The 57410-nt window shown below is 59.3% G+C and carries 52 protein-coding genes, 4 tRNA genes and 2 pseudogenes (1 of these 58 running past the window's edge); 23 read left to right on the forward strand and 35 right to left on the reverse strand.

The features are described 5' to 3' along the window. The 4 genes from O8B93_RS08150 to rpsL all read right to left on the reverse strand — a co-directional run. Positions 1-631, reverse strand: a 631-nt coding sequence (locus tag O8B93_RS08150) for a GTP-binding protein (RefSeq protein WP_269709339.1), incomplete at its 3' end; no start/stop codon positions are given. 66 nt (positions 632-697) lie between these two features. Further along, a complete protein-coding gene (gene fusA / locus O8B93_RS08155; RefSeq protein WP_269709340.1) occupies positions 698-2797 on the reverse strand; it encodes an elongation factor G in 2100 nt (699 codons plus the stop codon). A gap of 34 nt (positions 2798-2831) precedes the next feature. Beyond that, a complete protein-coding gene (rpsG, locus tag O8B93_RS08160) occupies positions 2832-3302 on the reverse strand; it encodes a 30S ribosomal protein S7 (protein ID WP_003507761.1) in 471 nt (156 codons plus the stop codon). 77 nt (positions 3303-3379) lie between these two features. Further along, positions 3380-3751: a 30S ribosomal protein S12 gene (gene rpsL, locus O8B93_RS08165; RefSeq protein WP_003507760.1), complete on the reverse strand. Its 372-nt coding sequence runs from the start codon at positions 3749-3751 to the stop codon at positions 3380-3382. Positions 3752-4278: 527 nt separating this feature from the next. On the opposite strand from rpsL, the gene O8B93_RS08170 reads away from it, so the two are divergent. The 3 genes from O8B93_RS08170 to O8B93_RS08180 all read left to right on the forward strand — a co-directional run bounded on the left by O8B93_RS08170 (position 4279) and on the right by O8B93_RS08180 (position 6118). Next, complete coding sequence (locus O8B93_RS08170; protein ID WP_003523731.1) at positions 4279-4572, forward strand: hypothetical protein; 294 nt, start codon at positions 4279-4281, stop codon at positions 4570-4572. An 11-nt stretch (positions 4573-4583) separates the two neighbouring features. Beyond that, a complete protein-coding gene (locus O8B93_RS08175) occupies positions 4584-4934 on the forward strand; it encodes a VOC family protein (RefSeq protein ID WP_269709341.1) in 351 nt (116 codons plus the stop codon). Positions 4935-5032: 98 nt separating this feature from the next. After that, positions 5033-6118, forward strand: a complete 1086-nt coding sequence (locus O8B93_RS08180; protein ID WP_269709342.1) for a helix-turn-helix transcriptional regulator — start codon at positions 5033-5035, stop codon at positions 6116-6118. A 138-nt stretch (positions 6119-6256) separates the two neighbouring features. Here O8B93_RS08180 and rpoC read toward each other — a convergent pair whose 3' ends face one another. The 9 genes from rpoC to O8B93_RS08225 all read right to left on the reverse strand — a co-directional run bounded on the left by rpoC (position 6257) and on the right by O8B93_RS08225 (position 18668). Further along, positions 6257-10465, reverse strand: a complete 4209-nt coding sequence (rpoC, locus tag O8B93_RS08185) for a DNA-directed RNA polymerase subunit beta' (protein ID WP_269709343.1) — start codon at positions 10463-10465, stop codon at positions 6257-6259. Positions 10466-10646: 181 nt separating this feature from the next. Further along, positions 10647-14783: a DNA-directed RNA polymerase subunit beta gene (gene rpoB, locus O8B93_RS08190; protein WP_269709344.1), complete on the reverse strand. Its 4137-nt coding sequence runs from the start codon at positions 14781-14783 to the stop codon at positions 10647-10649. 263 nt (positions 14784-15046) lie between these two features. Beyond that, positions 15047-15424 carry a 50S ribosomal protein L7/L12 gene (gene rplL / locus O8B93_RS08195; protein ID WP_269709345.1) on the reverse strand — a complete coding sequence of 126 codons (378 nt, stop codon included), beginning with the start codon at positions 15422-15424 and terminating at the stop codon, positions 15047-15049. Between the two features lie 59 nt (positions 15425-15483). Then, positions 15484-16002 carry a 50S ribosomal protein L10 gene (rplJ, locus tag O8B93_RS08200; protein WP_003507705.1) on the reverse strand — a complete coding sequence of 173 codons (519 nt, stop codon included), beginning with the start codon at positions 16000-16002 and terminating at the stop codon, positions 15484-15486. A gap of 356 nt (positions 16003-16358) precedes the next feature. Next, positions 16359-17054, reverse strand: coding sequence for a 50S ribosomal protein L1 (rplA, locus tag O8B93_RS08205; RefSeq protein WP_010971967.1), 696 nt, complete (start codon positions 17052-17054; stop codon positions 16359-16361). A gap of 2 nt (positions 17055-17056) precedes the next feature. Beyond that, positions 17057-17488, reverse strand: a complete 432-nt coding sequence (gene rplK, locus O8B93_RS08210; protein WP_003523723.1) for a 50S ribosomal protein L11 — start codon at positions 17486-17488, stop codon at positions 17057-17059. A 145-nt stretch (positions 17489-17633) separates the two neighbouring features. Next, positions 17634-18164, reverse strand: a complete 531-nt coding sequence (gene nusG / locus O8B93_RS08215) for a transcription termination/antitermination protein NusG (RefSeq protein WP_006316434.1) — start codon at positions 18162-18164, stop codon at positions 17634-17636. Positions 18165-18208: 44 nt separating this feature from the next. Further along, positions 18209-18409: a preprotein translocase subunit SecE gene (gene secE, locus O8B93_RS08220; RefSeq protein ID WP_003523719.1), complete on the reverse strand. Its 201-nt coding sequence runs from the start codon at positions 18407-18409 to the stop codon at positions 18209-18211. A gap of 183 nt (positions 18410-18592) precedes the next feature. Further along, a tRNA-Trp gene (locus O8B93_RS08225) sits at positions 18593-18668 on the reverse strand. Positions 18669-18860: 192 nt separating this feature from the next. Here O8B93_RS08225 and O8B93_RS08230 point away from each other — a divergent pair. Continuing rightward, on the forward strand, positions 18861-19448 hold the full coding sequence (locus tag O8B93_RS08230) for a histidine phosphatase family protein (protein ID WP_269709346.1): 588 nt from the start codon (positions 18861-18863) through the stop codon (positions 19446-19448). A gap of 67 nt (positions 19449-19515) precedes the next feature. On the opposite strand, the pseudogene O8B93_RS08235 reads toward O8B93_RS08230, so the two are convergent. Together O8B93_RS08235 and tuf are read right to left on the reverse strand one after the other, a co-directional pair. Further along, positions 19516-19809 (reverse strand): annotated as a pseudogene (locus O8B93_RS08235) (EF-Tu C-terminal domain-related protein); the annotation flags it as partial. Positions 19810-19813: 4 nt separating this feature from the next. Next, positions 19814-20941: pseudogene (gene tuf, locus O8B93_RS08240) on the reverse strand (elongation factor Tu); the annotation flags it as partial. A 402-nt stretch (positions 20942-21343) separates the two neighbouring features. On the opposite strand from tuf, the gene O8B93_RS08245 reads away from it, so the two are divergent. Beyond that, on the forward strand, positions 21344-21976 hold the full coding sequence (locus tag O8B93_RS08245; RefSeq protein ID WP_269709347.1) for a TerC family protein: 633 nt from the start codon (positions 21344-21346) through the stop codon (positions 21974-21976). Between the two features lie 474 nt (positions 21977-22450). On the opposite strand, the gene O8B93_RS08250 is transcribed toward O8B93_RS08245, so the two are convergent. Further along, entirely contained in the window at positions 22451-22819 is a 369-nt protein-coding gene (locus tag O8B93_RS08250) for an MliC family protein (protein WP_269709348.1), read from the reverse strand. 622 nt (positions 22820-23441) lie between these two features. Next, positions 23442-23891, reverse strand: a complete 450-nt coding sequence (locus O8B93_RS08255) for a hypothetical protein (RefSeq protein ID WP_269709349.1) — start codon at positions 23889-23891, stop codon at positions 23442-23444. Between the two features lie 323 nt (positions 23892-24214). On the opposite strand from O8B93_RS08255, the gene O8B93_RS08260 reads away from it, so the two are divergent. Both O8B93_RS08260 and O8B93_RS08265 read left to right on the forward strand, forming a co-directional pair. Continuing rightward, the gene (locus tag O8B93_RS08260; protein WP_269709350.1) at positions 24215-24541 is read left to right on the forward strand and encodes a BA14K family protein; all 327 of its coding nucleotides are present in this window, start codon (positions 24215-24217) and stop codon (positions 24539-24541) included. A gap of 117 nt (positions 24542-24658) precedes the next feature. Then, complete coding sequence (locus tag O8B93_RS08265) at positions 24659-24853, forward strand: hypothetical protein (protein ID WP_269709351.1); 195 nt, start codon at positions 24659-24661, stop codon at positions 24851-24853. Positions 24854-24913: 60 nt separating this feature from the next. Here the strand turns inward: O8B93_RS08265 and O8B93_RS08270 are convergent. Continuing rightward, positions 24914-24987: transfer RNA gene (locus tag O8B93_RS08270), tRNA-Gly, on the reverse strand. Between the two features lie 25 nt (positions 24988-25012). Continuing rightward, a tRNA-Tyr gene (locus O8B93_RS08275) sits at positions 25013-25097 on the reverse strand. Positions 25098-25306: 209 nt separating this feature from the next. Between O8B93_RS08275 and rlmB the strand changes: the two genes are divergently transcribed. The 5 genes from rlmB to O8B93_RS08300 all read left to right on the forward strand — a co-directional run bounded on the left by rlmB (position 25307) and on the right by O8B93_RS08300 (position 29146). Next, entirely contained in the window at positions 25307-26194 is an 888-nt protein-coding gene (gene rlmB / locus O8B93_RS08280; RefSeq protein WP_269709352.1) for a 23S rRNA (guanosine(2251)-2'-O)-methyltransferase RlmB, read from the forward strand. Between the two features lie 76 nt (positions 26195-26270). Then, a complete protein-coding gene (locus O8B93_RS08285; protein ID WP_269709353.1) occupies positions 26271-26663 on the forward strand; it encodes an acyl-CoA thioesterase in 393 nt (130 codons plus the stop codon). A gap of 5 nt (positions 26664-26668) precedes the next feature. Continuing rightward, the gene (locus tag O8B93_RS08290) at positions 26669-27262 is read left to right on the forward strand and encodes a hypothetical protein (protein WP_269709354.1); all 594 of its coding nucleotides are present in this window, start codon (positions 26669-26671) and stop codon (positions 27260-27262) included. A gap of 69 nt (positions 27263-27331) precedes the next feature. Then, positions 27332-27736: a DUF2946 domain-containing protein gene (locus O8B93_RS08295; RefSeq protein WP_269709355.1), complete on the forward strand. Its 405-nt coding sequence runs from the start codon at positions 27332-27334 to the stop codon at positions 27734-27736. 45 nt (positions 27737-27781) lie between these two features. Continuing rightward, complete coding sequence (locus O8B93_RS08300; RefSeq protein ID WP_269709356.1) at positions 27782-29146, forward strand: PepSY-associated TM helix domain-containing protein; 1365 nt, start codon at positions 27782-27784, stop codon at positions 29144-29146. Positions 29147-29212: 66 nt separating this feature from the next. Here the strand turns inward: O8B93_RS08300 and O8B93_RS08305 are convergent, their stop codons facing one another. Both O8B93_RS08305 and O8B93_RS08310 read right to left on the reverse strand, forming a co-directional pair. Beyond that, positions 29213-29689, reverse strand: coding sequence for a nuclear transport factor 2 family protein (locus tag O8B93_RS08305; protein ID WP_269709357.1), 477 nt, complete (start codon positions 29687-29689; stop codon positions 29213-29215). Between the two features lie 11 nt (positions 29690-29700). Beyond that, positions 29701-30312, reverse strand: a complete 612-nt coding sequence (locus tag O8B93_RS08310) for an NAD(P)-dependent oxidoreductase (RefSeq protein ID WP_269709358.1) — start codon at positions 30310-30312, stop codon at positions 29701-29703. Positions 30313-30469: 157 nt separating this feature from the next. Here O8B93_RS08310 and O8B93_RS08315 point away from each other — a divergent pair, with 157 nt between their 5' ends. The 3 genes from O8B93_RS08315 (at position 30470) to O8B93_RS08325 (ending at position 35069) form a co-directional block, all read left to right on the forward strand. Then, positions 30470-30853: a winged helix-turn-helix transcriptional regulator gene (locus O8B93_RS08315; RefSeq protein WP_269709359.1), complete on the forward strand. Its 384-nt coding sequence runs from the start codon at positions 30470-30472 to the stop codon at positions 30851-30853. A 126-nt stretch (positions 30854-30979) separates the two neighbouring features. Beyond that, entirely contained in the window at positions 30980-33946 is a 2967-nt protein-coding gene (gene uvrB, locus O8B93_RS08320; RefSeq protein WP_269709360.1) for an excinuclease ABC subunit UvrB, read from the forward strand. Between the two features lie 154 nt (positions 33947-34100). Further along, on the forward strand, positions 34101-35069 hold the full coding sequence (locus O8B93_RS08325; RefSeq protein WP_269709361.1) for an alpha/beta hydrolase: 969 nt from the start codon (positions 34101-34103) through the stop codon (positions 35067-35069). A gap of 34 nt (positions 35070-35103) precedes the next feature. Here the strand turns inward: O8B93_RS08325 and O8B93_RS08330 are convergent, their stop codons facing one another. Continuing rightward, a complete protein-coding gene (locus tag O8B93_RS08330; RefSeq protein WP_269709362.1) occupies positions 35104-35529 on the reverse strand; it encodes a DUF1801 domain-containing protein in 426 nt (141 codons plus the stop codon). A 163-nt stretch (positions 35530-35692) separates the two neighbouring features. On the opposite strand from O8B93_RS08330, the gene O8B93_RS08335 reads away from it, so the two are divergent. Continuing rightward, positions 35693-36148 (forward strand): PRC-barrel domain-containing protein, encoded by a 456-nt coding sequence (locus tag O8B93_RS08335; protein WP_269709363.1) that lies wholly within the window; start codon positions 35693-35695, stop codon positions 36146-36148. Between the two features lie 174 nt (positions 36149-36322). Beyond that, positions 36323-36931: a DUF922 domain-containing Zn-dependent protease gene (locus O8B93_RS08340; protein ID WP_269709364.1), complete on the forward strand. Its 609-nt coding sequence runs from the start codon at positions 36323-36325 to the stop codon at positions 36929-36931. Between the two features lie 9 nt (positions 36932-36940). Here O8B93_RS08340 and O8B93_RS08345 read toward each other — a convergent pair whose 3' ends face one another. Next, on the reverse strand, positions 36941-37543 hold the full coding sequence (locus tag O8B93_RS08345) for a J domain-containing protein (RefSeq protein WP_269709365.1): 603 nt from the start codon (positions 37541-37543) through the stop codon (positions 36941-36943). Positions 37544-37928: 385 nt separating this feature from the next. On the opposite strand from O8B93_RS08345, the gene O8B93_RS08350 reads away from it, so the two are divergent. Beyond that, the gene (locus O8B93_RS08350) at positions 37929-38282 is read left to right on the forward strand and encodes a nuclear transport factor 2 family protein (RefSeq protein WP_010972664.1); all 354 of its coding nucleotides are present in this window, start codon (positions 37929-37931) and stop codon (positions 38280-38282) included. Between the two features lie 58 nt (positions 38283-38340). On the opposite strand, the gene O8B93_RS08355 is transcribed toward O8B93_RS08350, so the two are convergent. Beyond that, positions 38341-38416: transfer RNA gene (locus O8B93_RS08355), tRNA-Thr, on the reverse strand. Positions 38417-38630: 214 nt separating this feature from the next. Between O8B93_RS08355 and O8B93_RS08360 the strand changes: the two genes are divergently transcribed. After that, positions 38631-40370 (forward strand): GGDEF domain-containing protein, encoded by a 1740-nt coding sequence (locus O8B93_RS08360; RefSeq protein WP_269709366.1) that lies wholly within the window; start codon positions 38631-38633, stop codon positions 40368-40370. Positions 40371-40402: 32 nt separating this feature from the next. Here O8B93_RS08360 and O8B93_RS08365 read toward each other — a convergent pair whose 3' ends face one another. From O8B93_RS08365 to O8B93_RS08385, 5 genes are all read right to left on the reverse strand, one after another. Further along, positions 40403-41512 carry an endonuclease/exonuclease/phosphatase family protein gene (locus tag O8B93_RS08365; protein ID WP_269709367.1) on the reverse strand — a complete coding sequence of 370 codons (1110 nt, stop codon included), beginning with the start codon at positions 41510-41512 and terminating at the stop codon, positions 40403-40405. 191 nt (positions 41513-41703) lie between these two features. Then, a complete protein-coding gene (locus O8B93_RS08370) occupies positions 41704-42732 on the reverse strand; it encodes an ABC transporter ATP-binding protein (RefSeq protein WP_269709368.1) in 1029 nt (342 codons plus the stop codon). After that, complete coding sequence (locus O8B93_RS08375; RefSeq protein ID WP_269709369.1) at positions 42720-44414, reverse strand: ABC transporter permease; 1695 nt, start codon at positions 44412-44414, stop codon at positions 42720-42722. The genes O8B93_RS08370 and O8B93_RS08375 overlap by 13 nt, the downstream gene beginning before the upstream one ends. Before the next feature lie 9 nt (positions 44415-44423). Then, complete coding sequence (locus O8B93_RS08380) at positions 44424-45407, reverse strand: ABC transporter substrate-binding protein (RefSeq protein WP_269709370.1); 984 nt, start codon at positions 45405-45407, stop codon at positions 44424-44426. Positions 45408-45714: 307 nt separating this feature from the next. Continuing rightward, positions 45715-46959, reverse strand: coding sequence for an aminotransferase-like domain-containing protein (locus tag O8B93_RS08385; protein ID WP_269709371.1), 1245 nt, complete (start codon positions 46957-46959; stop codon positions 45715-45717). A gap of 274 nt (positions 46960-47233) precedes the next feature. On the opposite strand from O8B93_RS08385, the gene O8B93_RS08390 reads away from it, so the two are divergent. Beyond that, positions 47234-47683, forward strand: a complete 450-nt coding sequence (locus O8B93_RS08390) for an RbsD/FucU family protein (RefSeq protein WP_269709372.1) — start codon at positions 47234-47236, stop codon at positions 47681-47683. 126 nt (positions 47684-47809) lie between these two features. On the opposite strand, the gene ilvC is transcribed toward O8B93_RS08390, so the two are convergent. The 3 genes from ilvC to O8B93_RS08410 all read right to left on the reverse strand — a co-directional run bounded on the left by ilvC (position 47810) and on the right by O8B93_RS08410 (position 50822). After that, entirely contained in the window at positions 47810-48829 is a 1020-nt protein-coding gene (gene ilvC, locus O8B93_RS08395; RefSeq protein WP_174057034.1) for a ketol-acid reductoisomerase, read from the reverse strand. 47 nt (positions 48830-48876) lie between these two features. Then, the gene (locus tag O8B93_RS08400; protein WP_269709373.1) at positions 48877-49530 is read right to left on the reverse strand and encodes a TetR/AcrR family transcriptional regulator; all 654 of its coding nucleotides are present in this window, start codon (positions 49528-49530) and stop codon (positions 48877-48879) included. Between the two features lie 386 nt (positions 49531-49916). Next, the gene (locus tag O8B93_RS08410) at positions 49917-50822 is read right to left on the reverse strand and encodes an AraC family transcriptional regulator (protein ID WP_269709374.1); all 906 of its coding nucleotides are present in this window, start codon (positions 50820-50822) and stop codon (positions 49917-49919) included. Positions 50823-51011: 189 nt separating this feature from the next. Between O8B93_RS08410 and O8B93_RS08415 the strand changes: the two genes are divergently transcribed. Then, positions 51012-52058, forward strand: a complete 1047-nt coding sequence (locus O8B93_RS08415) for an NAD(P)-dependent alcohol dehydrogenase (protein WP_269709375.1) — start codon at positions 51012-51014, stop codon at positions 52056-52058. 67 nt (positions 52059-52125) lie between these two features. Here O8B93_RS08415 and O8B93_RS08420 read toward each other — a convergent pair whose 3' ends face one another. Further along, the gene (locus O8B93_RS08420) at positions 52126-53391 is read right to left on the reverse strand and encodes an NAD(P)/FAD-dependent oxidoreductase (RefSeq protein ID WP_269709376.1); all 1266 of its coding nucleotides are present in this window, start codon (positions 53389-53391) and stop codon (positions 52126-52128) included. A gap of 72 nt (positions 53392-53463) precedes the next feature. After that, positions 53464-54219 carry a pyridoxine 5'-phosphate synthase gene (locus O8B93_RS08425; protein ID WP_269709377.1) on the reverse strand — a complete coding sequence of 252 codons (756 nt, stop codon included), beginning with the start codon at positions 54217-54219 and terminating at the stop codon, positions 53464-53466. 235 nt (positions 54220-54454) lie between these two features. Between O8B93_RS08425 and O8B93_RS08430 the strand changes: the two genes are divergently transcribed. Then, a complete protein-coding gene (locus O8B93_RS08430) occupies positions 54455-55150 on the forward strand; it encodes a MerR family transcriptional regulator (protein ID WP_269709378.1) in 696 nt (231 codons plus the stop codon). Here the strand turns inward: O8B93_RS08430 and O8B93_RS08435 are convergent, their stop codons facing one another. After that, entirely contained in the window at positions 55151-56278 is a 1128-nt protein-coding gene (locus tag O8B93_RS08435; RefSeq protein ID WP_269709379.1) for an ATP-dependent DNA helicase, read from the reverse strand. Positions 56279-56402: 124 nt separating this feature from the next. Between O8B93_RS08435 and O8B93_RS08440 the strand changes: the two genes are divergently transcribed. Then, on the forward strand, positions 56403-57410 hold the 5' portion of the coding sequence (locus O8B93_RS08440) for an SDR family oxidoreductase (protein WP_269709380.1). Its footprint extends 279 nt past the window's final position; 1008 of the gene's 1287 nt are visible here — the first part of the coding sequence; the start codon lies at positions 56403-56405; the stop codon falls past the right edge of the window.

Below are 57410 nucleotides of genomic sequence, written 5' to 3' on the forward strand. Positions count from 1 at the left end.
GCATCAGGAACGGCTGGTCGATCGGACGCTCAGGCGTCGGGATGTAGGCGTCAACAGCAGCCATCAGCTCGCGGATCGCGTCTTCACCGATCTTCTTGTCGGAATCTTCAAGAGCGGCAAGTGCCGAACCCTTGATGATCGGGATATCGTCGCCCGGGAAGTCGTAGGACGACAGAAGTTCGCGAACTTCCAGTTCAACGAGCTCGAGAAGCTCGGCGTCGTCAACCTGGTCGACCTTGTTGAGGAACACGACGATCGCCGGAACGCCAACCTGACGGGCAAGCAGGATGTGCTCGCGGGTCTGCGGCATCGGGCCGTCGGCAGCCGAGCAAACCAGGATCGCGCCGTCCATCTGGGCAGCACCGGTGATCATGTTCTTCACGTAGTCGGCGTGGCCGGGGCAGTCAACGTGTGCGTAGTGACGGTTCGGCGTCTCATACTCAACGTGGGCCGTCGAAATCGTGATACCACGAGCCTTTTCTTCAGGAGCCGCGTCGATTTGGTCATACGCCTTGAACTCGCCGAAATACTTCGTGATCGCAGCAGTCAACGACGTCTTGCCGTGGTCGACGTGACCGATCGTGCCAATGTTGACGTGCGGCTTATTGCGCTCAAACTTGCTCTTTGCCATTAGTGGCTCTCCATTCTTGTCCCTTGACGGGAATAATCTTCAAATCTCTGGTGGGGCGTACCCCGATCACTTCTGACCGGAGTACTTTGCCTGGATTTCCTGCGCCACGTTCGACGGAACCGGCGAATAGTGGTCGAACGTCATCGAGTACTGTGCGCGGCCCTGCGACATGGAGCGCAGGTTGTCGACGTACTTGAACATGTTCGCAAGCGGAACGTGCGCGCTGATCACGATGGTGATGCCACGCGATTCCTGACCCTGGATCTGACCGCGACGCGAGTTCAGATCGCCGATCACGTCACCAACGTAATCTTCAGGGGTCACAACTTCGACCTTCATCATCGGCTCAAGAAGCTGTGCGCCAGCCTTCTTTGCTGCTTCACGGAAGCAGGCACGCGATGCGATTTCGAAGGCGAGAACCGAGGAGTCAACGTCGTGGTATGCGCCGTCGATCAGGGTCGCCTTGACACCGAGCATCGGGAAGCCAGCGAGCGGACCGGAAGACAGAACGCTTTCGATACCCTTCTGAACGCCCGGGATGTATTCCTTCGGAACAGCACCGCCGACGATCTTGGATTCGAACTTGAATTCTTCGCCTTCAGGGTTCGGTTCGAAGATGATCTTCACGCGAGCGAACTGACCGGTACCACCGGACTGCTTCTTGTGCGTGTAGTCTTCTTCGTGCTGACGCGTGATGGTTTCGCGGTAGGCAACCTGCGGAGCACCGACGGTGGCTTCAACCTTGAACTCGCGACGCATACGGTCAACGAGAATGTCGAGGTGAAGTTCGCCCATGCCTGCGATGATCGTCTGACCGGACTCTTCGTCGGTCTTGACGCGGAACGAAGGATCTTCAGCAGCCAGACGGTTGAGCGCGAGGCCCATCTTTTCCTGGTCGCCCTTGGTCTTCGGCTCGATCGCGATCTGGATGACCGGCTCGGGGAATTCCATGCGCTCGAGGATAACCGGCTTCAGCGGATCGCAGAGCGTATCGCCAGTGGTGGTTTCCTTGAGGCCAGCCAGAGCAACGATGTCGCCGGCAAAGGCTTCTTCGATGTCTTCACGGCTGTTGGAATGCATCTGCAGCATACGGCCGACGCGCTCGCGCTTGTCCTTGACCGTGTTGATGACAGACGTACCCTTTTCGAGCTTGCCCGAGTAGATACGAGCAAAGGTCAGCGAACCAACGAAGGGGTCGTTCATGATCTTGAACGCGAGCATGGAAAGCGGCTCGCTATCGTCAGCATGACGCTCGATTTCAGCTTCGGTCTTGAAGTCGATGCCCTTGATCGCCGGGATGTCCAGCGGAGAAGGCAGGTAGTCGACAACAGCGTCGAGAAGCGGCTGAACGCCCTTGTTCTTGAACGCGGTACCGCAGAACATCGGGTGGAACTTCACATCGATGGTGCCGCGGCGAACGAGCGCACGGATCTTGTCGTTGTCGGGCATGATGCCGTTCAGGTAGTCTTCCATCGCTTCTTCGTCGATCTCGACAACGGTCTCGATCAGCTTTTCGCGATATTCGTCTGCCTTGGCCTTCAGGTCATCGGGGATTTCGACGACGTCCCACTGAGCGCCGAGCGACTCGTCGCGCCAGATGAGTGCATTCATCTCGATCAGGTCGATAACGCCCTTGAACTCGGTCTCTGCGCCGATCGGCAGCTGCATGACAACGGCAGTTGCGCCGAGACGGGTCTTGATCATTTCTACCGAGCGGTAGAAGTCAGCACCGGTCTTGTCCATCTTGTTGCAGAAGATCATACGCGGAACGTTGTACTTCTCAGCCTGACGCCAGACGGTTTCCGTCTGCGGCTCTACACCGGCGTTGGCGTCGAGAAGAGCAATGGCACCATCGAGAACGCGCAGCGAACGCTCGACTTCAATGGTGAAGTCAACGTGGCCGGGGGTGTCGATGATGTTGAAGCGGCGCATCTTGCCGTCGCGACCCTTCCAGAAGGTCGTGGTGGCTGCGGAGGTGATGGTGATACCACGCTCCTGCTCCTGCTCCATCCAGTCCATCGTGGCAGCGCCATCATGGACTTCGCCGATCTTGTGCGACTTACCGGTGTAATAAAGAATACGCTCGGTGGTCGTGGTCTTGCCGGCGTCGATATGCGCCATGATACCGAAATTGCGGTAGTCTTCGATTTTATATTCGCGAGCCATAATGGACTGCCTTTCGATATGCGACCGTTTAAGATTACCAGCGGTAATGCGAGAATGCGCGGTTAGCGTCGGCCATCTTGTGCGTGTCTTCACGCTTCTTGACAGCAGAACCGCGGTTGTTCGCAGCGTCCATGAGTTCGCCGGAAAGGCGATCGACCATGGTCGTTTCGTTGCGCTTGCGCGCAGCAGTGATCAGCCAGCGGATGGCCAGAGCCTGACGGCGCTCGGGGCGAACGTCGACCGGAACCTGATACGTGGCACCACCAACGCGGCGCGAACGCACTTCAACGTGCGGAGCAACGTTGTCGAGGGCGGAGTGGAACACGCCGAGCGGCTCCTGCTTCGTCTTGCCCTGAACGACGTCGAACGCGCCGTAAACGATGCTTTCTGCGACCGACTTCTTGCCGTGAAGCATGATGGCGTTCATGAACTTGGTGACGACCAGATCGCCGAACTTCGGGTCCGGGTTGATCTCACGCTTTTCTGCACTATGGCGACGGGACATATTCTTTGTCTCTCAATGTTATTGACGCTTTACCACGCGGAGAACCTCGCGCAGCGCCGGAATTTGTTAAACCCGAATTACTTCGGACGCTTCGCACCGTACTTGGAGCGGCGCTGCTTGCGGTTCTTGACGCCCTGGGTATCGAGAACACCACGGATGATGTGGTAACGCACACCCGGCAAGTCCTTCACGCGGCCGCCGCGGATCATGACAACGGAGTGTTCCTGAAGGTTGTGACCTTCGCCGGGAATGTAACCGATGACTTCGAAGCCGTTGGTGAGGCGGATCTTGGCAACCTTACGCAGAGCCGAGTTCGGCTTCTTCGGGGTCGTCGTGTAAACGCGGGTGCAAACGCCACGCTTCTGCGGGTTTTCCTGAAGAGCAGGAACCTTGTTGCGCTTTACCTGTGCCTGGCGAGGCTTGCGGATCAGCTGGTTTACGGTAGGCATATAACCATCCCTTGCAAAAACTACTTTAGCCACCCTCACGGGTGGCGGCTATGCCGTTGCCGGCGACGATGCACGCATATATCCTCATGCGCAAAACGTGGCCCGATCCGTTCTCACGGATGGACCACCAAGAGCAGAGGACACCGGATGAGGCGTCTTGCGTGCAACATTCGTGTCTTCTACGTGCAATGAAGCTTCATTTGAGATGATGTTCGGGAAAAACGTTTCCGAACGGCCAGCACAGACAGAGGCTCCGATGGCGGGCGTACTACTGTTTTAGCCAGCTTTCGTCAAGGGTGAATCCACATTTTGCGCCACCACGCATGGTCGCTAAGCCTGCGTCCGGGCCATTTCCAACGCGCTTTAACATAAGTCGGCGCAGAAGGCAGCGATTTTGACCTCCGCGCTTTGGCTTTTCATAAAATCCGTCTATTGATTCCCTCAGGGCGGGCCGGATCGGTTTCGCCGCCCGCGGGACCGATTCCATCGGCCCGCAAGACAGCAACAAAAAATCAAGGAACCGCGTCATGAGCACCCTCCCCGACAACGATAATGGACGCGACGAGCCGATGGTCTTCATCGTCATCGGCAAGGCTTACGAGACCGACAATTCCGAGGGCATCGACATCCACGTCATCCTACGGGCGCCGGACGACGATACCGCCGTGCGCGAGACGCTGAACGCCCTTTCCGAGGAAGGCTTCATCGAAGCCGATCTCGACCAGATCGGCATGCTGACCGAGATTCCGGATGAAGAGCCGCACGCGTCCGCCTATCAGGGTGCGCTCGAAGGCGAAGTCGCCATCATCCGCTTCGCCTGAGGTGCAGCCCCATGGCGGTCAGACGTGTCGTCGCCAATATCGCAACGCCCGAGCCCGCGCGGGCGCAGGCCTTCTACGGCGATATTCTCGGCATGCCCGTCGCCATGGACCACGGCTGGATCATCACCCATGCCAGCCCGCTCGAAGCGCGCGCTCAGGTCAGCTTCGCCCGCGAAGGCGGGGCCGGCACTGATGTGCCGGACCTTTCGATCGAGGTCGACAACTTCGATGAGGTCCACGCCAGGATCCTGAAAGCAGGGCTGCCGATCGAATACGGCCCGGTGACCGAGGCGTGGGGTGTGCAACGGCTGTTTCTGCGCGACCCCTTCGGCAAGCTTATCAATATATTAAGTCACGCATAGATTATATACTTTGGATACAGTAGTATTATTTCTTTATCCGTTGAACAATACCGCAATATGAGATTTAGATAGTCCCGACACAAGATTCCGGTGACGGGTTGAATACTATATCGTCGGCAGACATTATCGATGACATTTACGAAGCAGCGCTTTTTCCTGATCGTTGGGCGAAGGTGATTGCCACCATCGGTCACCGGCTGGATTTCTGGGGTGGCGCCCTCACCTGGGGCAAGGGTGAGGAGGAATCCTGGCTTTACACGCCCAATTTTCAGGAGCTGATGCAGGCCTTCATGGAAGGTGGCTGGAACCGCCGCAATGAACGCCTCACCCGCGCGATCCGTGAGGGACAATTTTCCTTCGTGCAGGATTTCGACGTTTTCACCCATGATGAATGGGCCGGGTTGCCGATCGTGCGTGATTTCCTCATGCCGCGCGGATTGGGATATGGCGCGGCGACCCAGGTTTCGCCGCCCGATCATCCCGAAATGACGGTGCTTTTTGAACGCAAGCTGGAGAGCGGCGTCATAGGGCCGGAAACCATGGCGGCGCTCGGTGGATTGAGGCCGCATATCGCCCGCAGCCTCACGCTTGCAACCCGGTTGCAACAGCAGAAGGCCGACGCCATGACACTCGGCCTCAATGCCATCGGCGCACCGGCGGCGGTGCTGCAGGCAAGCGGCCGCATTCTCTCCGCCAACGACCTCTTTCTGTCGCTTCAGAAATCCATTTCCACCCGCGCCCGTGACAGGATCGTCATTTCAGACGAAAGAACAAACCGGCTGCTTTATAAGGCACTCGCCGGGCACGCTGTCGGGTCTTTCCCACTCCCCAGCGGTGAGGACCGGGCCTGCATCCTGCACGTCATACCTCTGCGCAGGAATGCGCTGGACCTGTCACCCAATGGCAGCGCCATCGTGCTGATATCGCAGCCCATGGGCACCATCGCCGACGCGAGCACGCTGCTGAAAGGCCTCTACGACCTCACCAAGGGCGAAGCCCGCGTCGCGCTGGAAATCATGAAGGGATTTTCGCTCCCCGCCGTGGCTAAGCAATTGCAAATCTCGCACGAAACGGTTCGCAGCAACGCCAAGTCGATCTATGCAAAAACCGGCAGCACCGGCCAGGCCGATCTCGTTCGACGGCTTTCCGTTCTGACACGCTACAACATCCGCGAACAGGGCTGATAACGCGCCAACACTGCTGATTTGACTGACCGGATCAATTCTCCCTACCCGGCTCAAACAAAAAAACGCCCGGATTGCTCCGGGCGTCTATTTTTGAACCTTGGCGGGGCTTCATAAAGCCCCTGCCCTGTCCGACCTTTATTCGGCAGCCGGAACCTGGTCCGTCATATCCTGCAGCATCTGGTTCGCAGAGCCTGCACCCGTACCCTTGCGGCGTTCCTCGAGAATGAGGTCGTCGCGCGAGGTGGCGATGCGGCGGATCTGCGTCATGGTGCCGCCGGTACCGGCCGGGATGAGACGGCCGACGATGACGTTTTCCTTGAGGCCCTGCAGCGTGTCCGTCTTGCCGGCGATCGCAGCTTCCGTGAGAACCTTGGTGGTTTCCTGGAAGGATGCGGCCGAGATGAAGGACGGCGTCTGCAGCGAAGCCTTGGTGATGCCGAGCAGAACCGGCTCGCCATAAGCAGGCTTCTTGCCCTCTTCGATCAGACGGTCGTTCATGTCTTCCATCTCGATACGATCGACATTGTCGCCAACGATGTACTGGCTGTCACCAGCATCGGTGATCTCGACCTTCTGCAGCATCTGGCGAACGATCACCTCGATGTGCTTGTCGTTGATCACAACGCCCTGCAGTCGGTAGACTTCCTGGATTTCGTTCACGAGGTAGGAAGCCAGAGCCTCTACACCCTTGATCGCCAGAATGTCGTGCGGTGCCGGGTTGCCGTCGAGAATGTATTCACCCTTCTCGATGTAGTCGCCTTCCTGAAGATGGAAGGGCTTGCCCTTCGGGATCAGGTATTCGACCGGCTCGACGCCGTCTTCCGCAGGCTCGATCATCACGCGACGCTTGTTCTTATAGTCGCGGCCGAGGCGGATCGTACCATCGATCTCGGCGATGATGGCGTGGTCCTTCGGACGACGGGCTTCGAACAGTTCGGCAACGCGCGGCAGACCACCGGTGATGTCCTTCGTCTTGGCGCTTTCCAGCGGCGAACGTGCAAGCACGTCACCCTGGGAGACCTTCGAACCAGGTTCGACCGAGAGGATCGCATCCACGGACAGGTGGAAGCGAGCTTCACCACCGCGGCTAAGCTTGGCAACGGCGCCGGAAGCATCCTTGATGATGATAGCGGGCTTGAGGTCCGAACCGCGCGGCGTCGAACGCCAGTCGATAACCTGACGCTTGGTGATGCCGGTGGATTCGTCGGTGGCTTCCAGAACGGAGAGACCGTCAACGAGATCCTCGAAGTGAACGGTACCTTCCACTTCCGTCATCATCGGACGGGTGTAGGGGTCCCACTCTGCAAGACGCTGACCGCGCTTAACCTTGTCGCCATCGTCCACGAAGATCTTCGAACCGTAAGCGACACGCTGCGAGGAACGTTCGACGCCGCGCTCATCAAGGATCGTAACGGACATGTTACGGCCCATGGCGATGAGAACGCCTTCGGAGTTCCGCAGGATGTTGCGGTTCTTGATCTGGATCGTGCCTTCATACGACGCTTCCAGGAACGACTGGTCGACCACGTTTGCCGTACCGCCAAGGTGGAAGGTACGCATGGTGAGCTGCGTGCCCGGTTCACCGATCGACTGTGCGGCGATGACGCCAACGGCTTCGCCCATGTTGACAGGCGTACCGCGAGCAAGGTCACGACCGTAGCAGACGCCGCAGACGCCGATCTGCACTTCGCAGGTGAGCGCCGAACGGATGCGGACGGACTGGATACCGGCCTTCTCGATGGCAGCCACGTCGGCTTCGTCGATCAGCGTTCCAGCCTTGACGATGTTCTCGCCAGTGACCGGATTGTCGATATCGTCAAGAGCCGTACGGCCGAGGATACGTGCGCCGAGCGAGGCAACGACCTGACCGGCATCGACGATGGCGGTCATGGTGAGGCCCTTGTCGGTGCCGCAATCGGTGGAATTGACGATGCAATCCTGCGCGACGTCGACGAGACGACGGGTCAGGTAGCCCGAGTTCGCGGTCTTCAGGGCGGTGTCTGCGAGACCCTTACGGGCACCGTGGGTCGAGTTGAAGTACTCGTTAACGGTCAGACCTTCCTTGAAGTTCGAGATGATCGGCGTCTCAATGATTTCACCCGAGGGCTTCGCCATCAGGCCGCGCATGCCGCCCAGCTGACGCATCTGGTTCGGAGAACCACGAGCACCCGAGTGGGACATCATGTAGATGGAGTTCATCGGCTTCTGGCGGCCCGTTTCCGGATCGAACTCGACAGCCTTGATGCGTGCCATCATTTCTTCGGCGACCTTTTCGGTAGCCTTGCCCCAGGCGTCGACAACCTTGTTGTACTTTTCGCCCTGGGTGATGAGACCATCATTATACTGCTGTTCGTATTCCTTCACGAGAGCTTCGGTGTCGCCGACGATCTTCACCTTGCTGTCCGGAATGACCATGTCGTCCTTGCCGAACGAAATGCCGGCGCGGCAGGCGTGGCTGAAGCCGAGCTGCATGATGCGGTCGCAGAAGATGACCGTGTCTTTCTGGCCGCAATGACGGTAGACCGTGTCGATCATCTTGGAGATGTTCTTCTTGGTCATTTCCTGGTTGCAGACGTCGAAAGGCACGTTGACGTTCTTCGGCAGAAGTTCGCCAATCAGCATACGGCCAGGGGTCGTCTCATGGATCTTCGAAACCGGCTTGCCATCGGCATCCACGGTCTTGAAGCGGCCGCGGATCTTGGCATGCAGCGTCACGACCTTGTTTTCAAGCGCGTGATGCAGTTCACCGATATCCGAGAAGGCCATGCCTTCGCCCGGCTCGTTCTGGTTCATGATCGACAGGTAATAGAGGCCGAGAACCATGTCCTGCGAAGGAACGATGATCGGGTGGCCGTTTGCCGGATGCAGGATGTTGTTGGTCGACATCATCAGCACGCGCGCTTCCAGCTGAGCTTCCAGCGAGAGCGGAACGTGAACAGCCATCTGGTCACCGTCGAAGTCGGCGTTGAAGGCCGTGCAGACGAGCGGATGCAGCTGGATGGCCTTGCCTTCGACCAGCATGGGTTCGAAAGCCTGGATACCCAGACGGTGCAGCGTCGGTGCGCGGTTCAGAAGAACCGGATGTTCGCGGATGACCTCGTCGAGGATATCCCAGACCTCAGGCTTTTCCTTTTCAACCAGCTTCTTGGCCTGCTTGACGGTCGAGGAGTAACCCTTGGCGTCGAGACGGGCATAGATGAACGGCTTGAACAGTTCGAGTGCCATCTTCTTCGGCAGGCCGCACTGGTGCAGTTTCAGTTCCGGACCGGTCACGATGACCGAACGACCGGAATAGTCGACGCGCTTGCCGAGAAGGTTCTGGCGGAAGCGGCCCTGCTTGCCCTTGAGCATGTCGGAGAGCGACTTCAGCGGACGCTTGTTGGCACCCGTGATGACGCGGCCGCGACGGCCGTTATCGAACAGCGCATCGACCGATTCCTGCAACATACGCTTTTCGTTGCGGATGATGATGCCAGGCGCACGAAGCTCGATCAGGCGCTTCAGACGGTTGTTACGGTTGATGACGCGGCGATAGAGATCGTTGAGGTCGGACGTCGCAAAACGGCCGCCATCCAGCGGAACCAGCGGACGCAGGTCCGGCGGAATGACCGGAACGACCTTCATGATCATCCATTCCGGACGGTTGCCGGATTCCATGAAGTTCTCGACGATCTTCAGGCGCTTCATGAACTTCTTCTGCTTCAGGTCAGAAGTCGTTTCAGCAAGCTCGACGCGCAGGTCGCCAGCGATCTTTTCGAGGTTCATCGAAGCCAGCATCTCGTAGATGGCTTCAGCGCCGATCATGGCGGTGAACTGGTCTTCGCCGAACTCGTCAACGGCGATCATGTACTCTTCTTCAGACAGAAGCTGGTTCTGCTTGAGCGACGTGAGGCCAGGCTCGGTGACGATGTAGTTCTCGAAATAGAGAACGCGTTCGACATCCTTCAGCGTCATGTCGAGCAGGGTCGAGATACGCGAGGGAAGCGACTTCAGGAACCAGATATGGGCAACCGGCGCTGCGAGCTCAATGTGGCCCATGCGCTCACGGCGAACGCGCGACAGCGTCACTTCGACGCCGCACTTTTCGCAGATGATGCCCTTGTACTTCATGCGCTTGTACTTGCCGCACAGGCACTCGTAGTCCTTGATTGGTCCAAAGATGCGCGCGCAGAAGAGACCGTCACGCTCAGGCTTGAACGTACGGTAGTTGATGGTTTCCGGCTTCTTGATCTCGCCGTAGGACCACGACAGGATTTTTTCCGGCGAAGCAATCGAAATCCGGATGGAATCGAAATGCTGCGCAGGCACCTGAGGATTGAAAAGATTCATGACCTCTTGGTTCATGCCTTGTCTCCTTGAGAGGCTAGCTGCTGCCCCTGTTTGCATCTGGACCGGCTTCTTCCCGGGTCACCGTCCAGAGCTTTAAATACGGATTTAACCGCACAATGCGGCGAAAGTGTCCCACGCCAGCCGGGCTGACGGGGAAACCGGCAGGCGCCCTCTCAGGCGCCCGCCTCTCTCATTTTTATTCCGCCGCGTCGGGCAGCTGGTCCTCGGCCTGGTTCTCGATCTTCGAGTTTTCCAGTTCGACCGAAAGACCGAGCGACCGCATTTCCTTAACGAGAACGTTGAAGCTCTCAGGGATACCGGCCTCGAAGGTGTCGTCGCCACGGACGATCGCTTCGTAGACCTTGGTGCGGCCGGCCACGTCGTCCGACTTGACGGTGAGCATTTCCTGCAGCGTGTAAGCCGCGCCGTATGCTTCCAGAGCCCAGACTTCCATTTCCCCGAAGCGCTGTCCGCCGAACTGCGCCTTGCCGCCCAGCGGCTGCTGGGTAACGAGCGAGTAAGGACCGATCGAGCGAGCGTGGATCTTGTCGTCAACAAGGTGGTTCAGCTTGATCATGTACATGTAGCCGACGGTGACCTTGCGGTCGAACGGCTCACCGGTACGGCCGTCATAAAGGACGGACTGACCGGATTCATGCAGACCTGCCTTCTTCAGCATCGCGGCAACGTCAGGCTCATGCGCACCGTCGAAGACCGGGGTCGCGATGGAAACACCGCGCTTGGCTTCTTCGGCAAGCTTCACCAGCGAGTCGTCATCGAAACGCTGAACCTCGTCATTGGCTTCGGACGCGTAGATTTCCGTCAGCTCGCTGCGAAGCTCGCTGATGTCCATCGTCTTGCGATACTCTTCGAGCATCTCGCCGATCTTCTTGCCCATGCCTGCGCATGCCCATGCGAGGTGGGTTTCAAGGATCTGGCCGACGTTCATGCGCGAAGGCACGCCGAGCGGGTTCAAGCAGATGTCGACATGCGTGCCATCTTCGAGGAACGGCATGTCCTCGACCGGAACGATACGCGAGACGACGCCCTTGTTACCGTGACGGCCGGCCATCTTGTCGCCCGGCTGGATCTTGCGCTTCACAGCGACGAAGACCTTGACCATCTTCATGACGCCCGGAGGCATTTCATCGCCGCGCTGGACCTTTTCGACCTTGTCCATGAAGCGCTGTTCAAGGCGCGACTTGGATTCGTCGTACTGGCCGCGAAGTGCTTCCAGTTCGGACTGGGCCTTCTCGTCTTCGACCGCGAACATCCACCACTGCGAGCGGGGATATTCGGAGACGACGGCGTTTGAAAGCTCGACGCCCTTCTTGAAGCCCTTCGGACCGGCGATGGAAACGTGGCCACGCAGCATGTCGATCAGGCGGCCGTAGACGTTACGGTCGAGAATTGCCTGCTCGTCGTCGCGGTCCTTCGCCAGACGCTCGATCTCTTCGCGCTCGATAGCCATCGCGCGCTCGTCCTTCTCCACACCGTGACGGTTGAAGACGCGGACTTCCACGATCGTACCGAACGTGCCCGGAGGCATGCGCATGGACGTATCGCGAACGTCGGAAGCCTTTTCACCGAAGATAGCGCGCAGAAGCTTTTCTTCCGGCGTCATCGGGCTTTCGCCCTTCGGCGTGATCTTGCCGACGAGGATGTCGCCCGGCTGAACTTCCGCACCGATGTAAACGATACCGGCTTCGTCGAGGTTCTTCAGCGCTTCCTCCGAAACGTTCGGAATGTCGCGCGTGATTTCTTCCGGACCAAGCTTCGTGTCACGCGCCATCACTTCGAATTCTTCGATGTGGATGGAGGTGAACACGTCGTCGGAAACGATGCGTTCCGACATCAGGATCGAGTCTTCGTAGTTATAGCCGTTCCAGGGCATGAACGCGACGAGCGCGTTGCGGCCGAGCGCCAGATCGCCGAGGTCGGTCGACGGACCGTCCGCGATGATGTCACCCTTGGAGATGGCGTCACCGACGGAGACCAGCGGACGCTGGTTGACGCAGGTGTTCTGGTTCGAACGCTGGAACTTCTGCAGACGGTAGATATCGACACCGGATTTGCCGGCATCGAGGTCTTCCGTAGCGCGGATAACGATACGGGTCGCATCCACCTGATCGACAACACCGCCACGACGGGCTGCAATGGCAGCGCCGGAGTCACGGGCAACGATCGGCTCCATGCCGGTACCGACGAACGGTGCCTCGGCGCGCAGAAGCGGAACGGCCTGACGCTGCATGTTCGAGCCCATGAGAGCGCGGTTGGCGTCGTCGTTTTCCAGGAACGGAATGAGAGCCGCCGCGACCGAAACGAGCTGCTTCGGCGAAACGTCCATCAGGTTGATGTTGTCGCGCGGTGCGAGCATAACTTCGCCCGAGTGACGGCAGACGACGAACTCTTCCGAGAACGCGCCTTCGCTATCCAGTTCGGCATTGGCCTGCGCGACGTAATACTTGGCCTCTTCCATGGCGGAGAGGTAGATCACGTCATTGGTCACCTTGCCGTCAACGATCTTGCGGTACGGGCTTTCGATGAAGCCGTACTTGTTGACGCGGGCAAAGGTGGCAAGCGAGTTGATCAGACCAATGTTCGGGCCTTCCGGCGTCTCGATCGGGCAAATACGGCCGTAGTGGGTCGGGTGAACGTCGCGGACTTCGAAGCCGGCGCGCTCGCGGGTCAGACCACCCGGTCCAAGGGCCGAAAGACGGCGCTTGTGGGTGATTTCCGAAAGCGGGTTCACCTGGTCCATGAACTGCGACAGCTGCGAGGAACCGAAGAATTCGCGAACGGCGGCAGCTGCCGGCTTCGCATTGATCAGGTCCTGCGGCATTACGGTGTCGATTTCGATCGAGGACATACGTTCCTTGATCGCACGTTCCATGCGCAGAAGGCCCAGACGATACTGGTTTTCCATCAGCTCCCCGACAGAACGAACACGGCGGTTGCCGAGGTTGTCGATGTCGTCGATTTCGCCCTTGCCGTCACGCAGTTCGACCAGCATCTTGACGACCGCGAGGATGTCTTCCTTGCGCAGCGTGCGCACGGTGTCTTCCGCGTCGAGGTCGAGACGCATGTTCATCTTCACGCGGCCAACAGCCGAGAGATCGTAACGTTCGGCATCGAAGAACAGCGAGTTGAACATCGCTTCCGCCGAATCCATGGTCGGCGGCTCACCCGGACGCATGACGCGGTAGATGTCGAACAGCGCTTCCTGGCGGTTCTGGTTCTTGTCCGCAGACAGCGTGTTGCGGATATAGGCGCCAACATTGACGTGGTCGATGTTGAGTACCGGAATCTCGTCAAAGCCGGACTGCAGAATGAGGCCGAGCGTCTTCTCGTCGATTTCGTCGCCGGCTTCGAGATAGATCTCACCCGTCGAGTAATTGACGATGTCTTCGGCCAGGTAGTTGCCGTAGAGATCTTCGTCGGTCGCCTTCAGCGCCTTCAGGCCCTTGTCGACGAGCTGGCGGATGAGGCGCGGGGTCAGCTTCTTGCCACCTTCGACAACGACTTCGCCAGTGTCGGCGTCGATCATGTCGGTGATGACCTTGGCATTCTTCAGCGCTTCAGGCTGGAACGGAATGCGCCAGCCATCGCCGGAGCGCTCATAGGTCGCCTTGGTGTAGAAGGTCGACAGGATTTCTTCGCCATCCATGCCAAGCGCCATCAGGAGCGAGGTCACGGGCAGCTTGCGGCGACGGTCGATACGCGCATAGACGATGTCCTTGGCGTCGAACTCGATGTCGAGCCAGGAACCGCGATACGGGATCACGCGGGCAGCGAAAAGCAGCTTGCCGGAAGAATGGCTCTTGCCCTTGTCGTGGTCGAAGAACACGCCCGGCGAACGGTGCATCTGCGAAACGATGACGCGCTCGGTGCCGTTGACGATGAACGTGCCGTTATTGGTCATGAGCGGCATGTCGCCCATGTAGACGGACTGTTCCTTGATGTCCTTGATGGACTTCGCGCCCGTATCCTCGTCAATATCGAACACGATAAGACGCAGCGTCACCTTGAGCGGCGCAGCATAGGTCAGGTCGCGCTGACGGCATTCCTCGACGTCGAACTTCGGCGCTTCGAATTCGTAGGACACGAATTCGAGCATGGAGGCGCCGGAAAAATCGGTGATCGGGAATACGGATTTGAATACGGCATTCAATCCCTCGTCGGGACGGCCACCCTTGGGCTCGTCAACCATGAGAAACTGGTCGTACGAAGCCTTCTGAACCTCGATGAGGTTCGGCATTTCCGCTACTTCTGGAATTTTGCCGAAAAACTTGCGTACGCGCCTGCGACCGTTAAACGAAAGGGTCTGAGCCATCGTCGCTCCTTTAAAAATTGCATCCGGGCCTGCAACGGACGGGAACCGATGGCCAGTCGATCCCGTCAAGCAATGGGTGTCATCAATCTCGTTCCACATCCCGGATCGATCAGGCCGGATTGCCTAGATGAGCCGGTTCGGAACCATTCTCTTGAAGAACCCATTACCCAAAAGCCATTTTCACGCGGCTTTTGGGTAATGAGTTTTAAAAACGATAACGACGGAAAGGGGCATGAAGCCCCTTCCCGCCAGCAATCGCAAGATTACTTAACGTCAACCTTGGCGCCTGCGTCTTCAAGCTTCTTCTTGAGATCAGCAGCTTCAGCCTTGGAGACGGCTTCCTTGACAGCCTTCGGAGCGCCTTCAACGAGGTCCTTGGCTTCCTTCAGGCCGAGACCCGTGATAGCGCGGACTTCCTTGATGACGTTGATCTTGTTGGCGCCAGCGTCAACCAGAACGACGTCGAATTCAGTCTTTTCTTCTTCAACAGCAGCAGCAACGCCAGCACCACCAGCAGCAGCAACAGCTACCGGAGCAGCAGCGGAAACGCCCCACTTTTCTTCAAGAAGCTTCGACAGTTCTGCAGCTTCCAGAACGGTCAGGGTGGAGAGGTCTTCTACGATCTTTGCGAGATCAGCCATTTTGATAGTTCCTTTTGTTCAGTTCGAACCAGTTTGAATAATTACAGCGAAAAACCGCCTTAAGCGGCTTCGTCCTTCTTGGCGTAAGCCGAGAACACGCGTGCAAGCTGGCTTGCAGGTGCTGCGACAACCGTAGCGACGCGAGTTGCCGGGGCGTTGAGTAGGCCCAGCAGCTTTGCGCGCAGCTCGTCCAGCGAAGGCAGGGTCGCAAGCGACTTGACTGCTTCGGCGTTGAGCGTGGTTGCGCCCATGGAACCGCCGAGAACAACGACTTTATCGTTGGTCTTTGCGAAGTCCATGACGACTTTCGGAGCGATCATCGGGTCGACGCTGTATGCAATCAGCGTCTGGCCCTTGAAGAGATTGGTCATCCCTTCCGACTCCGTGCCCTGAAGAGCGATCTTGGCCAGGCGGTTCTTCGCGACCTTGACGGTGCCTCCGGCAGCGCGCATCTTCGAACGGAAGTCGTTCATCTGCGCAACGGTGACACCAGCATAGTGGGCCACGACAACCGAACCGGAAGCCTTGAAGACTTCGTTCAGCTCCGTGACGAATTCGCGTTTTTCCGCTCTTTCCACTGTCTGTCTCCAGTAGACGGGACCACATTATGTGAACCCGTCGGGTTTGCCTTTGCCCCAAGGGACCTTTTTGCAAAGATCCCGAGCGACGCTCGAGGATCCTGTCCCCCGCTCTGTCGCCGCAAACGGCTTCAGGCACAGGCACACCAGGTTCGAACCGGACAGTCAGGCATCCAAAGACGCCTCAAATCCAGCCTCACCCGTCTCATGCAGGTTGAATGATTAAGGCCAAATCCCGAAAGACAAGGCCACCCACAATCTCGGACAGGAGTTCCGGGTTTCCCCGGAAATCTCCGGCTCCCTGAGAGCCGGAAATTCTTTTAGTCACGCTCCCCGATAGGAAGCGCGAGAATTGATTAAGCCGTAACCGACGAAGGTTCGATCTTGACGCCCGGACCCATGGTCGAGGAAATCGCGACGCGCTTGACGTAGTTGCCCTTGGCACCGGTCGGCTTTGCCTTGATGACGGCGTCGGCGAAAGCCTTGATGTTTTCTTCAAGAGCCTTGGCGTCGAACGAAGCCTTGCCAATACCAGCGTGTACGATACCGGCCTTTTCGACGCGGAACTCGACAGCGCCGCCCTTGGACGCCTTGACGGCGCCGGCAACATCCATCGTCACCGTACCGACCTTCGGGTTCGGCATCATGCCACGCGGGCCGAGTACCTTGCCGAGACGGCCGACGAGCGGCATCATGTCCGGGGTCGCGATGCAACGATCGAAGTCGATCTTGCCGCCCTGAACGATTTCAACCAGTTCTTCCGCGCCAACAACGTCAGCGCCGGCAGCCGTGGCTTCATCAGCCTTGACGCCACGGGCGAAAACGGCGACGCGAACGTCACGGCCGGTGCCGTTCGGCAGGTTGACAACGCCACGAACCATCTGGTCCGCATGACGCGGGTCAACGCCGAGGTTCATCGAAACTTCAACCGTTTCGTCAAACTTGGCAACCGCACGTTCCTTGACCATCGAAATGGCGTCGGTGAGAACGTAAAGCTTGTTGGGATCCACGCCTTCGCGGATCTTCTGAATGCGCTTTGCTACCTTGGCCATGATCAACCTACCACTTCCAGGCCCATGGCGCGGGCGGAGCCCTCAACCATTGCCATTGCGCCTTCGATGTCGGCTGCGTTCAGATCCTTCATCTTGGCTTCAGCGATCGTCTTGACCTGAGCCTTGGTGATGGAGCCGACCTTGGCGCCCTTGCCAGGCGTCTTGGAACCGGAGGTGATCTTCGCTTCCTTCTTCAGCCAATAGGTCATCGGCGGCTGCTTCATGACGAAGGTGAAGGACTTGTCCTGGTAATAGGTGATGACGACCGGGATCGGCATACCCTTTTCCATTTCCTGCGTGGCGGCATTGAACGCCTTGCAGAATTCCATGATGTTAATGCCACGCTGACCAAGTGCAGGACCGATCGGCGGGGACGGATTGGCCGCCCCGGCCTTTACCTGCAGCTTGAGCTGGCCTGCAACTTTTTTAGCCATATCTCTCTGCCTTTCAATTCAAACCGGTTACCCGGCTTCTCTTAAGCCGGATTGCTCCGGCGGCTGCGGTTGCGTGGTACGGCGCCCTGCCCCGGCTTAAAGAGCCAGTTAGCCTTCCACGCGGTTCGGGGCCTTGCCCCTCCAATCAGACCTTTTCGACCTGATTGTATTCCAGCTCGACCGGCGTAGCGCGGCCGAAAATCGAAACTTCTACCTTCAGGCGCGAACGCTCTTCATCGACATCCTGAACCACGCCGTTGAACGACGCGAACGGACCGTCGGAGACGCGAACCTGCTCGCCGATCTCGAACGAGACCGAAGACTTCGGACGCTCGACACCTTCCTGAACCTGACCGAGGATACGATCGGCTTCATAATCGGGAATCGGAACAGGCTTGCTGTCCGAACCGAGGAAACCCGTCACCTTCGGCGTGTTCTTGATGAGGTGATAGGCCTCATCCGTCAGGTTGGCGCGCACCAGCACGTAACCCGGAAAGAACTTGCGCTCGCTATCGACCTTGCGGCCGCGACGCACCTCGACCACCTTTTCGGTCGGCACGAGGATTTTCTCGAAAAGATGGCTCAGGCCCTTCTGACGGGCTTTTTCCTCGATCGACTCAGCGACCTTCTTTTCGAAATTCGAATATGCGTGAACGATGTACCAGCGCGCTGCCATTTTATTCTCCGTTCGATCCTTCTACCGGGCCTTTGACCGTGCCGTTACCGGCCGACGTTCAACACCAGGCTAAGCAGCCAGCCGATGAGCTGGTCCGCAGCAAAGAAGAACAGAGCCGCAAAAATGACCATCACCAGCACCATAGCCGTCGAAATCATGGTCTCGCGGCGCGACGGCCAAGTGATCTTTGACGCTTCGGCGCGAACCTGCTGCAGAAACGTAAACGGATTAGTTTTGGATGCCATTGACTGCCCACGCAATTACGGCGCGTAAAGCTGATACTGATCAGCCCCACGCACCGCGTGTCTGTTTTGACCTACATAAACACCGATTCCACTTTTAACAAGAGGAAATCGACATTCGGCGAAATTCGCCGGAAATCCGGCCCCATCTGCCATGCAGCGAAAACCGCGCTTGCGAATGGAAAGTGGCAGGGGCAGTAAGGCTCGAACTTACGACCTGCGGTTTTGGAGACCGCCGCTCTACCAACTGAGCTATACCCCTTAAACACCGGAACCGGCCGCGAAAATCGCTTGGCCAATTCGGTATGCGCTCCTTTAAGACGCCGGGAAAAGAATGGCAAGTGTGTTTTTTGTTTTTTCACATAGTCTGGCAAAATAGCCCGACAGATCATCCGCTCCCAAAGCCACACGACTGAATTCCCTGATCCTCCCCCACTCACCTACAGGAATATTCATGAGTATTTATCTCGTCCGCCATGGCCAGACCGAATTTAATGCCGTCCGCCGCTGGCAGGGTCAGGTCGATTCGCCCCTGACCGAGACCGGGCGACAACAGGCGGTGCGCATGGGACGCGGGCTTGCCGCATTGATTGAAACCGATGAGGTGCATATTTTTTCCAGCCCGCTTGGCCGGGCGAGACAGACCTGCGAGATTATCACCGGCGAGATCGGCATGATCGACGGCGTCACCCTCGATCCCGGCCTGATGGAAATCGGCATGGGCGCATGGGATGGCATGACGGATTACGAGATCGATCAGGAATATCCCGGCATGCGTGACGGTCTCGACCGATACGAATGGTTTTTTCACGCACCGGGCGGCGAAAGCTTCGAGAAAATGACGAGCCGGGTGGCTCATAGCCTCAAGACCATCCAGCAGAGACAGGCCCGCGACACGATCGTCATCTGCCACGGCATCACCAGCCGCATATTGCGCGGCGTCTACTCGAACCTTCCGAAGGAGGAGGCCCTGCGCCTCGACGTGCCGCAGGACGCGTTCTTCCATCTCAGAGACGGCGACATCGCCCGCATCGACTGCTGAGTCTTCCAGGCAATAAAAAACCCCGCTGTTTCCAGCGGGGTTTTCTCAAATCCCTTGCGGGAAAAGATTACTCGACGATCGAAGCCACGATGCCGGCGCCGACGGTACGGCCGCCTTCGCGGATAGCGAAGCGCAGCTTTTCTTCCATCGCGATCGGAACGATCAGCTCGACTTCAACCGTGACGTTGTCGCCAGGCATAACCATTTCCGTGCCTTCAGGAAGCGAAACGATACCGGTAACGTCAGTCGTACGGAAGTAGAACTGCGGACGGTAGTTCGTGAAGAACGGCGTATGACGGCCGCCTTCTTCCTTCGTCAGGATGTAGGCTTCTGCCATGAACTTCTTGTGCGGCTTGACCGAANCCTTCGCGGATAGCGAAGCGCAGCTTTTCTTCCATCGCGATCGGAACGATCAGCTCGACTTCAACCGTGACGTTGTCGCCAGGCATAACCATTTCCGTGCCTTCAGGAAGCGAAACGATACCGGTAACGTCAGTCGTACGGAAGTAGAACTGCGGACGGTAGTTCGTGAAGAACGGCGTATGACGGCCGCCTTCTTCCTTCGTCAGGATGTAGGCTTCTGCCATGAACTTCTTGTGCGGCTTGACCGAACCCGGCTTGCACAGGATCTGACCACGCTCAACGCCGTCACGGGTAACGCCGCGAACGAGTGCGCCGATGTTGTCGCCGGCCTGGCCCTGGTCGAGCAGCTTGCGGAACATTTCAACGCCGGTAACCGTCGTCTTCGAGGTCGGACGGATGCCGACGATTTCGACTTCTTCACCAACCTTGACGATACCGCGCTCAACGCGACCCGTCACAACCGTACCACGGCCGGAGATCGAGAACACGTCTTCGATCGGCATCAGGAACGGCTGGTCGATCGGACGCTCAGGCGTCGGGATGTAGGCGTCAACAGCGGCCATCAGCTCGCGGATCGCGTCTTCACCGATCTTCTTGTCAGAATCTTCAAGAGCAGCGAGTGCCGAACCCTTGATGATCGGGATATCGTCGCCCGGGAAGTCGTAGGACGACAGAAGTTCGCGAACTTCCAGTTCAACGAGCTCGAGAAGCTCGGCGTCGTCAACCTGGTCGACCTTGTTGAGGAACACGACGATGGCCGGAACGCCAACCTGACGGGCAAGCAGGATGTGCTCGCGGGTCTGCGGCATCGGGCCGTCGGCAGCCGAGCAAACCAGGATCGCGCCGTCCATCTGGGCAGCACCGGTGATCATGTTCTTCACGTAGTCGGCGTGGCCGGGGCAGTCAACGTGGGCGTAGTGACGGTTCGGCGTCTCATACTCAACGTGGGCCGTCGAAATCGTGATACCACGAGCCTTTTCTTCAGGAGCCGCGTCGATTTGGTCATACGCCTTGAACTCGCCGAAATACTTCGTGATCGCAGCAGTCAACGACGTCTTGCCGTGGTCGACGTGACCGATCGTGCCAATGTTGACGTGCGGCTTATTGCGCTCAAACTTGCTCTTTGCCATGTGAATTGCTTCCTGTGAACGTGAAGTCGATTTCCCGGCGAACCGGTTTGGTGTCGCCGTTTAAGGCTTTGTAAGCGAATGCGCAAGACTTAATTGTGAAAGCGTCTTCGCGCGCGCTCCAAGCGTGCCCTGAGCCGCGTATATGGTATATGTTTTGCGACATTTAAACCCCTTGAGAGGGCATGGCCGGGGCAGCCAGACGAGCCCCTCCTCCAGCATTGCCGATCACTAATTAAGATATTTACATCACAACTTCTTTACCGGCACCGGCATGATGGCTTAAGGACATTTCATCGCCGGGGGGAGACGGGCGATTGGAACGAGACGCCGGGCACGCCGGCCGAGCTCTATATCGATCCTTCGCTTCCCCCGTGTCCTTATTATCCGTTTCAGGACCATTCCATGGAAATCTTCACAGCCGCCGGTTTCACGGCATTCTTACAGGTCATTGCGATCGATCTCGTTCTGGCGGGCGACAATGCCATTGTTATCGGCCTTGCCGCCGCGGGTCTTCCCGCCCATCTTCGCCGCAAGGCCATTCTGGTCGGCATCATTGCCGCCACGGTTCTGCGCATCGCTTTTGCCGCAGTCACCGTGCAGTTGCTCGCCATTGTCGGCCTGCAATTGTTCGGCGGCCTGCTGCTCGCCTGGGTTTGCTGGAAGATGTGGTCGGAACTGCGCGAGGCCGCAGGCTCCATCGAAGACGAGGTGACGGACGACGAGGCGGATCTGACCAAGGGTCACAAGACCTTTTTCCAGGCCGCGACCCAGATCGTCATCGCCGATGTCTCGATGTCGCTGGACAATGTGCTTGCCGTTGCCGGTGCCGCGCAGGAACATGTGACGGTGCTGATCATCGGCCTCGTCGTTTCGATCGCGCTGATGGGCCTCGCCGCCAACTTCGTCGCCAAGCTGCTGCACCGCTATCGCTGGATTTCCTATCTCGGCCTGATGGTCATTATCTATGTGGCGCTCAACATGCTGTATCACGGCACGATTGAGGTTCTGCCCTATATCCAGTCCTATCTCGGCTGAGACCGCCGGCAGCAATGCTTCCCGACAAGGCCCGGAAACGCCAGTTTCCGGGCCTTTTTCATGACGCGCACCCATCGGGTCCGCACCTCCCGCCACAGCACTGGCAAAAGGGCGAGAATCAATCCCCGCACTTGCTGCAACATCATGATCAAACAGGGAAATCGTGATTTTTCGCCGATGGATTTTGGCAATTGAGGTCAGCCACGGGCAAGCCTAGGGAGCTAGGCAATAAGTCATAATAATAAAAAGAAAGGTAAAGCTGCCAATGGCTTATGACTGGAGCGGCGGGCGAACCCGCCGCCTTCGCCGGATGAAGCTGGGCGTCGTCGCCAGCTCACTCATCCTGCTGGCGCTTCTTGCGTCGCTCGTTCTCGGCTGAACGCGCGACGCGCGCACTCCCACGCTGACCGGCGGCATGGCAAGGTTTTCACAAACCGCCCTGCCGCCGCTCCTTCAAGGGGATTTCTCCGACGATCAGGACTTCTTGACGTCCACACAATGAACCGGCTTCTTCATGTCAGGATCAGCCATCAGATCATAGAGATCGGCTTCGTCACCCTTCGACCACCAGACATAGATGCCGCCCTGATATTTGGCACCGGACCCGGAAATAACATTTGCGGCAATGGTCATGCCATCCTTGAACCCCAGCCGCACGAGGCTGACATCGCCGGCATTAAAATAGACGGCCTCCACCCGCTCGGCAGCGCATTGATAGGTGGTCTCCACCTTTTCGACCGCCGTGTCTTTCGGAAGCGGAATCACCAGATCTTCAGCCAGAGCGCCGGTCGCAGTCGAAAAAGCAAAGACTGCAAGGCATGGTACGGCAGCGAATTTTTTCATGATTGCCCTTTCCTGATTACACCCAACCATAAGGCATGGGTGCAAAGCCGAAATGAGGCGGCCGCCCATCACAGGTCAAAATTTTGAGGATAGGCGGCAGAGGCATTGTCAGAGTTCGTTACGACATCCGTATCGCAGCAGTTTCGCCGCGATACGCAGGCTAAGGCAGAGCTATAGAAACAGCCAGTAGGCAACGCCGAGTATCACCGTCCACATCAGCAGCGATATGGCCAGCACGGTGAGATAATTTCGAAATCGTCTGGTCATCCGCCCACATTGCCGACCAGCTGCCATCAGACAGCCGAGTCGTTTAAATTGCTGGATGCGGATCGAGCCGCAGGATCAACTCTTTCTATCAAGAGACTGAATCCCAAGCCATTCGCAGATTTCACCCACCCGAAAACGGGGTTGCCCATGTCGTGGGTTCCAAATCAAGGAAAACCCGCTCATCCGCAATCAGCTCCTGATCACGGATGAGCAAGAACATCCTCATGCTCCGGCTACGCCGGCAAAGACTCATGCACGAATGATCGCAGCCGAATCGGCACATGCCCTAGCTGAAGCCGATTCAGAAATGCAGCGATGCCGGAGCAGCGACCATCGGCCGCCGCTCCCGCCCGTCTCAGCTTTTGAGAGCGGTGTTGCAGAGGCTCCAGTAGCCGCCGCCCTTCTGGATCCATTTCAGATCGCCGAGGGTGCCGTCATTCTTGTTCTTGTGATAGGAGTCGACGCAGGTTTTCAGGCGGGCCTTTCCGGGCGTCTCGCTTGAATATTTCTTATCGACAGCACTCGGAAAAGCGACGCCCTTCGGGGCCTTTATCGTTGCTTTTTCGGGTTCTTTATCGGTGGTGGCCGCGACCTGCTTGTCATCGGCGGCATCTTCAGCGGCTGCGTCGCTGCCACAGAACTTCGCGCGATAGTCGTTCCACTTGACATCCTTGGCAGAACCGTCGGCTTTCGCAGCCTGATACTTCACGCTGCACTCCTTCATGGTGAGTGCGGATGCGGGGGAGACAAACGCCGCCGATGCCAGCAGCGCAAATGATGAGAGAATGACAACCCTGTTAAACATTGAAGACTCCCGGTTGCATGATTGCCGGCCGACTATCCGACCGGATTTTCCACTTGTCAACGAGCAGTGCGGTAAGGACGGAAAGTCGAATTGACGGCGGAGGAAACGCACTCACCGAGCCCAATGCGTTTGTGGTGAAGGCGGCGTCGCATCACCAATCACGAACACCCATGCGCGAGGGACCTTGCATCCCGGTCTAGCCGCCTCAACGGACGCCTCTCGCCCTGCCGGAAGAATCACGTGTTCGTGTGCGATCACCTCTTCTCCGGAACGAATATCCTAAGTTTTCGTTAGCATCTCGAACGAATAACGAGGATTTACCGATGTTGAGGATGCCGAAGACCATCTCCGCACTCGCTCTTGGCGTCGCGATGTCTGCCGCTTCTGTCATGCCCGCCCAAGCGCTGAGCCTCATACAGCCCGCCTACGAGCAGCAGGAACAGACACAGAATTCAGACGGGCGCAGCTACTCCGCCTCCGCCTTTGCCGCCGGTAAGGGCGAAGAAGCCTCAGCCAACGGCTATGCCCTGACGCAAGCCGAAATCAACCACGTCAAATGGTGCGCCGCGCGTTACGTCTCCTATCACCCTACCGACAACAGCTATATGGCGACTGCTGGCACGCGGGCGCAGTGCGTCTCCCCCAATTAAAACCGGCCCAGATGCGACGGGCCGCAGCCGACAAGATAAAATTTACCTTAAATTCTACGGATTTGAACCTTTATCCCCGCACGCCGTTGAACGCATGCCAACGGGGAAAACGCGACGATGATGTGGAATCTTGAAAAACTCGAACGAGAGCGTATCGATCTGATCGAGGTGATTACCGCCCTGCGCCACATGGAGCGCCAGCCAACAGCAAATCGCCCCTCGATCTTTGAGGAAATCACGGCCCATATGGGAAGACTCAGCGAACTCGACGCAGAGAAACAGCGGATTTGCTCGGCCCTGGAGGCAAGCTGAAAAGGCACCGCACAGTCAGAGAATGGCAGGCAAACAATATCGATCTCGCTGAGGAATTTCTGGAGCGGGTAGCGGGAATCGAACCCGCGTATTCAGCTTGGAAGGCTGCTGCTCTACCATTGAGCTATACCCGCGGTGGTGATTTCGATCCGTGCAGAATGGTGGAGGGAGTTGGATTTGAACCAACGTAGGCGTAGCCAACGGATTTACAGTCCGTCCCCTTTAACCACTCGGGCATCCCTCCAGCTTTCTGCTAGGATCGAGCGACCAAGCTCTACAGATTTCGCTGCGGCGAAGCGCCGTTGCGTCGTCTGTGGCGCGTATATGACGGCCTCGTTCGTTTCTGTCAACACGCCGTTTCACGAATTTTCGGGAAAAAATTCAAACCGCTTTGCAGCCCTGTGGATTATCGCGGGGGCTGGTGTGCGCCTCTCTGCGGAGATATAAGGCGCCATGAGCAAAGACGATCCAAACGACAAATCCACCCGCGACACGCACTACGCCACCCTGCGCCGTGCCGTGCGCGATGCCAAACGCGAGCGCGGCGAAATTCCGACCCCGCAGCAGCCGAAGCGCCGCAACCGTGGTGCCGACGACTGGAAGCCGCCGCAGCTTGCGCCGGATCAGGTCCATCTTTACGGCTTGCACACCGTGCGCGCAGCGCTTGCCAATCCCGAACGAAAGCTCATCAAGCTGTCGGTTACCCTCAATGCCTTTGCGCGTCTGGATATCGGCGAAGCGGATGCCCAGCCCTTCCCGGTCGAGATTGTCTCGCCGCAGGATATCGACAAGGTGCTCGGCCCCGAGGCGATCCATCAGGGCGTCATGCTGGAAACCAGGCCGCTTCCCGTCAAGAAGCTTGACGCGCTGAAGAAAAGCCCGCTGATCCTCGTGCTCGACCAGGTGACCGACCCGCATAATGTCGGCGCCATCATGCGCTCGGCGGTCGCCTTCAATGCCGGCGCGGTCATCACCACCATCCGCCACAGCCCGACGGAATCAGGCGTGCTGGCAAAGTCCGCATCCGGCGCGCTGGAACTCATTCCCTATATCCAGATCACCAACCTGGCCGACACATTGGGCGAGTTGCACAAACTCGGCTTCTTCTCGGTCGGTCTGGATTCGGAAGGCCCTGCCCCCATCGAGCAGACCTTCAGCGGCGCAAAGATCGCGCTGGTGCTGGGAGCCGAAGGCAAGGGCTTGCGGCAGAAGACCCGCGAAACCGTCTCGGCGCTTGCCCGTCTCGACATGCCGGGCGAGATCAAATCGCTCAACGTGTCGAATGCGGCGGCCATCGCCCTTTATGCAACGCAGCAATTTCTGGGCAAAGCGTCGTCCTGACGCTTACCCTTCCTTGCGAAATAACAAAGCGCAACGCATGCTGCGCCTTTGTCATTCGCATGGAGCACATCTCAACATGACCGAGCAGACCATCAAACCGACGGGCGAGCTGACACTCAGGACGCTCGCCATGCCGGCCGACGCCAATCCGGCCGGTGATATTTTCGGTGGCTGGGTCATGTCCCAGATGGACTTGGCAAGCGGCATCCGCGCCGCGGAACGGTCCCGCTGTCGCGTCGTCACCGCGGCTGTCAAGGAAATGGCTTTCGAACTGCCGGTGAAGATCGGCGACACCTTGTCGATCTATACCGATATCGCCCGTCTCGGCCGCACCTCGATCACGCTGACGGTCGAAGCCTGGGCGCAGCGGTCGCGTTACGACAAGCTGGAAAAGGTCACCGCCGGCACCTTCATCATGGTGGCGATGGACGAAAACGGGCAGCCGACGCCCATTCCTCCAGCGGAGTGAACACGATGGAGGCCGCCGTCAATGCCGCAGAGGCCTATTCGCACATCCGCGCGGTCATGGGCATGGTGGTCGGCCTCAGCCTTGCGCGCCTGCTGACCGGCCTTGCCGGTTTTGTGCAGCATCCGAAGAAGGAGCGCATCTATCCGCTGCATCTCGGCTGGGTGGCGTTCCTGTTTCTGATGCTTGTGCATTTCTGGTGGTGGGAGCACCGGCTTTCCGCCACCGGCCATGTGCTGGATTTCGGCGCCTTCCTTTTCCTCATCCTGTTCTGCTCGCTGTTCTATTTCCTCTGCGTGCTGCTGTTTCCCACTGACATGAAGGAATACAAGGGATACGAGGACTATTTCTTTTCCCGAAAAAGCTGGTTTTTCGCGTTTCTGGCCGCACTTTTCGTCACCGATGTCGGTGACACGCTGCTGAAGGGACATGACTACCTCGCCTCGCTCGGGCCGGAATATCTCATCCGAACCGCTATCTATGTTGTCCTGTTCACAGCCGCCGCCTTCATCGACAATCGCCGCTTTCACAGGTTCCTCGTGATCTTTGCGCTGGTCTACCAGATCGCCTGGATTTTCCGGACCTACGACCTGCTGGCCTGAAGAACGCATCACCAAGTATCGTCATTGTGTCGCGGTGACATTTCGCCGCGAATATGACATTGCGATTGCATGGGGATCATTCGCAGGATCATGCAGGACCGGAGTTCGGCGGGCGCCATCGCCACGCTGGCGATCCTGCTTTTTCTGTTGCAGGGCCTCGCCAATGGCCTGACCAGCGGCAACATGGCTATGGCCGCGCTGGCGGCGGATGAGGTCATCTGCTCCACCCACATGCCTGATGGCAGCGCAGGCAAGCAGGATCCTGTGGGAAAGATCGCCGCCGACTGCTGCGGCACGCTCTGCCGACTGGCATCGGCCACGATCGCCACCCTTCCTGTCACGTCCGTCGAACGTGCGGACCGGATCATTGCGGTCGGCGAAATCGCCTTTGTGAACTTCGATGCCGCGTTACCACCATCGCCACCCAATCTGGAATCGCGCCCACGCGCACCGCCCGCCTCTCCGCACGCTTGAGACCTTCCCGGCTTGCCGGAAATCAAACCTTTTGCGGAGACATTCATGTCCGTCACGACCTCCTTCGAGGGCGAGCGCGCGCCTGCGCAGTCCTCGTCCATCAACCTTTACCGCGCCGTATGGCGCTGGCATTTTTACGCCGGCCTGCTCGTCCTGCCCTTCATGATATCGCTCGCCGTCACCGGCGCGCTTTATCTCTTCCGGGATGAATTCGACAATCTCATCCATTCCGATCTGAAACGGGTGGAGGTGGTGCAGAACGCACCGAAAGCGCTACCTTCCGAAGTCATCGCCGCGGCGCTGGCGGCCGTGCCGGGTACCGCTGTCAAATATACGACACCAGCCGATCCGGGTGCTTCCACGGAAATCACCGTCAATACTGGTGACGGCAAGCGGGCGGTTTACGTCAACCCTTATACAGCTGAGGTTGCGGGCTCCCTGCCGGATCGCGGCACTGTCATGTGGACGATCCGTTATCTCCACAGCCTGAAATATTTCGGCACCTATGCCCGTTATCTGATCGAGATCGCCGCGGGCTGGTCCATTCTTCTCGTCGCCACAGGCATCTATCTCTGGTGGCCGCGCAAGCAGACGGGCGGTGTCATGACCGTGCGCGGCACGCCAAACAAGCGCGTGTTCTGGCGAGATACCCATGCCGTCACCGGCATTTTCGTCGGCTTTTTCATCGTCTTCCTTGCGCTCACCGGCATGCCCTGGTCGGGCGTCTGGGGCGCGAAGGTCAATGAATGGGCAAATGGCAGCAATTTCGGATATCCGGCGGGCGTGCGCACCGATGTTCCGATGTCCGGCGAGCATCTCGACCATGTTGCAAAGACCAGCTGGTCGCTGGAGCAGGCAAAAATCCCCGAATCCACCGCTTCCGCACAAACCCGGCCGATCGGGATCGACGCCGCGATCGCGCGTTTCGACACGCTCGGCCTTGCCGCCGGTTATGCCGTCGCCCTGCCGGGGAAATCGACCGGTGTTTATAGCGGCTCGGTTTATCCCGACGATCTCGGCCAACAGCGCGTGGTCCATCTCGATCAATATAGCGGCGAGCCGCTGATCGACATGCGCTATGCCGATTACGGCCCGCTCGGCAAGGCACTGGAATGGGGCATCAACGTGCATCTCGGCCAGCAATATGGCCTCGCCAACCAGATCGTGCTGCTGGCGGTCTGTATCGGCATCGTCCTGCTTGCCGTATCCGCCGGCATCATGTGGTGGAAACGCCGCCCGAAGGGCGCGCTCGGCGTGCCACCCCTGCCGCAGGAAAAACGCGTGCTACGCGGTCTGCTCGCCATGCTTGCCATTGGCGGCATCATTTTCCCGCTGGTGGGCGTTAGCCTGCTGGCAATGCTCGTACTTGACCTGGTCATACAGTCCCGCCAGAAACGGCGAGCCCTCTGAAAATGCAGACAGCCGGGAAAAATCCCGGCTGTCACGCTGGCTATCGGCGCTGCGATGGGAGGCTGCTCAGAACATCGTATTGTTGTTCGCAGCCGTTTCCGGCACGGGCTGGATGACGTCCCAGTGTTCGGTGATCTTGCCATCCGTGACGCGGAAAATATCGACGATGGCGGTGCCGCGATCACCGTCTTTTTCGGTCGAATGAATATGCAGATAGACGAGATCGCCATCGGTTGCGCTGCGGACGATCCGTGCCTTCGACTGCGGATTTTCCTTGAAGTGGCCGGTGAAATAATCCACGAACGGCTTCTTGCCATCGGGCACCATGGGATTGTGCTGTTTGTAGCTGTCCACGATGACGGCTGCGCCCTTCTCCACCTCATGCTTGTTGAAGACGGTATCGTAGAACTCGATCACCAGCTTGCGGTTGGCTTCTTCCTGCGCCAGATCGCGTTTGGCGGTTTCGGCCAGAACGGGGGCGGCCATCAGCGCGGGTGCAAGCGCAAGCGTGGCGATGGCGAGACGGCGTGTCACGAAATTCATGCTGATACCTCTCAATAACCGACGGTGAAACGCTGGCGGGAATGTTGCGGCTTCTCGATTTCATCGGCAAGCGCAATGGCGTAGTCCTCGAAAGAAATACGGCTGCCCTGATCATTGCTCAGGAGATTGTCCTTGCCGATCCGGAATTTGCCGGTTCTTTCGCCCGGCACGAATTCGGCCGAAGGCGACAGGAAGGTCCAGTCGAGCTGCTTTTCCTGTTTCAGCCTGTCCAGGAATTCCGCGCCCTTCGTTGCCTCGGCCTTGTAGGCGGCGGGGAAATCCGGCAGATCGACCACACGCTGGCCCGGTGCGATTTCAAGGCTGCCGGCGCCGCCGACCACGAGATAACGCTGAACGCCGGAGGCGCGCACGGCCTCGATCAGCGTTGCGGGATCGCTGGCGGTGAAATGCACCGAGCTGATCACGGCATCGTGACCCTTCAACAGCTCCGAAAGCGCCGCCTGATCGAAAACATCGCCCTTCTTTGCCACCACATTTGGCAGGGCGGCGATCTTTTCGGGATTGCGGGCAATCGCCGTGACCTGATGTCCGCGATCGGAAAGTTCCTTCAGGATACGGGATCCGGCATTGCCGGAAGCGCCGATGAGCGCGATTTTAACCATGGCTTGTTTCCTCTGTTAATATCGTCATTGGTCTAAATAATAGACCGCGAAGCAGAGCTATGGTATCGCAAGGCTGGCCGCAAGAAGTCAGCCGCCGGTGATCTGGTCACATGGCGATGACCTAGACGGCTCCAAAAACGGGCAAGGGGTAAGGATAATGCCGGATATACAGACCAGGGAAATCTTCACCTTCGAGCAGCCCTGCCCCATCCGCGATGTGCTGGACCGCATCGGCGATCAATGGAGCCTGCTGGTTCTCGAAGCCCTTCAGGGCGGAGTTCTGCGCTTCAACGAGCTGAACCGCAGGATCGACGATATTTCCAAGCAGATGTTGTCGCGCACGCTGAAGCGCCTGGAAGAGGACGGCTTCATTCGCCGCACGCTTTATGCCGAGGTGCCGCCGCGCGTGGAATATGAGCTGACCAATCTCGGCCGTTCTTTTCTGGTGCCGATGCAATTGCTGGTGCAATGGGCCGATGAGAACCATGTCCGCATCTGCAAGGCGCGCGTGGAATATTCCGAAAACGACAATCGCGGCTGAGGCACGCCTCCAGCCGCCCCGCAACGCATCCATCCGAATTTCGTTCCGCCGCTTCGTTTCCTTTTTGTACTCATTTTTTCACCGCCTCCCCTTTCCTTTGCGCGTGACTCCCTCCATATTTCGCGCATGGCCAGATCACCGAAAAACTCCACCTCCTCGCGTCAAGGCTTCGAGGAAGCCCCGCAATCGTCATTCGAAGGCGCGCCGCTGAGCGGCAGCGTTGCCGATTGGGTAAAACAGCTCGAGGCGGAAGCCGAGGCGGGCTCGGTGGAAACCCAGCGCGAAATCGCCTCGAAAGCCGGTAAACACCGCAAGAAGATCGAGATCGAGGCGCGCAAGGAAGCGGAAAAAGCGGCCAACAAAACGGCTAAAAACACCACGGCTTCCAAGACAGCGCGCGGTGTGTCCATCGGCGCGTCGAGTGATCCGAAAACCCGCGCCGCCGCCGGTCTCAATCCGGTAGCTGGTATGGACGTCTCGCTGGAGGAGGCCGCCAACCTCGCGCCGGGGGCCGTCACCGCAACCGTGGATGCCCTGTCCAAGCTGATCGAAAGCGGCAATCCGCTTTTCAAGGACGGCAAGATGTGGACGCCGCACCGGCCGGCCCGTCCGCCGAAATCCGAAGGCGGCGTTACCATCCGCATGGACTCGGAGTACCAGCCCGCCGGCGACCAGCCGACGGCGATTGCCGATCTGGTGGAAGGTATCAATTTCGGCGAACGCAGCCAGGTTCTGCTCGGTGTTACCGGTTCGGGCAAGACCTTCACCATGGCCAAGGTGATAGAGGCCACGCAGCGCCCGGCTGTCATCCTCGCCCCCAACAAGACGCTGGCCGCACAGCTCTATTCGGAGTTCAAGAACTTCTTCCCCGATAATGCCGTGGAATATTTCGTCTCCTACTACGATTATTACCAGCCGGAAGCCTATGTGCCGCGCTCCGACACCTTCATCGAGAAGGAATCATCGATCAACGAACAGATCGACCGGATGCGCCACTCCGCCACCCGCTCGCTGCTGGAGCGCGACGACTGCATCATCGTCGCTTCAGTCTCCTGCATCTACGGTATCGGCTCGGTGGAAACCTATACCGCCATGACCTTCCAGATGCAGGTGGGTGATCGGCTGGACCAGCGCCAGCTTCTCGCCGACCTCGTGGCCCAGCAATACAAGCGCCGCGACATGGATTTCCAGCGCGGCTCCTTCCGCGTGCGCGGCGATACCATCGAAATCTTTCCCGCCCACCTTGAGGATGCCGCCTGGCGCATCTCGATGTTCGGCGACGAGATCGATTCCATCACCGAATTCGATCCGCTGACCGGCCAGAAGACCGGTGACCTGCAATCCGTCAAGATTTACGCCAATTCGCACTATGTCACGCCGCGCCCGACGCTGAACGGCGCAATCAAGTCGATCAAGGAAGAGCTGAAGGTCCGCCTCGCCGAGCTTGAGAAGGCCGGGCGCCTGCTGGAAGCGCAGCGGCTAGAGCAGCGCACCCGTTACGACATCGAGATGTTGGAAGCGACCGGCTCCTGCGCCGGCATCGAGAACTATTCGCGTTATCTCACCGGCCGCAATCCCGGCGAGCCGCCGCCGACTTTGTTCGAATATATCCCTGACAATGCGCTACTGTTCATCGATGAAAGCCACGTCTCTGTCAGCCAGATCGGCGGCATGTATCGCGGCGACTTCAGGCGTAAGGCGACGCTGGCCGAATATGGCTTCCGCCTGCCCTCCTGCATGGACAACCGCCCCCTGCGTTTCGAGGAATGGGATGCAATGCGCCCGCTCACCGTTTCCGTTTCGGCCACCCCCGGCTCATGGGAAATGGAGCAGTCCGGTGGCGTTTTCGCCGAACAGGTCATCCGCCCGACAGGCCTCATCGATCCACCGGTGGAGGTGCGTTCCGCCCGCAGCCAGGTGGATGACGTTCTCGGTGAAATCCGCGAAACCGCCGCCAAGGGTTACCGCACGCTCTGCACCGTGCTGACCAAGCGCATGGCCGAGGACCTCACCGAATATCTGCACGAACAGGGCGTTCGTGTTCGTTACATGCACTCGGACATCGACACGCTGGAGCGTATTGAAATCATCCGTGACCTGCGCCTCGGCGCCTTCGACGTGCTTGTCGGCATCAACCTTCTGCGCGAAGGTCTCGACATTCCCGAATGCGGCTTCGTGGCCATCCTCGATGCCGACAAGGAAGGTTTTCTGCGTTCGGAAACCTCGCTGATCCAGACCATCGGCCGCGCCGCCCGTAACGTCGACGGCAAGGTCATCCTTTATGCCGACAACATCACCGGCTCGATGAAAAGGGCGATGGAGGAAACCTCCCGCCGCCGCGAAAAGCAGATGGCCTATAACGCCGAACACGGCATCACGCCGGAATCGGTCAAGGCGAAGATTTCCGATATTCTTGATTCGGTTTATGAGCGCGATCACGTAAGGGCCGATATTTCTGGCACTTCCGGCAAGGGCTTCGCCGATGGCGGGCATCTGGTCGGCAACAATCTCCAGTCCCATCTCAACGCGCTGGAAAAATCCATGCGCGACGCCGCAGCCGATCTCGACTTCGAAAAAGCCGCCCGCCTGCGCGACGAAATCAAACGCCTCAAGGCCGCCGAACTCGCCACCATGGACGACCCCATGGCCAAGGAAGAAGCGCGCGCTATTGAAGGCGGTGGAAAAAGCACCAAACGCCGCCCCGAGTCGATCTCCCCCCCTGAGGGGGAGATGTCCGGCAGGACAGAGGGGGGTGAGCCACACCCGGCAGCCTCCAACTCCCTCTTCGCCAAACCCTCTCTGGACGAAATGGGCCCCGGCTCGGACGCCGGAAAGCCTTTGTTCCGCAGGAACACGCTGGACGAAATGACGGTGGGAAGAACCGAGAAGCCTGTCCGGGGCGCGGTACCCGACAAGCCCGAAACAGAAGCCGGCAAACGGTTCTCACCGCTTATGGAGGGCCAGCCGGAACGCACCGCGGACGATCCGAGACCACTGGTCCGCGGCAAGATCGGTGCGGGTTCATACGAGGATGCCGGGGAGCAGAAGCGCAAAAGCCGAACGAAGGGCAAGACGGGTCGGCCCGGGCGTTGATGCACATGGTGGAAGGCTGGCCTGAGAGGTCGGCAGATTAAGGCGCCCGCCACGCTCAAACTTGCGCGAGCGGCATTGCCGCAACATTATGGGTTCTGGAACGCGTAGCTCCTGGGAACGTTGATCGTTTCAGGAATGATGACGGGAGACCCATATGTATCGGAAAAACCTCTTGGCCTTCTGCCTGCTCATGTCCTCCGGTTCTGCTCTTGCCGGGCAAATCGAAGACGCCACCTTCCACAGCGCAGCCTTGAACGCGCCGTTTCCCGTCAATATCTACCGCCCGGATGGTGCACCGCCCGAAAACGGCTGGCCGGTGCTCTATCTCCTGCACGGCCATGATGGCGACCAGAACAGCTGGCGCGATCTCGGCAATATCGAAAAGACGCTCGATACGCTCATCGCAGCCGGCGCCATCCGGCCGCTGGTTGTCGTCATGCCCGGTGTCAAGAACAGCTGGTATGTGGATTCCGCCGCTGTCGGCGGCCCCGGCGATTACGAAACCGCCCTGACCGGCGACCTGCGCCACCAGATCGAAAAAACCCTGCCAGTGCGCAAGGATCGGGAAGGCCGTGCCATCGCCGGCCTTTCCATGGGCGGTTTCGGCGCATTGCATCTCGCTTATGGCCATGAGGATATCTATGGCGCCGTCGCCAGCCTGTCCGGCGCCATCTGGCAGAACGTGCCCGCCGCCGATCTTGACAAGACGCCCGCCGAACTGAAACTCATCCAGGACAGCGCCTTTTTCCATCAGGTCGACCGCACCACGATCACCAGCGGTATCGTGCTGCCGTCCACCGGCGATCATTTTTCCGGCGCCTTCGGCACCCCTTTCGATGCCAGACTCTTTAATGAAAAGAACGTCTTCACCCTCGTCGCCCAGCACGTCGCCGAAAGCGAGGACCTGCCCGCCACCTATCTGACCGTCGGCGACGATGACGGCTTCTTCCTCTGGCGCGGCGCCATCGCCCTGCACGAGACGCTGCAGGCCGACAACCGCAAATCCGAGTTGCGGGTGACCGATGGCGATCACGTCTGGTCGGTGTGGAAGGTTTCGATCATCGATGCGCTGAAGTTCATCAATGGGGAATGGGACAAGGCAGCGGATGTCGCCGGGAATTGACGCGCGACGCGCCCTCTCAAACCAGACACATCGGTCATTTTCCAGCGCGCTTCTTTCCACTCTTTCCCGCAAGGTTCAACATCACCGCCGCCCGGATCAGTGCCGCCAGCGCCTCCTCATCCACCACATCCCCCTCGTGAAAATCGATCGCCCGCCGCGTATTGCCTTCCAGGCTGGAATTGAACAGGCCCGCCGGGTCCTCAAGTGAAGCGCCCTTCGCAAATGTCATCTTCACGGCGCTCTTGTAGGTTTCACCCGTGCAGAGGATACCGGCATGCGACCAGACCGGCACGCCGCGCCATTTCACCTCTTCAATCACCTCCGGATCGGCCTTCAGGATCACCGCGCGGATGCGAGCGAGCATATCGCCGCGCCAATCGCCCAGCTCCGCGATTTTACGGTCGATGACGTCTGACGCCACGGTCTCCTCCGCATCTTTTTCCGTCACCGTTTTTGCCATGATGCCCTCCCGATTTCGCCGCGAGGCCATTTCGGACCTGCTTCGCCACTGTTCCGGCTTTCACCATAGACCAAATTTTCCTGTCCTCCCATGCGGAACCAAATCCACCCTTCCCCGTTTCCTCCCCGAACGCAACGTTCAGCATACAAAGGGAAGAAACATCATGAAAATCAATGTCATCGCTCTCGCTGCCGCAGCAGCGCTCTCTTCTTCCGTGGCCTTTGCCCAGACGGCAACCACGGCCCCTGCTGTCGGCGCGGATGCTACTCTGTCCGGCCCCGGCATCACCATGGGCAACAAGGCCAGCGCCCCGCTGAAGTTCGTCAATGTCCAGAAGACCGATCTCACCGCTTCCCAGCTTGACGGCATGGACATCTATAACGCCCAGAACGAAAACATCGGCGAGATCGAGGATGTGGTGATCGGCGACGGCAAGTCGGTGATCGGTCTGGTCGCCAGCGTCGGCGGCTTCCTCGGCATCGACAAGAGCTATGTGGTGCTCGACCCGGCATCCGTCGCTGTCCACAACGACAACGGCACGTGGAAGGCCTATGTCGACACCACCAAGGACGCGCTGCAGAACGCCCCGAAGCTCGATTACGACAAGCTGGACGACTGATTACCCCTGCAGTTGTTCACTTGTCTCCCCCGCGCCGAGGCGCGGGGGTTTTCGTATGGACTATTCCGCACAGCAACCGACAATCCACGCCCGGCAGACCCTTGCCTGACAGACACTTGCCTAGGAGCCCGCCCCTCGCCTATCTTCGGTGCGCAAATCACCAAGGATCGATGCGTGCCCGCCCATAGTCTCTTTTCCCTTTCCGTCAGTGCCGCCCTGTTGCTGAGCGCCGTTCCGCTGTCAGCACAGTCCGCCGGCTGGAAACCCGCCGAACAGATCAAAACCTATGCCATCAGCGGCAATACCGGCGGCGCGCTTTACCAGTCCATCGGCGAACGCGGCCCGACGGCCGGCGTGCAGGCCATTGCCCACACCACCTTCAAGCTGACATGGCGACGGGATTACCGTCCGCAGCCGGATGGCGCCTGCGTGCTGGCCACCGCAAGGCCCAATCTCACCATCCTCTACACCTGGCCGAAAGCGCCGGCCAACCTGCCGCCCGCCGTCGCCGCCAGCTGGAAGAACTTCATTTCCGGCGTGGAAACCCATGAGCGCGTCCATGGCGAGCATATTCTCGACATGGTGAAGAAGATCGAAGCCTTCAGCACCGGTTTGAGGGCGGAGAACGATCCCAAATGCCAGAAGGTGCGTGTCGTTCTGCAGCAGCGTCTGGGTGAGCTTTCCAATGAGCAGCGCCAGCGCGGCCGCGATTTCGACCGCGACGAGCTTTCGCCCGGCGGGCGCGTGCACCAGCTCATTCTCGCGCTGGCCAACGGCCCCTGAGCGATCGGGCTATTCCGCCGCTTCGCCTTTCAAAAGAGGTTCGACGAGCGTCACGGTCTCCAGCTCGTAGGAATAACCCTCCAGCATCGTATAGGCCTGCTCGATCGCCTCGATCTGGGTTTCGGCATTGCGGATGGCCTCGGCGATGGACTGGCTGCGGGCGCGCAGCATGGAACTCAGCACATCGGTCTCCGGCTTGCGGCCCAGCCGATCCATGTGTTTGCGCACCCGGGTACGGTGTCGTTCCAGCTCGAGAATATGGAAACGGCTTTTCAGAATATCGTCGGTCAGCTTGCGGCGCATGGCGGCCACGGGATCGAAACTGCCGGGTTCGCGCTCGTCCAGAATGAATTCATTGACCAGCGTTTCCAGCATCAGCAGACCCTTGAGGTCCTTGGCGTCGGCAAGCTGCGGGTCGTAGCCCGTATCGTCGAACACCCTGCGGCGCACCGGATCCTTCAGAAGCTCATAAGCCGTCTGCAGGCGCGCAAATTGCTCGACGTCGCCGCCACTGTCGGGATGCGCGGCCTTGGCCACCTTGCGGTAGGCCGTCTTGATCGCCGCCTCGTCGGCATCGCGCTCCACGCCAAGCAAAACATAGGGATCGATCACAAAAACACCTTCAAACTCAAAATGTTACCCGCATGCCCCATGCCACGCTCCTGAGGCCTGCCGGCGGATCATAGGCCAATTCCGCCCCGTGCGGCACCCCGCCCCGGCTTTTAAACCGGCAAAGCCCACACGAAACATCGCGGCACAACCGACGGAAAAGCCCTTGATGCCCAAATTTGTCGGACAGAAGGCGACTATAATGACGGGCGGGACAAAATTGTGGAAAGCGACGGTAAAACATGCCGACTAACCGGCACCGCACTTGCCGCTGCCCGCCGGAAAACGCCCTGCAAAGGAGCATATCAGGCGCATTTTCAGGGCCTTATGGTAGAAAGTCGCCAACGGGTGTAAGCTCGGCTTTTGGATCCGAAGGGAGGACGATCCGATGCCGCAAACCATTACCCAGACCGTCACGGACTACGTCCATGCCATGGCCTATGCGGATGAGGGCCTGATGCGAGATGTATTCGACCCGCGCGCCAGCATCGTTGGCACCTTCGAAGGTGAAATAGAATGGCTGTCGCTGGAAGATTTCGTCGACCAGATGCGCAAGAGCGAACGCGGGCTGCCCGACCACGATCCCGCCTTCGAAATCATGGGCATCGACAAGGAGGGCGACAGCGCCTCGGTGAAGCTCACAACCCGCTTCGACGGCATGGATTTTTACGAATATCTGTCCCTGCTGGAACGCGACGGCAGCTGGTCGATCGTGCACAAGCTTTATCACATAAAGCCATAGGCATCATCAAAACAGCGATAGAAAAGGGGAATGGCAAAGGCTAAGCCTTTGAAAATACTGGTGCCCCCGACAAGGTTCGAACTCGTGACCCCCTGATTACAAATCAGGTGCTCTACCAACTGAGCTACAAGGGCAAGCCAGTGCCTTGCCAACTATCAGATTCTGACTTGGTGTAAAGCGAAAATTGTCTGCGGCTCGTCCCGCAGGCTTCTTTTTTACACCGCAATCTCGCCGACGTATCCGTCTGATCGCTATTAAAGCAAAAGGCCCAGAAAATAAGCGAAGTATTTACGCGGCGAAGCTAAAATGGCTGCAGATCATAACCATTCAGCGAGAATAACGCATCCGATGCGCGCGAGCATACAGAAAATCCAGCTGACAGGCACAATCGTCATTGCCGTGAGCGCCATCCTGCTGGCTACACTTGCCGCGCTGCCCAGCGTTTCCAACTATCTTCGTTATCGAACGAACGCACAGCAACTGAACCGCTTTGAAACCGCGCTGCAATCCGCCTGGCTGGTCTCGGCCGAGCGTGGTCCGGCCAATAACCTGATGGCGGCCGCTTCTGCGGATGCAAGCCTTGTCGAGCGCTTGGCCACCGCGCGTAAGGCGACAGACGACAAGTTGTTGCAAGTCGAGGCCTCCTTCGCCGAAGAAATCAAAACGCAGCCCGGCTTGGCGAAGTCACTTGCCGAAACCCGCCAGAAACTCGCGCAATCGCGAGAGGCGGTGGATGCGGTTGCCGCCCTTTCGCCGGAAGCGCGCAGCTACAGCGCCATGGCCAATGCCATCCAATCGATGTTCACGGCCGCCGATAGCGTCAACCTGCTCCGCGGCAAGGCGGCACGCGCCATCATCACGAGAACCCCCGATGTCGCGATCGATATCGCAATGACCGGCACCGCCGGTGTCATGCGCGACAGGATCGGCCGCCTCGGCTCCTACGTGGTGATGAGCCTGCAGGCAAACAGGCAGGACAGATTAAGTTATCGCGCGAAGTTCGACACCGAGATGCAGAGCGTCATGCTGGTGAAATCCTCTCTGTGGAACTACACCGCCGCCTATCTGTCGACACCGCGTCTCGATGCCGCGTTTCGCGATTTCGATACCTATTATTTCGGCCAGTCGCTTCGTTACGCGCAAAATACGATTGCCATCGTCGTGCCCTCAGCACTTCCAAGTGTCCGCGATTTTTCCGAAAACTACATTCAGGGCATGCGGTCATCAGATCAGCTGCGTGACCTGATCCTCGCCGAAACCCGCGCGAGAATCGAAAAGAACAAGCAACAGGCGCTCATCTATGGCCTGGCGTCACTCTTTCTCGCCCTGATCGCCGTTCTGGTCCTGCTGCGCCTCACATCGGTCTATAAGACGGCGCTGTTCCGGCCCATGCAGTCTGTCCTGGCGCAGATTTCCACGATAGCGGCGGGCGATCTTTCCGAAGCTCAGCGCCAGGAGGGCGTTGCCCCCGAAGTGACGAAGATGTTCAGGGAATTGGATTTCCTGCGCGAGCAGCTTCGGCAGAAGGGGGAAATGGAAGACCAGCAGCGCGCACTGGCCGAGCAGCTCCGCACGCTGTCCGAAACCGATGCGCTGACCGGCGTCTTCAATCGCCGCGCGCTGGAAAAGTCCGTTCGGGCCATTCTGAGCGGAGATGAGCAATATCAGTCACTCGGCGTCATGATCGTCGATATCGATCACTTCAAGTCGATCAACGACCGCTATGGCCACGCCATGGGTGACCTTGCGCTGCAAAAGACGGCGAGCCTTTTAAAGGGTGCCTTGCGCAAGACCGATATTCTGGCCCGGTATGGTGGCGAGGAATTCGTCGTCGTGCTGCAGGATGTCAGCCACGCCACGGCCACCGCCACCGCCGACCGCCTTCGCCGCCTGATCGAAGCCCAGACCGTCGATGAACAGACCGGTTTATCGCTGACGGCAAGTTTCGGCGTCGTCTGGCAGGAGGCACGCGCAATCAACAGCTGGGACGAGTTGATCGCCATCGCCGACGACCGGCTTTACGAGGCCAAGCGCGCCGGCCGCAACCGGGTGTGGGCAACCTATTTCCCGAAGGTCGCAAACGGCTAGGCGACATCGCCAGTGACGAATTCCGCCGCGCCCTAGATCAAATCCAGCGTCATCACGACAGGGCAATGGTCGGACGCCTTCGGGCGATCCCAGCCGGTGCGGGGGTAACGTTCAACCTCCTGCCCCGGCGGGAAAACCGTGCGGAAAGGCTGTCCGTTGCGGATGATTTCAGGAATATGGGTGGCGTTCGTTTCCGCCAGACGCGGGGAAAGCCAGACATAGTCAAGCTGGCACAGATGCTGTTCCTGCGGCCCGCGGGAGTGATAAAGCGTCCAGCGATCCATGACGTCGCGGCGCGTCATCGGATTGACCACGAAACCATCGGCCGTGAAGATATCGAGCGCACTGCGCTCCTCCTCGACGGGCGCGAAGCTGTAGCCGCTGCGCCTGTCGCCGGAAATCGCAACGCGCTCCTGATAGTCGTTCATATCGCCGCAGATCGCGAAATTCTTGTTGTGGGTATTGCCGACACCCCAGCGGTTTTCGATGATACGGCGCACGGCCATGGCTTCCGCCTCGCGGATCGGCATGGTGGCGAGCCGCGCATCGACCGGGTCGCGGGAATTGGTCATGGATTTGAAATGGGTGACGTAAAGCGTCAGCGGCTTGCCGCCGATCCGGAGGTCAATTTCCAGGCAATCCCGTTTGAAAATCTTGTCATCGATCTGGTTGGTCGCGGCGAGTGCAGGATTGAAGAGATCGAGATTGCGATAGGTCAGCGCCGCATGGCTCTTGATATCGACGACCTCGATCTTGTCGCCGTCGCGCGTCTTCTCGCGCATGACGACGGCGACATCGATGCCGCGGCTGTCATTGCCCTCGACCAGATATTTCTGCAGATAGCCATTGCCGACCATGCGGTAGAGATAGCCATATTCAAAGGCCTGCAGCGCCGCCATGTTGTCGACTTCCTGCAGGCAGAGAATATCGGCATCCGCATCCGCAATGGCGAGCGCTGAAAGCTGGCGCGTATCGTCGGTGGAAGCCACCATCCGCGCGCTTTCCAGCGCCTGATAGGTTGCCTCGTCCCTGATATCGAAAAGCTGGATCGCCCTGTCGCGCCGCGTCTGGTTGCGAAAGCCGGTGAAATCAAAACGGGTGAGAAGATTTTCGATATTGAAGGTGGCGAGCCGAAGCGACATGTTTCATTCCTATTGCTGCGGGGGGAGCTTAACCGCTCCCGTTCGACCTCGCCAGTGGTTTGGGGCATGGCGCGCTGGACCAGACTGGCTGACGCGCGACGTCGGTTTTGGTGAGTCGCGTGCCGATGCTCCCCCACCTCATTCCTGTGCTTGTCACAGGAATCCAGTCGACGCGCGTCTGCGCGGCGGGATTAAAGCCGCCAGCCCGCACGAATAGCAACCGGCAAGCGATCCCCAACTGCAACCGCTTCGCGCGAATAGGCCCTGAGCGCCTGCCCGTCCGGCAGGTCGAGACGCAGAGCATACCGTTCGCCCTCATAAAGAACCGAGGTAACTGTGCAGGCAATTCCATCCGCATCCCGCACCACATCCTGCGGCCGCACGAGAATATCGACCCGCGGCGAGTGCCCACCGCTTTCCATCGCCGCCCGAAGTCCTGCCCAGTCGAGATCGCGCGACGCCGCATCCGGCACCGGCAGGCTGAGGATCGCCCCCTGCCCCACCAGCGAACCGACCAGCCTGCCCTCCGGCCGCGCATAAAGCTCCGCCGGCGCCGCGACCTGCAACAGTCTGCCCTGCGACATGACGGCGACATCGGTTGCCAGTGCCATGGCCTCGGCCTGATCATGGGTGACATAGATCATCGTCGCGCCCGAACGAGCGTGGAAATCGCGAAACGTCTCCTCCATCTCCTGGCGCAGATGCCGGTCGAGATTGGCGAGCGGCTCGTCGAGCAGAACCACGTCAGGCTCGGTGACGAGGCAGCGGGCGAGCGCCACGCGCTGCCGCTGGCCACCGGAGAGTTCGGCGGGACGGCGGTCGGCGAAGCTTTCAAGACGGACGGCGGCAAGCGCCTCCCCGACCTTCCAGCGGTACTTATCACCCGAAATGCCGCGCACCTTCAGCGGATATCCAGCATTGTCGGCAACCGACATGTGCGGCCACAAGGCATAGGACTGGAACACCATCGCCATGTTGCGCCGCTCCGGCGGCACCATGCTGCCGGCATCGGCCAGCACCCTCTCGCCGAGCAGGATGGAACCATCGGTCGGCTGTTCGAAACCGGCGATCATGCGCAGCACCGTCGTCTTGCCGCAGCCGGAAGGGCCGAGCAAGGCGAGAAAGCCGCCATCGCGCACGGTAAGCGACACGTCGTCGACGGCAGGCTTCGATCCGGCTGCAAAATTTTTCGACAGGCGGTTGAGAATCAGTTTCGCCAAGGAACCACTCCTTTCGGCAGATAGCGCCCCAGAATTTCGAGCAGCAACATGAGGAAAATCACCATGATGACGACCAGCACCGAAAGCGCGGACGCAAGATCGAAGCTGCCGCTATCATCGAGATTGTAGATGAGCACACCGAGCGTCTGCGTGCCGGCCGACCACAGGAGCGCCGAGACCGTCAGCTCGTTACAGGCGATCAGGAAAACAAGAATGACCGAAGCGCCCGCCGCCGGGCCGACCAGCGGCAGAATGATATCCGTGAGCCGCCGCCAGAAACCGGCACCTGACAGCCGAGCGGCCTCTTCCAGCGACGGATCGAATTGCAGGAAGGCGCTGACCATGGGTTTCAGGCTGACGGCAAAGAAGGAGGAGAAATAGGCGAGCAGGATGATCCAGATCGTGCCGTAAAGCGTGATGCCCAACAACGGAATGGGGGCCGCAAAAAGCAGCACGAAGGACACCGAGATGACCACGCCCGGCAACGCATAGGGGATATCCACCAAGGCCGACAGCAGGAACATGAAGCGGCTCTTGCCACGCACCAGGAAATAAGCGGTCAGCACCGTCACCGCCAGCAGGCAGAGCGATGTGGCGGTTGCCAGAAACAGCGAATTGCGGAAGGCGGTACGGGTGACACTCTGGCGGTAGAGCAATTCCTCATAGGCATGCAGCGTCGCGGTCTTGAGACTGAGCGGCACGCCATAGGCAGGCGCGAGCGAACTCGCCACCAGTGCCGCGAGCGGTGCAACCAGCATGAAGAACAGCACCAACCACAGGGCACATTCTGCCGGCACCCGCCAGCGCGCCAGCCCGAAGGTTGCGGCCTTGCCGGAAAGGCCGATGATACGATAGTCCCTGCCCTTCATCGCCCGTTCCTGCAGCGCAAGCCCGGCGACCGAGATAATGGCGATCATGGTGGAGAGAATGGCGATATCGCCGAAGGTGCTGGTGCCGAAACTGGCGAAGCGGCTGTAGATCAGCGTCGGCAGGGTAAAGATCGACCCCGGTATGCCGAGGATTGCCGGAATGCCGAAATTGCCGACATTGGACACGAAGGAAATCGCCGCCCCGGCGATCAGCCCCGGCGTGGAAAGTGGCAGGATAATATCGAACAGCACACGCCGCGGCGAAGCGCCCGAAAGCTTGGCGGCCTCGATGCCATCCTGCGGTAGCGCAAGCAGACCGGCGCGCAGCGACAGATAGACAAGCGGTGCATGCTGCACGCCGAGCAGCAGCGCGATGCCCGCTATCGAATAAAGCGGCTGCGGCGAACCCATCGGCGGCGCAAGACCGATGGCCTTCAACAGCGTACTCGACGGGCCGGTCATGCCGATCCACGACAGCGCCGTCACCTGCGGCGGGATCATCATCGGCAGCATGAACAGGAAGCTTAAGATCGACTTGCCACGAATGTCGCAAAGCGTCAGCGAAAGCGCGAAGGCGCCGCCAATCGCCAGCGAGATCAGCATGCCGAAAAACGAGGTGGAGAGCGTGTTCAGCGCCGCATCCCAAAGGGCTGGATCAGCGAGAAGCCGCCATATGTCACCATTGAGTGATGAGATGATGCCGGTATAGGCCAGCCGGCCGAGCGGCAGGGCACTGAGGGCAAAGACGACACTCACCACAAAAGGAAACAGCCAGCGCGGCTGGCTGCTTCCATAGGCACTTGAACGGGACATGCCGCTATATCAGCCCTTGGAGCCGAAAATATCGGAGAAGGTCTTCAGGTCCTGCTCGGAGTTCTTCAGCGCATCAGCAGCGCTGAGCGGCAGAACCTTGATCTTGTCGCGGGCCGGGAAACCTTCCGGCATGCCGGCATCGGCGCGCACAGGAATGTAACCGAGCTTGACGAAGCCCTGCTGGCCCTTTTCCGAAAGCACGTAGTCGACGAACTTCTTCGCGGCTTCCTCGTGTTTGGTGCCCTTGATGATCGCGACCGGCTCGGTGACGGCAGATACACCCTCTTCCGGGAAAACGAACTCGACCGGCGCGCCCTTGGCCTTTTCGCGGATCGGCATGTAGTCGACGACCACGCCGTAAGCCTTTTCGCCCGAAGCGACGGACTTCAGAACCGCACCGTTGCCGCCGCCGGCAATGGCGTCATTGGCCTTCAGCTGCTTGTAATAGTCCCAGCCGAGGCCGCTGGCGGCAGCCAGCGTCTGCGCGTGAATCAGCGCCGCACCGGAGGTCAGCGGGCTCGGCATGGTCACGAGACCCTTGGCTTCAGCCTTCGCCAGATCTTTCCAGCTCGTCGGCTTCATCGCGGCGGCGGTGTTGTACATGATGCCGGTCGTGATGAGCTTGGTGGAATAATAATAGCCGTCCGCATCATAAAGCGAAGCATCGATGTTCTTGGCCTCAGTGGACTTGTGGGCCAGCAACTGGCCAGCCTGCTTCATGCGCTCGAGCGTCACGGTGTCGGCGATCAACAGCACGTCGGCCACCGGATTGCCGGCGCTGATCTCGGCCATCAGCTTGGCCATGATCTTCGGCGTTCCGTCACGCACCCATTCGACTTCAAGACCGGGATTGGCAGCCTTGAAACCATCAACGGTTGCCTGCGCGTCCTCGTTCGGCTGGCTGGTATAAAGCACCAGATCGGCGGCATTGGCAGCGGTGGCGATGAAGCCGAGCGATACGATGGCGGTGAAAGCGGAAAGCAGCGTTTTCATGGGTCCAGTCCCTGTTGTTTGGTGGGACCGCTTAAACATGATTGCATAACATGTATGTGACAGGCAGGATTTTGATGCCGTTATCTTCTGTCGGCGAAGGTTGAGACCGTGGCCACCCCCCTCTGCCCTGCCGGGCATCTCCCCCTCAAGGGGGGAGATCGGCAAGAGGCTCTGCCTCCACTTCATTTGCAGACGTCGAGATAGGCGGGGCCTACCCGCGAGTCGATCTCCCCCCTTGAGGGGGAGATGTCCGGCAGGACAGAGGGGGGTGAAGCCGCAACCTCTGCCGCTACCGGGAACCACCAACTCAAATCGCCGGCAGCACCTCGCCCGCCTCGGCCTGCGCCGTCGTAATCAACCGGCCAAGCCGCTTCATGCCTTCCTCGATCATCGCCTCGTTGGCGCAGGAGAAGCTGATGCGCAGCGTGTTCGTGCCAGAACCATCCGCAAAGAAGGCTCGACCGGGAACGAAGGCCACCTTTTCCGTGGCGATGGATTTTGCCAGCAGCGCGGCACCATCCATGCCCTCAGGCAACGTCACCCAGATGAACATGCCGCCTTCCGGCTTCGTCCAGCTGGTGGTCTTCGGCATGTACTTCTCGAGCGCGGAGAGCATCGCATTACGGCGGGCGCTATAGGCGGCCTTGATCTTGGCGACTTGGCTGTCGAAACCGCGCGAGGCCACACGTTCGATGGCGATCTGGTTGATGGTCGAGGAATGCAGGTCGGCGGCCTGCTTCATCAGCACCAGCTTGCGGATAACAGGTGCGGAAGCGACGATGTAACCGACGCGAAGGCCCGGTGCGAGCGTCTTGGAGAAGCTGCCGCAATAGATGGTGCGGGTGTTCTCGATGCCGCCGGAGCGGGCAATATCGAGCGCCATGATCGGCGGAACTGCCTCGCCATCGTAACGCAGCGACTGATAGGCCGCGTCTTCGATGACGGCGATGTCGAGCTCGTCGGCCAGCGCCAGAACCTTTTCACGGCCGGCCAGATCGACGGTCTCGCCGGTCGGGTTGGAAAAATCGGCCGAGAGATAGGCGAACTTCACCGCACCGCCATGCTTGGCGGCGGTCTCGCGATAAGCCTCCGGCGTGCGGTTGCCGCCGGGATTGAGCTGATCATAATTCGGCTCATAGGCGTTGAAGGCGGAAAGCGCGCCGAGATAGGTCGGCCAGGTGACCAGCGCCGTATCCTTCGGCGACAGGAACAGCTTGCCGAGATAATCGAGACCCTGCTGCGAGCCGGAAACGATGAAGACATTGTCGGCGGTGCAGTCGATGCCGATATCGGCCATCTCGCCTGCCAGCCATTCGCGCAGCGGCTTGTAACCCTCGCTGACAGAATATTGCAGGGCGGCATTGACCTGCGAGCCGGAAAAAATTTCTGCGTAAGCCTGCTGGAACTCCTCTGCGGGGAAGAGAGCCGGATCCGGAATACCGCCGGCAAAGGAGATGATATCAGGCTGTTCGAGCAGCTTCAGCAGCTCGCGGATTTCAGACGCTTTCATGCGCGAAGAGCGCGTGGCGAAAATTTGTTCCCAATTTAGCATGGGTACGTTTCCTCTTGTGTCGTTTTTATGCGTGCATCTTTACAGAAATGTCGATATGTCAGCAATACTGACTTATCAGTTTTTCGAATTATTTCTGCCTCCCTGCACGATGTCCGCCACGGCCCCGCATTCGCGGCCGTTTTTCCGGACAAAGCCAGATACACCCTCTGAGAAGGCTTAACAATCTTCCGTTTGCGATTGACGCCGCGCGCTTTTCCGGCTGGATTGCGCGCCGGTGCCGCAGACGGCATGATGATGATGGGAGTTGGAAGACATGTTGAAAAATATCGACCCGGCGCTGAATGCAGACGTTCTGCACGCGCTGCGCGCCATGGGTCACGGCGATACTCTGGTGATATCAGACACCAATTTCCCGTCCGATTCGGTTTCCCGTCACACCACGGTCGGCAAGGTGCTGCACATCGACAATGTCTCGGCCGCGCGCGCCATGCAGGCGATCCTGTCCGTCCTGCCACTCGATACGCCGTTGCAACCCTCGGTCGGCCGTATGGAGGTGATGGGCGCACCCGATCAACTGGAGCCGGTCCAGGCCGAGGTGCAGAAGGAAATCGACGCGGCGGAAGAAAAATCCGCTCCCATGTATGGCATCGAGCGTTTCGCTTTTTACGAAAAAGCCAAACAGGCTTATTGCGTCATCACCACTGGCGAGACGCGGTTTTATGGCTGCTTTCTGCTGACCAAAGGTGTCATCCCGCCGAAGTGAGAGGCGGCCGATAGTGGAAACGGCACATACGAATTCGGATGCATTATCGTCAACCACTCGCGCCTAGCAACGAAAAAGGCCGGAGCTTTCGCCCCGGCCTCCATATCTTCCACCAAGCAATAGAGCTTAGTTGACGGCCTTGTCGACCAGCTTGTTCTTGCCGATCCAGGGCATCATGCCGCGCAGCTTGGCGCCGACTTCTTCGATCTGGTGGCTGTCGTTATTGCGACGGATGCCCTTGAAGCGAGCGCCGCCGGCCTTCCATTCCTGCATCCACTCGGAGGTGAACTTACCGGTCTGGATGTCGTGCAGAACGCGCTTCATTTCAGCCTTGGTGTCGGCAGTGATGATGCGCGGACCGGTGACGTATTCGCCCCACTCAGCCGTGTTGGAGATCGAGTAGTTCATGTTGGCGATGCCGCCTTCATAGATCAGGTCAACGATCAGCTTCACTTCATGCAGGCACTCGAAATAGGCCATTTCCGGAGCATAACCGGCTTCGACCAGCGTTTCGAAACCGGCGCGGATGAGCTCGACGAGACCGCCGCACAGAACGACCTGTTCGCCGAAGAGATCGGTTTCGCACTCTTCCTTGAAGTTGGTTTCGATGATGCCCGAACGGCCGCCACCAACGCCGCAGGCGTAGGAGAGAGCAAGTTCAAGAGCGTTACCCGAAGCGTTCTGATGAACGGCAACGAGGCAGGGAACGCCGCCGCCCTTCTGGTATTCGCCGCGAACCGTGTGGCCGGGGCCCTTCGGTGCGATCATGACGACGTCGAGCGATGCCTTCGGCTCGATGAGGCCGAAGTGAACGTTGAGGCCGTGTGCGAAGGCAATCGCTGCGCCATCACGGATGTTGCCGGCAATGTCGGCCTTGTAGATGTCGGCCTGCAATTCGTCAGGCGTCGCCATCATCAGGAGGTCGCCCCACTTGGCGGCTTCGGCAACGGTCATGACCTTGAAGCCGTCGGCTTCGGCCTTCTTGACGGTCGGCGAACCGGCCTTAAGAGCGATGACGACGTTCTTGGCACCGGAATCCTTGAGGTTCAGCGCATGGGCGCGGCCCTGGGAGCCGTAACCAACGATGACGACATTCTTGGACTTAATGAGATTGAGATCCGCATCACGATCATAATAAACGCGCATTTTGTGGTCCTTCCCTAATGCTTGTCTCTGTTGTCTTAACCGGAACCTTAAGCGACCTTGCCGCCCAGTTCCGAATGTACCTTCTCCGTGCCGTAGAGCGTCAGAAAGGCGACGACCGCCTTCTTTGCCCGGGCGGAAAAATCCTTGTCCGGCGCCTCGCCCAGCAGCATGCGCACATGCAGATCCGAGACGATGAGACCGTAAAAACTGCGATACGCCTCTTCTGCGTCATCGAAACGCAGGTAGCCGGAACGGCGACCCGCTTCGATCAATCCACGGGCGCGGCGATCGATCTGGCGACGACCGCGTTCCAGCAGCAGATCGCCGAGCTTCGAACCATCCCGGCTCGCCTGGCCGATGGCCAGACGGTTGAGCGCCAGCGACACGTCGCCCGCCAGCACGTCCAGCAGATCATGCGCGAAAACCTCGAGGTGATCGGCAAGCTGCGGCGCGGAAACGCGGTCGCCCGCCTTTTCGAAGGTGCGGACCTTGCTCTGCTGGAAGGTGATCATCGCGGCCAGCAGGCCGTCCCGGTCACCAAACCACTTGTAGAGGCTTTCCTTCGAACAGTTGGCGGCGCGCGCCAGCCCGGATGTGGTGAGCGCTTTCTCACCGCCCTCGACCAAAAGACGCAATGCCTGGTCCAGAACGGCGTTCTGGCGCGGCGAAAATTCCTGCGCTATGATCGGGTCGGAAGCCAAGTCTTTCCACTCCAGGGGCTCGATTAATGTACCGTACGGTACGGTTCGAGCGCCATTTAAGCGGAGGCAGCGACGGGGTCAAGCGGATTCTTTGGAGGTGAGAAGAATTGGTGCGGTGCGGCGTAGGATGAGTGGAAGCGTGGTGGGGTTCTTTGGGCGGTTGTGCGGTAGCAGATCGATGGCGCGTGGAGCTTACCCCCCTCTGCCCTGCCGGGCATCTCCCCCACAAGGAGGGAGATCGGCAAGTAGCTTAGGCCCGCTTCATTCTTTACCCAAGAGATAGGCGAAGCGTAGCGGCATATCGATCTCCCCACCTGTGGGGGAGATGCCCGGCAGGGCAGAGGGGGGTAAGCTCCACGCGCCACCGCTCCGCCTTGAATGGACATCTACCCCGCCGCCATCTCACGCGATGCATCGATATCCCGTGACGGCGACAATCCATAAAACCGGCTATATTCACGGCTGAACTGCGAAGGGCTCTGATAACCAACACGATGGCCGGCCGTACCCGCATCCAGCCGCTCCGCAAGCATCAGCCGGCGCGCCTCATGCAACCGCAGCTGCTTCTGATACTGAACCGGCGTCATGGCCGTGATCGTCTTGAAATGATGGTGGAAGGACGAAACGCTCATGCCGATCTGTTCGGCCAGTTCTTCGATCCGTAACTGGCGCGCGAAATTCTCGCGCAGCCAGGCGATGGCGCGGGCGATGCGGTTGCCATGGCTGCCGGCTGCGATGACGTTCATCAGCTGCCCGCCGGCCGGTCCGGTCAGAATGCGATAGAGGATCTCCTGCTCGATCAGCGGCGCCATGGCGGCGATGTCGGCTGGACGATCGAGCAAACGCAGAAGCCGGATGGCCGCATCGAGAAGCTCCGGTGTGGCCTTGTTAACGACGATGCCACGTTGCCCATTCGCCGGCTCCGAAGGTGGATCGATCGGTACGCGGCTCATAAGATCGAGCAGCTTTTCGCTGTCGATGGCAAGGGCGATGCAGAAGTGCGGCACCTCCCTGCTCGCCTCCACCACCCGCCAGGCAACCGGCAGATCGAGTGACGTCAGGAGATAGTCGCCGGCGCCATAATTGATGGTGTCCGTTCCCAGCTGAAGGCTTTTCGATCCCTGGATAACCAGTGCGAGAGAGGGGCGGTAGCTGCCATGGCATGGTGCGCTGGGGATCGTGCGCCGACTGATGCCGAGGGATTCGATCGCCGTCCGCACCTCCCCGTCCTGGGTAGCGTGCCGCGCGGCGATGGAGGCAATCTCCTGATAGACATTGAACGGCAAGGACATGAGGGAAAATCCCCTGACTGAAGGAAGAGATATATTGGATGTCTCTTATTTATAAAGCCGCCGGCCGTCCGCAAAGAGCACGCGGGTATTTTTTGCAGGATCGTGCAAGAAGCTCGGAGGATCGCTCTAACGCCCCTTGACGCTTCCATCGCATAGTCCGCCGTCCCCAACTCCCGAAAGGATATTCAGATGGCTATTGCAAGAGGTTATGCTGCGACCGACGCGTCGAAGCCGCTTACCCCGTTCACCTTCGAACGCCGCGAGCCGAATGATGACGACGTCGTCATCGATATCAAATATGCCGGCATCTGCCACTCGGACATCCACACCGTCCGCAACGAATGGCACAATGCCGTTTACCCGATCGTTCCGGGCCACGAAATCGCCGGTGTCGTCCGGGCCGTCGGCTCCAAGGTCACCCGGTTCAAGGTCGGCGACCATGTCGGCGTCGGCTGCTTCGTCGATTCCTGCGTCGGCTGTGCCACCCGCGATGTCGACAACGAGCAATACATGCCGGGTCTCGTGCAGACCTACAATTCCGTTGAACGCGATGGCAAGAGCGCGACCCAGGGCGGTTACTCCGACCATATCGTTGTGCGGGAAGACTACGTCCTGTCCATCCCGGACAACCTGCCGCTCGATGCCTCGGCGCCGCTTCTCTGCGCCGGCATCACGCTCTATTCGCCGCTGCGCCACTGGAATGCCGGCCCCGGCAAGAAGGTCGCGATCCTCGGCATGGGTGGCCTTGGCCATATGGGCGTGAAGATCGGTTCGGCCATGGGTGCTGATATCACCGTTCTCTCGCAGACGCTGTCGAAGAAGGAAGACGGCCTCAAGCTTGGCGCGAAGGAATATTACGCCACCAGCGACGCCTCGACCTTCGAGAAGTTAGCCGGCACCTTCGACCTGATCCTGTGCACCGTCTCGGCCGAAATCGACTGGAATGCCTATCTCAACCTGCTGAAGGTCAATGGCACGATGGTTTTGCTCGGCGTGCCGGAACATGCTATCCCGGTCCACGCATTCTCGGTCATTCCCGCCCGCCGTTCGCTCGCCGGTTCGATGATCGGCTCGATCAAGGAAACCCAGGAAATGCTGGATTTCTGCGGCAAGCACGACATCGTTTCGGAAATCGAAACGATCGACATCAAGGACGTCAACGAAGCCTATGAGCGCGTGCTGAAGAGCGACGTGCGTTACCGCTTCGTCATCGACATGGCCTCGCTCGACGCTTGATTGAGACCACTGACTGATTGGAAAAAGGCGGGAAGCCGATGCTTCCCGCCTTTTTTGTTACCTGCCCTCACGCCTCGTCCTTCAGCGTCTCTTTCTGGGTAATCAGGCGCGCACTGTGCTGGCCGCTCAGATAAATCCACAACCAGCTCCAAGCCACGGCAAGGCGCGACCGTGTTCCGATCAGGAAGTAGATATGGGCAAGCCCCCATATCCACCACGCCAGTACGCCCTTCAGCTTGAACCTGCCGAAATCGATCACCGCCGCACGTTTCCCGATGGTTGCGAGATTGCCCTGATGGCTGTAGCGGAAAGGTGATGGTGATGGCTTGCCCTCCAGCCGCGCCTTGATGACCTTTGCCACATAAGCGCCCTGCTGCTTTGCCGCGGGCGCGATGCCCGGCACCGGCTTGCCGTTTTCCTGATTGACCGCAGCGGTATCGCCGATGACGAAGATATCAGCATCGTCATCGAGATGAAGCTGCGGCCCGACGATGACACGCCCTGCCCTGTCGCCGGCGGCATTCAGCCACTTCGCGGCCGGAGACGCCTGCACTCCGGCGGCCCAAACGACGGTGCGGCAGGGATAATAGGTCTCGCCCACCGTCACGCCCTCATCCGTGCAGGCCGTCACCGGCGTGCCGAGCAAAACCTCGACACCAAGCTTTTCAAGCGCTTCCCGGGCATAGGCCGACAGATCTTCCGTAAAGACCGGCAGGACGCGAGGGCCGGCCTCGACAAGCAGAACACGGGTCTTTGTGGTATCGACATTGCGGAATTCCGCCGGCAGCGCCTTGTGAGCGAGTTCGGCGATCATGCCCGCCATTTCCACGCCGGTCGGGCCGGCGCCGATGATGACGAAGGTCAGCAGCGCCTGCCACTCCTCTTCGCTGGTCGCAAGTTCGGCTCTTTCAAAGGCCAGAAGCAGGCGGCGGCGGATTGTCGTTGCATCTTCCAGCGTCTTGAGGCCGGGGGCGGAACGCTCCCATTCGTCGCGACCGAAATAGGCGTGACGGGCGCCGGTGGCCAGCACCAGCGTATCGAAGCCGATAAGCTGGCCCGAATTCAGCTGCACGGTCCGCGCCGCCCGGTCCACGCCGGTCACCTCCGCGAGCAGGGTCGTCACCTCCTTGCAGTCGCGGTAAAGATGGCGGATCGGCCAGGCGATTTCGGATGTCGCCAGCGCCGTCGTCGCAACCTGATACAGCAGGGGCTGAAACAGGTGGTGATTGCGACGGTCGATCAATGTGATGCGGACAGGGGGCCCCTCCAGCCCGTGCACCAGTTGCAAACCGCCGAAGCCTCCACCCACGACGACAACATGATGTTCTTGCATATGTCTCTGCCTTCCAAAGCTCGCGCATGGAGCATGCGCGAGGCAAAGCATAGGCGAAAAAATTGACTTTGGTTATGAATTAGGCTGACCGCAGGCCTGACAAAAACGCCGGACTGTTTCAGCCATGCCATACTCCAGGGCATCTGCCGTCAGCCCGTGGCCGATCGAAACCTCGGCGAGATTGGGAATGCGTTTCATCAGCCTGGGCAGATTTGCCACCGTCAGATCATGGCCGGCATTGACCGCAAGCCCGAGTGCTGCGGCATGATCCGCCGTCTGCCCCAGCTTCTCGACAAGCACGTCGGCCTTTTGCGGATCGTCAAAACAGCCGCCATAGGGGCCGGTGTATAGCTCGATGCGGGCAGCACCCGTCTCGGCTGCCAGTTCCACCGGCTCGCGTTCCCCGTCACCATCGGCAAACAGCGAAACGCGCATGCCGCCGGCCTTCAGGCGCCCGACGACATCTTTGAGGAAAATGGCATGTTTGCGGAAATCCCAGCCATGGTCTGATGTCGCCTGCGACGGGTCATCAGGCACCAGCGTCACCTGTTCCGGCTGGGTCTTTTCACACAGAACGAGAAAATCCTCGGTGGGATACCCTTCGATGTTGAATTCCGCGCCGGGGAAGCGATCATCGATCAGCGCCCGCAGCACCGGCAGGTCAGAAAAGCGGATATGGCGCTGGTCGGGTCGCGGGTGTACAGTCAGCCCGCTTGCACCCGCCGAGAGCGCAATCTGCCCGAAATGCGCGACGTCAGGCCAGGGAAGATCGCGGCGGTTGCGTAACATGGCAATTGCGTTCAGATTGACGGAAAGTTTTGCAGGCATGGCATCGGGGCTCCGGTTCGGAATTGACACCTTGTTTCACGCAGGTTGACGCCAACCGCAAGGAGGCCGATAAAATTTTTTAAAGGTGCGGGAACGAAAGCAGGCAATACACGTTATGGTTTTTTTGCTGTGTTTGGCATGATGTCTTGATCAGAAGACAGGCCCGCGACGGGGGAACGAATAACGGATGCCATAAAAAGCAGGCACACTGTCAAAAAGCGTGAAGGGGGAGACGATGCAGGATGGCAGGATGCCGTTTGGACACGGCGACGAGGACAAACCCAATCTAAGGATCAGCAGCTTTCTACCGGATGTGAGCCTGCCTTCCTCCCTGCCCGCCGAACCGGTTCCCATCGCCGACATGGCCAATATCTTCGGGGTGACCCACCGAACGCTGCATTTTTACGAGGAAAAGGCGCTGCTGACCTCGAAACGCATCGGCCAGATGCGGGTTTATACCCACCGCAACGTCCAGCGCATGGCCGTCATCAACGTCTGTCGCGAAGTGGGCATCTCCGTCGCCGCGATTACCGAGATCATGGAAAAACTCGTCCGTTCGCTCTCGCAGGAAGAGGCGGACGACATATTCCACACCGCACTGCGGCAGCGGAAGAGGGAATTGACCGCCGAGCTTTCCACCCTCCAGCGTCAGGCCCAGCAGATCGAGGAATTGCTGGTGACGGAGACGGATGCTGACGGCATGGATGGTACCGAGCGGGCGCCAGCAAAGGACATTGCCCTGACCGACGCCGAACGCAAATGCCTGGAGCTGATGGCGGAGGGTTATGCGCCGGTGCGGCTTGCCCGTGCCCTTGGCCTTTCAGGCAGCGACCTTAACACGCTGGAGGCAAAGATCATCGGCAAGTTCAATGCCAGCAACCGCTTTCAGGCGGTCGCAAAGGCGGTGCTGCTCGGCGTCATACGCGCCTGATCAACGAACGATTGTCAGGGTTTCGGCCGCGCGGGTGATGGCCGTGTAAAGCCACCTTTCGCGAGAATCCCTGAAGGCATAGCTCTCGTCAAAGAGAACCACATTGTTCCATTGCGAACCCTGCGCCTTGTGTACGGTCAGTGCATAACCGAAATCGAACTCGTCGTACCGCTTGCGGGTCGACCAGGGAATTTCCGTCTCCACATCCTCAAAGGCCGCCTTCAGCAATTTTATCTTGGCCGCGCCGCGATCCATATCGTCATCTTCCGGCCGGATCATCAGGTTGATGCCGGGCTTCACCGTCTCGCGTGAAGAGCTCATCACCTGCCACAGCGAGCCGTTGAGCAGACCCTTGGCCGGATCGTTGCGAAGGCAGACCAGCTTGTCGCCGGACTGCGGATAATCGGCGGAAAAACCTTTGAGCTCGCGAAGCCGCTGATTATAGCGGCGGCGGGTGCGATTGGTGCCGACCAGCACCTGATCGGCGTCCAGCACCAGTGACTGCGTCACTTCGGATTTGGAAATCACCTGCGCGGAACCATAATCGCCGCGCATGATCTCGCGACCCTCCCGCACATCCATGGCAAGATGGATGATGGGGTTATCCTTGGCCTGGCGGTGGATTTCCGACAGCAGATAATCCGGCTCCTGCTCGGTGAAGAAACCACCACCCGAAACCGGCGGCAGCTGGCCCGGATCACCCAGCACGAGGATCGGCGTGCCAAAACTCATCAGATCCTTGCCAAGCTGCTCATCCACCATCGAACATTCGTCGATGATGATGAGTGCTGCCTTGGCAAGCGGGCTCTGGCGGTTGATGGAGAACATCGGCGCAATCGAGGTCTTGCCGGTTTCCTCGTCTTCGACAGTTTCTTCGCCGCGCGGGCGGTAGATCAGCGAATGGATGGTGCGGGCATTGGTTGCCCCGCGCGAACGCAGCACCTGCGCCGCCTTGCCGGTGAAGGCAGCAAACAGCACCTCACCATCGACATTTTCCGCGAAATGTTTGGCAAGCGTCGTCTTGCCCGTTCCGGCATAACCGAACAGCCGGAAAACCGGCGTCCGGCCTTCCTTCAGCCAGCGGGAAACAGCCTTGAGCGCTTCGTCCTGTTGCGGTGAAAATAACATGCGCCCTCATCGCAGGATTCGAGCCTGATGCGCAACAAAAAAAGAACGAAAGATGAATCGCACAATGAGAATGCGGCAATAAAACACGGCTGGTTTTTAAATCACGGCCGCTATCATGCCGCGCATGAAGATATTGATTCTCGGCGCGACAGGTTTCATCGGCTCGGAGGTGGTGCGTAGCCTTCACGGCAGAGGCCACGCCATCACTGGCCTGGCACGTTCCCTAACACGCGCCACCGACAAATGGCCTTTTGCGACCTGGATTTCCGCCGATCTGGCCCGCATGATACGGGCATCGGACTGGGACACGCTGGTCAGGGATCACGACGCCATCGTCAACTGCGCCGGCGCGCTTCAGGACGGTTTGTCGGACGATCTGGCCGCGACGCAGGAAAAAGCCATGCTGGCGCTTTACGAGGCTGCGGCGCAAGCGGGCGGCAGACTGGTGATCCAGATATCGGCCCGCACGGCTGGCGCCGCGGCCGACCTGCCATTCCTCGCCACCAAACGCCACGCCGATGAGGCGCTCATCGCAAGCGGCCTACCCCACGTCATTCTGCGCCCCGCCCTCGTTGTCGGTCGCAATGCCCATGGCGGTACGGCGCTTGTCCGCGCGCTTGCCGGCTTTCCTCTCGTGCTGCCGCTCGTCAATGGCGCAATGCCGGTTCGAACTGTCGCGGTCGATGATGTGGCGGCAGCCGTCTGCGCGGCCATCGATAGTGAAATCCCGCCGGGCAGCGATCTCGAACTCGCCGCGGATGAAGCGCTGACATTGCAGGACGTGGTCACCACGCACCGGCAATGGCTCGGCCTGCCCGCCGCTCCCGTCATCAACCTTCCGGCTGTCCTTATGCGCCCCGTCAGTCTGATGGCGGATGCCGCAGGCGCACTCGGCTGGCGCTCGCCACTGCGTTCAACCGCCATGACGGTCATGTCGGAAGGCATCGTCACGGAGCGCGAGGCGCAACGGAGGATCAAGTCGCTCCAGACCCTGAAACAGACGCTGGCCGCTCACCCTTCCGGCGTACAGGACCTGTGGTTTGCCAGATCCTATCTCCTGAAACCGCTGGTCATCATCTGCCTGTCATTATTCTGGCTGTTATCCGGCCTCGTGCCGTTGCTGAACATCAAT

This window comes from Martinezella rhizogenes (assembly GCF_027460065.1).
Taxonomy (GTDB): domain Bacteria; phylum Pseudomonadota; class Alphaproteobacteria; order Rhizobiales; family Rhizobiaceae; genus Agrobacterium; species Agrobacterium rhizogenes_C.

Coding starts and splice junctions, on each gene's coding strand:
- fusA (WP_269709340.1), bottom strand. CDS start 2,797: ATGGCTCGCGAATATAAAATCGAAGACTACCGCAATTTCGGTATCATG.
- rpsG (WP_003507761.1), bottom strand. CDS start 3,302: ATGTCCCGTCGCCATAGTGCAGAAAAGCGTGAGATCAACCCGGACCCG.
- rpsL (WP_003507760.1), bottom strand. CDS start 3,751: ATGCCTACCGTAAACCAGCTGATCCGCAAGCCTCGCCAGGCACAGGTA.
- O8B93_RS08170 (WP_003523731.1), top strand. CDS start 4,279: ATGAGCACCCTCCCCGACAACGATAATGGACGCGACGAGCCGATGGTC.
- O8B93_RS08175 (WP_269709341.1), top strand. CDS start 4,584: ATGGCGGTCAGACGTGTCGTCGCCAATATCGCAACGCCCGAGCCCGCG.
- rpoC (WP_269709343.1), bottom strand. CDS start 10,465: ATGAACCAAGAGGTCATGAATCTTTTCAATCCTCAGGTGCCTGCGCAG.
- rpoB (WP_269709344.1), bottom strand. CDS start 14,783: ATGGCTCAGACCCTTTCGTTTAACGGTCGCAGGCGCGTACGCAAGTTT.
- rplL (WP_269709345.1), bottom strand. CDS start 15,424: ATGGCTGATCTCGCAAAGATCGTAGAAGACCTCTCCACCCTGACCGTT.
- rplA (WP_010971967.1), bottom strand. CDS start 17,054: ATGGCCAAGGTAGCAAAGCGCATTCAGAAGATCCGCGAAGGCGTGGAT.
- rplK (WP_003523723.1), bottom strand. CDS start 17,488: ATGGCTAAAAAAGTTGCAGGCCAGCTCAAGCTGCAGGTAAAGGCCGGG.
- nusG (WP_006316434.1), bottom strand. CDS start 18,164: ATGGCAGCGCGCTGGTACATCGTTCACGCATATTCGAATTTCGAAAAG.
- secE (WP_003523719.1), bottom strand. CDS start 18,409: ATGGCATCCAAAACTAATCCGTTTACGTTTCTGCAGCAGGTTCGCGCC.
- O8B93_RS08230 (WP_269709346.1), top strand. CDS start 18,861: ATGAGTATTTATCTCGTCCGCCATGGCCAGACCGAATTTAATGCCGTC.
- O8B93_RS08245 (WP_269709347.1), top strand. CDS start 21,344: ATGGAAATCTTCACAGCCGCCGGTTTCACGGCATTCTTACAGGTCATT.
- O8B93_RS08250 (WP_269709348.1), bottom strand. CDS start 22,819: ATGAAAAAATTCGCTGCCGTACCATGCCTTGCAGTCTTTGCTTTTTCG.
- O8B93_RS08255 (WP_269709349.1), bottom strand. CDS start 23,891: ATGTTTAACAGGGTTGTCATTCTCTCATCATTTGCGCTGCTGGCATCG.
- O8B93_RS08260 (WP_269709350.1), top strand. CDS start 24,215: ATGTTGAGGATGCCGAAGACCATCTCCGCACTCGCTCTTGGCGTCGCG.
- O8B93_RS08265 (WP_269709351.1), top strand. CDS start 24,659: ATGATGTGGAATCTTGAAAAACTCGAACGAGAGCGTATCGATCTGATC.
- rlmB (WP_269709352.1), top strand. CDS start 25,307: ATGAGCAAAGACGATCCAAACGACAAATCCACCCGCGACACGCACTAC.
- O8B93_RS08285 (WP_269709353.1), top strand. CDS start 26,271: ATGACCGAGCAGACCATCAAACCGACGGGCGAGCTGACACTCAGGACG.
- O8B93_RS08290 (WP_269709354.1), top strand. CDS start 26,669: ATGGAGGCCGCCGTCAATGCCGCAGAGGCCTATTCGCACATCCGCGCG.
- O8B93_RS08295 (WP_269709355.1), top strand. CDS start 27,332: ATGGGGATCATTCGCAGGATCATGCAGGACCGGAGTTCGGCGGGCGCC.
- O8B93_RS08300 (WP_269709356.1), top strand. CDS start 27,782: ATGTCCGTCACGACCTCCTTCGAGGGCGAGCGCGCGCCTGCGCAGTCC.
- O8B93_RS08305 (WP_269709357.1), bottom strand. CDS start 29,689: ATGAATTTCGTGACACGCCGTCTCGCCATCGCCACGCTTGCGCTTGCA.
- O8B93_RS08310 (WP_269709358.1), bottom strand. CDS start 30,312: ATGGTTAAAATCGCGCTCATCGGCGCTTCCGGCAATGCCGGATCCCGT.
- O8B93_RS08315 (WP_269709359.1), top strand. CDS start 30,470: ATGCCGGATATACAGACCAGGGAAATCTTCACCTTCGAGCAGCCCTGC.
- uvrB (WP_269709360.1), top strand. CDS start 30,980: ATGGCCAGATCACCGAAAAACTCCACCTCCTCGCGTCAAGGCTTCGAG.
- O8B93_RS08325 (WP_269709361.1), top strand. CDS start 34,101: ATGTATCGGAAAAACCTCTTGGCCTTCTGCCTGCTCATGTCCTCCGGT.
- O8B93_RS08330 (WP_269709362.1), bottom strand. CDS start 35,529: ATGGCAAAAACGGTGACGGAAAAAGATGCGGAGGAGACCGTGGCGTCA.
- O8B93_RS08335 (WP_269709363.1), top strand. CDS start 35,693: ATGAAAATCAATGTCATCGCTCTCGCTGCCGCAGCAGCGCTCTCTTCT.
- O8B93_RS08350 (WP_010972664.1), top strand. CDS start 37,929: ATGCCGCAAACCATTACCCAGACCGTCACGGACTACGTCCATGCCATG.
- O8B93_RS08360 (WP_269709366.1), top strand. CDS start 38,631: ATGCGCGCGAGCATACAGAAAATCCAGCTGACAGGCACAATCGTCATT.
- O8B93_RS08365 (WP_269709367.1), bottom strand. CDS start 41,512: ATGTCGCTTCGGCTCGCCACCTTCAATATCGAAAATCTTCTCACCCGT.
- O8B93_RS08375 (WP_269709369.1), bottom strand. CDS start 44,414: ATGTCCCGTTCAAGTGCCTATGGAAGCAGCCAGCCGCGCTGGCTGTTT.
- O8B93_RS08380 (WP_269709370.1), bottom strand. CDS start 45,407: ATGAAAACGCTGCTTTCCGCTTTCACCGCCATCGTATCGCTCGGCTTC.
- O8B93_RS08385 (WP_269709371.1), bottom strand. CDS start 46,959: ATGCTAAATTGGGAACAAATTTTCGCCACGCGCTCTTCGCGCATGAAA.
- O8B93_RS08390 (WP_269709372.1), top strand. CDS start 47,234: ATGTTGAAAAATATCGACCCGGCGCTGAATGCAGACGTTCTGCACGCG.
- ilvC (WP_174057034.1), bottom strand. CDS start 48,829: ATGCGCGTTTATTATGATCGTGATGCGGATCTCAATCTCATTAAGTCC.
- O8B93_RS08410 (WP_269709374.1), bottom strand. CDS start 50,822: ATGTCCTTGCCGTTCAATGTCTATCAGGAGATTGCCTCCATCGCCGCG.
- O8B93_RS08415 (WP_269709375.1), top strand. CDS start 51,012: ATGGCTATTGCAAGAGGTTATGCTGCGACCGACGCGTCGAAGCCGCTT.
- O8B93_RS08420 (WP_269709376.1), bottom strand. CDS start 53,391: ATGCAAGAACATCATGTTGTCGTCGTGGGTGGAGGCTTCGGCGGTTTG.
- O8B93_RS08425 (WP_269709377.1), bottom strand. CDS start 54,219: ATGCCTGCAAAACTTTCCGTCAATCTGAACGCAATTGCCATGTTACGC.
- O8B93_RS08430 (WP_269709378.1), top strand. CDS start 54,455: ATGCAGGATGGCAGGATGCCGTTTGGACACGGCGACGAGGACAAACCC.
- O8B93_RS08435 (WP_269709379.1), bottom strand. CDS start 56,278: ATGTTATTTTCACCGCAACAGGACGAAGCGCTCAAGGCTGTTTCCCGC.